Annotated in this window: 52 protein-coding genes and 1 riboswitch (2 of these 53 only partly in view); of the genes, 34 read left to right on the forward strand and 18 right to left on the reverse strand. The window is 43.2% G+C overall.

Going from position 1 to position 57,671, the window contains the following annotated elements; all coding sequences use genetic code 11:
- Positions 1-996, reverse strand: the 5' portion of a protein-coding gene (gene nadB / locus AC4EHK_RS04445) for an L-aspartate oxidase (protein ID WP_490977577.1). Its footprint begins 543 nt before the window's first position; the window shows 996 of its 1,539 coding nt (coding positions 1-996); the start codon lies at positions 994-996; its stop codon lies beyond the left edge, outside the window.
- Positions 997-1,095: 99 nt separating this feature from the next.
- On the opposite strand from nadB, the gene AC4EHK_RS04450 reads away from it, so the two are divergent.
- Together AC4EHK_RS04450 and AC4EHK_RS04455 are read left to right on the forward strand one after the other, a co-directional pair.
- Entirely contained in the window at positions 1,096-2,220 is a 1,125-nt protein-coding gene (locus AC4EHK_RS04450) for a cysteine desulfurase family protein (protein WP_490977578.1), read from the forward strand.
- A 119-nt stretch (positions 2,221-2,339) separates the two neighbouring features.
- A complete protein-coding gene (locus tag AC4EHK_RS04455; protein ID WP_490977579.1) occupies positions 2,340-2,732 on the forward strand; it encodes a hypothetical protein in 393 nt (130 codons plus the stop codon).
- A gap of 53 nt (positions 2,733-2,785) precedes the next feature.
- On the opposite strand, the gene AC4EHK_RS04460 is transcribed toward AC4EHK_RS04455, so the two are convergent.
- From AC4EHK_RS04460 to secA2, 3 genes are all read right to left on the reverse strand, one after another.
- A complete protein-coding gene (locus AC4EHK_RS04460) occupies positions 2,786-3,175 on the reverse strand; it encodes a DUF805 domain-containing protein (RefSeq protein WP_490977580.1) in 390 nt (129 codons plus the stop codon).
- Positions 3,176-3,252: 77 nt separating this feature from the next.
- Positions 3,253-4,149 (reverse strand): accessory Sec system S-layer assembly protein, encoded by an 897-nt coding sequence (locus AC4EHK_RS04465; RefSeq protein WP_490977581.1) that lies wholly within the window; start codon positions 4,147-4,149, stop codon positions 3,253-3,255.
- Positions 4,146-6,512, reverse strand: a complete 2,367-nt coding sequence (secA2, locus tag AC4EHK_RS04470) for an accessory Sec system translocase SecA2 (RefSeq protein WP_490977582.1) — start codon at positions 6,510-6,512, stop codon at positions 4,146-4,148. Before secA2 ends, AC4EHK_RS04465 begins: the two co-directional genes overlap by 4 nt.
- A 534-nt stretch (positions 6,513-7,046) precedes the next feature.
- Between secA2 and AC4EHK_RS04475 the strand changes: the two genes are divergently transcribed.
- Together AC4EHK_RS04475 and AC4EHK_RS04480 are read left to right on the forward strand one after the other, a co-directional pair.
- Complete coding sequence (locus AC4EHK_RS04475) at positions 7,047-8,498, forward strand: trypsin-like peptidase domain-containing protein (RefSeq protein ID WP_490977583.1); 1,452 nt, start codon at positions 7,047-7,049, stop codon at positions 8,496-8,498.
- Between the two features lie 267 nt (positions 8,499-8,765).
- Positions 8,766-9,332: a DUF4126 domain-containing protein gene (locus AC4EHK_RS04480; RefSeq protein WP_490977584.1), complete on the forward strand. Its 567-nt coding sequence runs from the start codon at positions 8,766-8,768 to the stop codon at positions 9,330-9,332.
- 51 nt (positions 9,333-9,383) lie between these two features.
- On the opposite strand, the gene AC4EHK_RS04485 is transcribed toward AC4EHK_RS04480, so the two are convergent.
- Entirely contained in the window at positions 9,384-10,400 is a 1,017-nt protein-coding gene (locus tag AC4EHK_RS04485; RefSeq protein ID WP_490977585.1) for a LysM peptidoglycan-binding domain-containing protein, read from the reverse strand.
- Between the two features lie 277 nt (positions 10,401-10,677).
- Here AC4EHK_RS04485 and AC4EHK_RS04490 point away from each other — a divergent pair, with 277 nt between their 5' ends.
- The gene (locus AC4EHK_RS04490; protein ID WP_490977586.1) at positions 10,678-11,553 is read left to right on the forward strand and encodes a DUF1028 domain-containing protein; all 876 of its coding nucleotides are present in this window, start codon (positions 10,678-10,680) and stop codon (positions 11,551-11,553) included.
- 195 nt (positions 11,554-11,748) lie between these two features.
- On the opposite strand, the gene AC4EHK_RS04495 is transcribed toward AC4EHK_RS04490, so the two are convergent.
- Positions 11,749-14,922 carry an efflux RND transporter permease subunit gene (locus AC4EHK_RS04495; RefSeq protein WP_490977587.1) on the reverse strand — a complete coding sequence of 1,058 codons (3,174 nt, stop codon included), beginning with the start codon at positions 14,920-14,922 and terminating at the stop codon, positions 11,749-11,751.
- An 18-nt stretch (positions 14,923-14,940) separates the two neighbouring features.
- Positions 14,941-15,759 (reverse strand): TetR/AcrR family transcriptional regulator, encoded by an 819-nt coding sequence (locus AC4EHK_RS04500; protein WP_490977588.1) that lies wholly within the window; start codon positions 15,757-15,759, stop codon positions 14,941-14,943.
- 269 nt (positions 15,760-16,028) lie between these two features.
- Between AC4EHK_RS04500 and AC4EHK_RS04505 the strand changes: the two genes are divergently transcribed.
- The 5 genes from AC4EHK_RS04505 to AC4EHK_RS04525 all read left to right on the forward strand — a co-directional run bounded on the left by AC4EHK_RS04505 (position 16,029) and on the right by AC4EHK_RS04525 (position 19,938).
- The gene (locus AC4EHK_RS04505; protein ID WP_490977589.1) at positions 16,029-16,550 is read left to right on the forward strand and encodes a GyrI-like domain-containing protein; all 522 of its coding nucleotides are present in this window, start codon (positions 16,029-16,031) and stop codon (positions 16,548-16,550) included.
- Between the two features lie 106 nt (positions 16,551-16,656).
- Entirely contained in the window at positions 16,657-17,679 is a 1,023-nt protein-coding gene (locus tag AC4EHK_RS04510) for a glycine-rich domain-containing protein (protein WP_490977590.1), read from the forward strand.
- 159 nt (positions 17,680-17,838) lie between these two features.
- Positions 17,839-17,976, forward strand: a complete 138-nt coding sequence (locus AC4EHK_RS04515; protein ID WP_490977591.1) for a hypothetical protein — start codon at positions 17,839-17,841, stop codon at positions 17,974-17,976.
- Positions 17,977-18,053: 77 nt separating this feature from the next.
- Complete coding sequence (locus AC4EHK_RS04520) at positions 18,054-18,533, forward strand: sigma-70 family RNA polymerase sigma factor (RefSeq protein ID WP_490977592.1); 480 nt, start codon at positions 18,054-18,056, stop codon at positions 18,531-18,533.
- Positions 18,534-18,645: 112 nt separating this feature from the next.
- Positions 18,646-19,938: an ATP-binding protein gene (locus tag AC4EHK_RS04525; protein ID WP_490977593.1), complete on the forward strand. Its 1,293-nt coding sequence runs from the start codon at positions 18,646-18,648 to the stop codon at positions 19,936-19,938.
- Positions 19,939-19,949: 11 nt separating this feature from the next.
- Here the strand turns inward: AC4EHK_RS04525 and uvsE are convergent, their stop codons facing one another.
- Entirely contained in the window at positions 19,950-20,822 is an 873-nt protein-coding gene (uvsE, locus tag AC4EHK_RS04530) for a UV DNA damage repair endonuclease UvsE (protein ID WP_490977594.1), read from the reverse strand.
- Between the two features lie 100 nt (positions 20,823-20,922).
- Between uvsE and AC4EHK_RS04535 the strand changes: the two genes are divergently transcribed.
- Positions 20,923-21,408 (forward strand): SRPBCC family protein, encoded by a 486-nt coding sequence (locus tag AC4EHK_RS04535; RefSeq protein ID WP_490977595.1) that lies wholly within the window; start codon positions 20,923-20,925, stop codon positions 21,406-21,408.
- Positions 21,409-21,606: 198 nt separating this feature from the next.
- On the forward strand, positions 21,607-22,470 hold the full coding sequence (locus tag AC4EHK_RS04540; protein WP_490977596.1) for an AraC family transcriptional regulator: 864 nt from the start codon (positions 21,607-21,609) through the stop codon (positions 22,468-22,470).
- Between the two features lie 120 nt (positions 22,471-22,590).
- Here the strand turns inward: AC4EHK_RS04540 and AC4EHK_RS04545 are convergent, their stop codons facing one another.
- Both AC4EHK_RS04545 and AC4EHK_RS04550 read right to left on the reverse strand, forming a co-directional pair.
- Positions 22,591-22,890, reverse strand: a complete 300-nt coding sequence (locus AC4EHK_RS04545) for a hypothetical protein (protein WP_490977597.1) — start codon at positions 22,888-22,890, stop codon at positions 22,591-22,593.
- A 91-nt stretch (positions 22,891-22,981) separates the two neighbouring features.
- On the reverse strand, positions 22,982-23,740 hold the full coding sequence (locus tag AC4EHK_RS04550) for an NRDE family protein (protein ID WP_490977598.1): 759 nt from the start codon (positions 23,738-23,740) through the stop codon (positions 22,982-22,984).
- 247 nt (positions 23,741-23,987) lie between these two features.
- On the opposite strand from AC4EHK_RS04550, the gene AC4EHK_RS04555 reads away from it, so the two are divergent.
- The 21 genes from AC4EHK_RS04555 (at position 23,988) to ystJ (ending at position 48,822) form a co-directional block, all read left to right on the forward strand.
- Entirely contained in the window at positions 23,988-25,661 is a 1,674-nt protein-coding gene (locus AC4EHK_RS04555) for a sensor domain-containing protein (RefSeq protein WP_490977599.1), read from the forward strand.
- 135 nt (positions 25,662-25,796) lie between these two features.
- Positions 25,797-27,488, forward strand: coding sequence for a sigma-54-dependent transcriptional regulator (locus AC4EHK_RS04560; protein WP_490977600.1), 1,692 nt, complete (start codon positions 25,797-25,799; stop codon positions 27,486-27,488).
- Between the two features lie 165 nt (positions 27,489-27,653).
- Entirely contained in the window at positions 27,654-28,655 is a 1,002-nt protein-coding gene (locus AC4EHK_RS04565) for a 2-keto-3-deoxygluconate permease (protein ID WP_490977601.1), read from the forward strand.
- Between the two features lie 6 nt (positions 28,656-28,661).
- Positions 28,662-29,930: a four-carbon acid sugar kinase family protein gene (locus tag AC4EHK_RS04570; RefSeq protein WP_490977602.1), complete on the forward strand. Its 1,269-nt coding sequence runs from the start codon at positions 28,662-28,664 to the stop codon at positions 29,928-29,930.
- 1 nt (position 29,931) lies between these two features.
- Entirely contained in the window at positions 29,932-30,930 is a 999-nt protein-coding gene (pdxA, locus tag AC4EHK_RS04575) for a 4-hydroxythreonine-4-phosphate dehydrogenase PdxA (RefSeq protein WP_490977603.1), read from the forward strand.
- 343 nt (positions 30,931-31,273) lie between these two features.
- Complete coding sequence (locus AC4EHK_RS04580) at positions 31,274-34,546, forward strand: ATP-binding protein (protein WP_490977604.1); 3,273 nt, start codon at positions 31,274-31,276, stop codon at positions 34,544-34,546.
- Between the two features lie 18 nt (positions 34,547-34,564).
- On the forward strand, positions 34,565-35,260 hold the full coding sequence (locus AC4EHK_RS04585) for a response regulator (protein ID WP_490977605.1): 696 nt from the start codon (positions 34,565-34,567) through the stop codon (positions 35,258-35,260).
- Positions 35,261-35,414: 154 nt separating this feature from the next.
- Positions 35,415-36,203 (forward strand): YveK family protein, encoded by a 789-nt coding sequence (locus AC4EHK_RS04590; protein WP_490977606.1) that lies wholly within the window; start codon positions 35,415-35,417, stop codon positions 36,201-36,203.
- Positions 36,145-36,840, forward strand: coding sequence for a CpsD/CapB family tyrosine-protein kinase (locus AC4EHK_RS04595; protein WP_490977607.1), 696 nt, complete (start codon positions 36,145-36,147; stop codon positions 36,838-36,840). Before AC4EHK_RS04590 ends, AC4EHK_RS04595 begins: the two co-directional genes overlap by 59 nt.
- 32 nt (positions 36,841-36,872) lie before the next feature.
- A complete protein-coding gene (locus tag AC4EHK_RS04600; protein ID WP_490977608.1) occupies positions 36,873-37,808 on the forward strand; it encodes a polysaccharide biosynthesis protein in 936 nt (311 codons plus the stop codon).
- Positions 37,809-37,830: 22 nt separating this feature from the next.
- A complete protein-coding gene (locus AC4EHK_RS04605) occupies positions 37,831-38,343 on the forward strand; it encodes a sugar-transfer associated ATP-grasp domain-containing protein (RefSeq protein ID WP_490977609.1) in 513 nt (170 codons plus the stop codon).
- A gap of 109 nt (positions 38,344-38,452) precedes the next feature.
- Positions 38,453-39,739 (forward strand): nucleotide sugar dehydrogenase, encoded by a 1,287-nt coding sequence (locus AC4EHK_RS04610; protein WP_490977610.1) that lies wholly within the window; start codon positions 38,453-38,455, stop codon positions 39,737-39,739.
- 239 nt (positions 39,740-39,978) lie between these two features.
- Positions 39,979-40,755, forward strand: coding sequence for a polyphosphate polymerase domain-containing protein (locus tag AC4EHK_RS04615; RefSeq protein ID WP_490977611.1), 777 nt, complete (start codon positions 39,979-39,981; stop codon positions 40,753-40,755).
- A complete protein-coding gene (locus AC4EHK_RS04620) occupies positions 40,742-41,428 on the forward strand; it encodes a DUF4956 domain-containing protein (protein ID WP_490977612.1) in 687 nt (228 codons plus the stop codon). Before AC4EHK_RS04615 ends, AC4EHK_RS04620 begins: the two co-directional genes overlap by 14 nt.
- Positions 41,429-41,518: 90 nt before the next feature.
- Positions 41,519-41,851, forward strand: coding sequence for a hypothetical protein (locus AC4EHK_RS04625; RefSeq protein WP_490977613.1), 333 nt, complete (start codon positions 41,519-41,521; stop codon positions 41,849-41,851).
- A gap of 123 nt (positions 41,852-41,974) precedes the next feature.
- Positions 41,975-42,961 carry a LacI family DNA-binding transcriptional regulator gene (locus AC4EHK_RS04630; protein ID WP_490977614.1) on the forward strand — a complete coding sequence of 329 codons (987 nt, stop codon included), beginning with the start codon at positions 41,975-41,977 and terminating at the stop codon, positions 42,959-42,961.
- A gap of 90 nt (positions 42,962-43,051) precedes the next feature.
- A complete protein-coding gene (hisD, locus tag AC4EHK_RS04635; protein WP_490977615.1) occupies positions 43,052-44,329 on the forward strand; it encodes a histidinol dehydrogenase in 1,278 nt (425 codons plus the stop codon).
- A gap of 30 nt (positions 44,330-44,359) precedes the next feature.
- Complete coding sequence (locus tag AC4EHK_RS04640; RefSeq protein ID WP_490977616.1) at positions 44,360-45,676, forward strand: GntP family permease; 1,317 nt, start codon at positions 44,360-44,362, stop codon at positions 45,674-45,676.
- A gap of 78 nt (positions 45,677-45,754) precedes the next feature.
- Positions 45,755-46,699 (forward strand): 3-hydroxyacyl-CoA dehydrogenase family protein, encoded by a 945-nt coding sequence (locus AC4EHK_RS04645; RefSeq protein ID WP_490977617.1) that lies wholly within the window; start codon positions 45,755-45,757, stop codon positions 46,697-46,699.
- On the forward strand, positions 46,696-47,460 hold the full coding sequence (locus AC4EHK_RS04650; RefSeq protein WP_490977618.1) for an SDR family NAD(P)-dependent oxidoreductase: 765 nt from the start codon (positions 46,696-46,698) through the stop codon (positions 47,458-47,460). Before AC4EHK_RS04645 ends, AC4EHK_RS04650 begins: the two co-directional genes overlap by 4 nt.
- 114 nt (positions 47,461-47,574) lie before the next feature.
- Positions 47,575-48,822, forward strand: a complete 1,248-nt coding sequence (gene ystJ, locus AC4EHK_RS04655; RefSeq protein WP_490977619.1) for an NADP-dependent malic enzyme — start codon at positions 47,575-47,577, stop codon at positions 48,820-48,822.
- A gap of 144 nt (positions 48,823-48,966) precedes the next feature.
- Here ystJ and AC4EHK_RS04660 read toward each other — a convergent pair whose 3' ends face one another.
- From AC4EHK_RS04660 to AC4EHK_RS04685, 6 genes are all read right to left on the reverse strand, one after another.
- Complete coding sequence (locus AC4EHK_RS04660; protein ID WP_490977620.1) at positions 48,967-49,710, reverse strand: ABC transporter ATP-binding protein; 744 nt, start codon at positions 49,708-49,710, stop codon at positions 48,967-48,969.
- A 1-nt stretch (position 49,711) separates the two neighbouring features.
- On the reverse strand, positions 49,712-51,343 hold the full coding sequence (locus AC4EHK_RS04665) for an ABC transporter permease (RefSeq protein ID WP_490977621.1): 1,632 nt from the start codon (positions 51,341-51,343) through the stop codon (positions 49,712-49,714).
- A gap of 69 nt (positions 51,344-51,412) precedes the next feature.
- A complete protein-coding gene (locus tag AC4EHK_RS04670; protein WP_490977622.1) occupies positions 51,413-52,480 on the reverse strand; it encodes a Fe(3+) ABC transporter substrate-binding protein in 1,068 nt (355 codons plus the stop codon).
- A gap of 351 nt (positions 52,481-52,831) precedes the next feature.
- The gene (gene metC, locus AC4EHK_RS04675) at positions 52,832-54,004 is read right to left on the reverse strand and encodes a cystathionine beta-lyase (protein ID WP_490977623.1); all 1,173 of its coding nucleotides are present in this window, start codon (positions 54,002-54,004) and stop codon (positions 52,832-52,834) included.
- On the reverse strand, positions 53,988-55,121 hold the full coding sequence (locus AC4EHK_RS04680) for a methionine biosynthesis PLP-dependent protein (protein WP_490977624.1): 1,134 nt from the start codon (positions 55,119-55,121) through the stop codon (positions 53,988-53,990). The genes metC and AC4EHK_RS04680 overlap by 17 nt, the downstream gene beginning before the upstream one ends.
- 73 nt (positions 55,122-55,194) lie before the next feature.
- Positions 55,195-55,299: riboswitch (SAM riboswitch) on the reverse strand.
- A 174-nt stretch (positions 55,300-55,473) separates the two neighbouring features.
- A complete protein-coding gene (locus AC4EHK_RS04685; protein WP_490977625.1) occupies positions 55,474-55,749 on the reverse strand; it encodes a hypothetical protein in 276 nt (91 codons plus the stop codon).
- 151 nt (positions 55,750-55,900) lie between these two features.
- Here AC4EHK_RS04685 and AC4EHK_RS04690 point away from each other — a divergent pair, with 151 nt between their 5' ends.
- Positions 55,901-56,908, forward strand: a complete 1,008-nt coding sequence (locus AC4EHK_RS04690; protein WP_490977626.1) for an LLM class flavin-dependent oxidoreductase — start codon at positions 55,901-55,903, stop codon at positions 56,906-56,908.
- Positions 56,909-56,990: 82 nt separating this feature from the next.
- Here the strand turns inward: AC4EHK_RS04690 and AC4EHK_RS04695 are convergent, their stop codons facing one another.
- Positions 56,991-57,161, reverse strand: a complete 171-nt coding sequence (locus tag AC4EHK_RS04695) for a hypothetical protein (RefSeq protein ID WP_490977627.1) — start codon at positions 57,159-57,161, stop codon at positions 56,991-56,993.
- A gap of 190 nt (positions 57,162-57,351) precedes the next feature.
- Positions 57,352-57,671 carry the end of a hypothetical protein gene (locus AC4EHK_RS04700; RefSeq protein ID WP_490977628.1) on the reverse strand. The gene runs 523 nt beyond the window's last position, so the window shows 320 of its 843 coding nt (coding positions 524-843); its start codon lies beyond the right edge, outside the window — the gene reads right to left on this strand; the stop codon is at positions 57,352-57,354.

The raw sequence follows: 57,671 nt of genomic DNA on the forward strand, positions 1-57,671 counted from the left end.
ACCGCCCATATGAAAATGAGCTCCGGGCCGAACCGGAAGAAGGTGTTCGTCTGGGTGCATGTGGTGATTTCGGCAATTTTCATCAATAGAGGGAAACTTGGCTTTAAAGGGTTGAATATGGCGCGCGTCAAGAAAAACAGGACCTTTTTGCTGCCAATGCCGTTCGATGGCACGGGCGACAATATCGCGTGGCGCCAGCTCCATGAACGGATGGACATCAGTCATGATGCGTTGCCCAAATCGATCAACGAGCCAAGCTCCTTCTCCGCGAACGGCTTCAGAGATCAAACCGCAAGACTTGCCGTTTAACGTAAAGACCGTAGGGTGAAACTGAACAAATTCTAAATCTTCCAATGCGGCTCCAGCGTGAAACGCCAAAGACAAACCATCTCCTGTTGCTGCCATTGAGTTTGAAGTTTGGTTATAGAGCTGTCCAATGCCGCCTGTTGCCAAAACCGTGTGCTGTGCCTGGATGACTGAGCGTTTGCCGAAGGCGTCTTCCACGTATACACCTGCGCATTGGCCGTCGTGCATGGCGAGTTCCAAAACAGTGGCATAGGAAAGGCGTTGAACCTGATTTTCCGTTTTGTCCAGCAAATACTGCAGCAGCAATTTGCCAGTTTGGTCGCCGCCTGCATGAATAATTCTTCGGGCACTATGTACGCCTTCTTGGCCCAACAAAGGCTGTCCTTCAGCATTGGCATCAAAAGGCAACCCTTGAGACAACAGTTTTTCGACGATGGCTTTGCCTTCACGGACTAATAGCTCAATGCGGTTGGGATCTGCATGATCAGCAGCAGCGGAACGTGTATCGGCTGCGTGTTTCAGAGGATGATCCCCTGGCCCGATGCTTGCGGCAATACCACCTTGCGCAAGGTTGGTATTGCCAGCGTGCAAATCTTCTTTTGTAAGAACTGTAACTGAAAGAGAAGAAGAGAGAGTGTGGGCTAGCATTAAACCCGCAGCACCTCCGCCAATAATACAAACATCAACCATAAGTTTACACCAACTTTACAAGTGTCTTGACACTATTAATGACATAAAGATAAAGTGATTACAAGACTAAGTCAAGTTTCGGAGGGAATTGATTGCAAAATGATGATTTATTTGGACCATGCAGCTACTACCCCAATGCGGCAATCAGCGATTGATGCTTATGCGGAAACTGCTAAACAGGTGATTGGCAATACCCAAAGCCTGCATGACGCAGGTTTCAGTGCGGCCAGTACGCTGGAGGCGTGCCGAAGAATGTGGGGAGGTTTTCTCAATGTTCGAAGTGAAGGGATTTTCTTTACAGGGAATGCGTCGGAAGGCAATCAATTGGCAATTCGTTCGCTGCTGCGTGGCAGAGGTGAAAATTACCGGGAAATTGTCACCACAAAACTCGAGCATGCATCTGTTCTGACGGCTCTGCATGAACTGGAAAAAGATGGCTACGAGATCCGATATGTACCGGTCGACAAAGAAGGAGTTCTTGATTTTCAACAGTATAAGAAACTGGTTACAAATCAAACAGCATTAATCGTTATCCAGCTTGTCAATTCAGAAATGGGTGCCATCCAGCCGGTTGCCAAATGCGCTGCCTATGCAAAAGAAAAAGCAGTTCCTTACCATTGTGATGTTGTCCAAGGGTTTGGAAAAATTCCGGTCGACCTGTCGCAACTAGGCGTCACTTCCGCAGTTTGTTCAGGACATAAAATTGGTGGTCCAAAGGGTGTTGGCATTGTTTGGATAGACCCAAGCGTCCACTGGGAATCGGTATACGAAGGAACTGCACATCAACAAGGATTCCGCGCTGGAACCGTGGATGTACCGGGAATTGTATCCGCAACAGTTGCTGCGAAAGAGGCGGTGGCCGAGCAGCACGATGTGGCAGTCCATGCTGAAAACCTGCAGCATTATTTATGGGAACAGCTGCCGGAAACTGTGCTCTTGACCGGAAATAGAGCAAGCAAATCCCCTTTTATTCAAGGTCTGCTGCTGCCCCATGTGGAAGGACAATGGATGATGCTTGAATGCAACCGCCATCAGCTTGCCATTTCTACAGGAGCTGCCTGCAAAATTGGTTCCGGGGAAGCAATGTCTGCTATGAGCGCCATGGGGATAGAACAAGACAGTGCACGGAAGTTTATCCGAATTTCATTTTCAAGGAGCACCACAACGCAAGATCTTACTGCCTTCTTGCAGGTGATTCGGACATCCATGGCTGCTCCACCTTAATAATCCTTTTGTAAACCGCAGATTAAGATATTCTAAAGACTCCTGATAAAGGATTGTGCTGCGCGGCAGATGGTATAAGCTGAGTGTAAAGCCCGATCATTTTAAAGGAGGAAGCTCATTTGAAGACTTCGCTTTTGAAAATGTCTGTTCCTGTTTTCGCCCTTGGATTTGTTTTGACGTCTCAAGTAGATACACAAGCCTATCCATCGTTGAAAGTCCCGGCATTCGAAGAACAGCAGCGAGCCTATAAGTGGGAAGCGAGCAGCTTAGAATCCCATGAGAAAAAGCTGGACGCACTCGAACAAGACCTGGAGTCTCTGATTGCAGAACTGGATGGTGAAGAAACCATTAGCTTTGAGCAGTACCAGAAATACCAGTCCACGTTGGACGGGTTGATACAAGAATTGAGTGCGGTGTCCAAGGAAATAGATTCCCAATCCCCGACGATCAACCAAAATTTTAAGGAATTGCTGGTCGCTCAGGAAAAAATGCATGGGATTGACGTGAAATAAAACAACCAAAAGAAACCGCACCTGTCGAGATGACAGATGCGGTTTCTTTTGGATTAGTTATTGGCAAAGATGGAATTATTTGAAGCTTGTTTTGGATTGGGTCCGTATTTGTTGCTGCCGGATTGGCTGTCCAGCAACGTGAAGATGAATAATGCAATCCATCCTAAAATGGGAATAAAACTTAGCAATAGCCACCATCCAGTTCGTCCGATATCATGGAGTCGGCGAACAGACACAGAAATACTGGGAATTAAAATAATGATTGAGAAGATGGTGGTTAACAACCCTCTGTCAGGCGCCAGCTCCAGGCTAGCCATTGTTTCAATTGCTGTTAAGATCACGGAGATAATTGTAATTCCCAGAACAAACATCCAATATTCTTTTCGTCTGGACCTACCGCTAAAAACGAAGGTTTTCCTAAACACGTTTAAAAAGTCTTGCACTGGTTAACCTCCTGAATTGTGATCATTTATTTCTACAAGAACAAATGCAGTCAATTTCATTACTTAAATTCTTCCTGTTATTTTGGAATTCGAGCAGTCCAACGTGATAAATCGGGAGAGCCTATCAGCAGAGTTTCTTTAGGGAAGATAAATGTCCATGGCTTGGTGGTATTAGCTTTAACTGCAAGTGGTGCCAGTTTAAACGAACCTTTTACTACTAATGCGCCGGTTGCATCCAATATTTCCAACGGCAGTTTTTCCAGCTCAATTTGTTTCGAATACCCGTTGCGGACAAAGACAGAAACTGCTAAATTGCCTTCATCAGAAAAGCTTGTTTGAAAGCCGGTAAGGTTCAATTCCTGAGGATTTAGTTTAGGCAGGTTTTTTACAAGTTTAGCTAAAGTCGATTTTTGCTCAGGTGTTAAAGCTTCATCCCAAGACTTATCTAAATCCAATGCGTGTGGTACTAAGGATTGGACATTAAAGGCGAGTGACCAATCTGAGACGGGCACTTCTGAAACTCGGATAGAATCTTTTTTGAACTTAAATACCCAAGGGCGGTTTGAAAGGGGGGGAATGGTCCCCAATTCCGAAAGATCAAATTCCTGCGATGCAATAATCTGCTTTTGAAAATCCTGTAATACCAATTCTGCTTTCTCCATCGTAATAGGACGTTCAAGAGAAGAGCGGAAGAATGCCTGGACACTCCATTCACCTGTATATGGATCGGCTTCAATATCAATAGCAGCCAATGACAACTGGTTTATCTGCAAAGGCGGCAAGTCATTTGATAAAAACTTTAATACGTATTCTTGTTCCTTGCTGATTTCCCAGTCTTGTGAAATTGATAAAACTGGAGTGACTTCAACCGCTTTCGAAGAAGTTTCGGTTGGCACTTTCCCCAACTCGGTAGAAGAGACGATTGAATCTTTCCCAGTTTTATTAGTTTTATTGAAAAAAGAAAAAATACTCAATTTTTCTGCCCCTTTTCACGACGACTTAAGTTTTGCAAGAATCCCAAAACCTCTGAAGCAATTGAGTAGCGCAGGTTTTGGAAATTGGTTGCAAATAGCTCAAGGCCTTCTCTTTGATAAATTCTCATTGGATCTTCCTGCTGGTAGGATCGAAGGCCAATCCCTTCTTTCAAGTGAGCCATTGTTTCTAAATGCTTCACCCACATCGCATCAACCTGTGTTTGCATTACAAGCCGAATGGTGTTGGCAGCTTTTTCATCTTCTTGTCCAGCAGCAATAAACTCTGTAACGCTTTTCAGATAAGGCTTTATTGCAGCGTCAATTTCTTTTCGTTTATCTATTTTTTCTGGAAGGGTAATGGACGTACCGAGCAGTTGCTGCAAGTCTTGTTTAATTGAAATAAGATGAATCGCTTGAATATCGCCATCTTCCGGAAGGATTTCAGAGATGACGTAATCTGCAGCATCCCGAACCATCTCTTGGACTATGTCAAAGTTCTCTTGGCCTGCCAACACACGGTTTCTCAAATCATAGACAATTTTCCGTTGTTCATTGATTACATCATCCAACTTGAGGTTGTATTCGCGCATAGAAAAGTGAGAGCCCTCTACTATTCTTTGTGTACGGTCCGTCAATTCATGGATGTCTTTGTTGGAAATCTCTCCAACTTTATTGGTTTTGATTTTTTTCTCATATTTTTCAACATCTTCTTTTGCGAAACGTTTAAACATATCGTCTTCGAGAGAGATGATAAACTGGGTGGATCCTGGATCACCTTGTCGACCGGAACGGCCACGCAATTGGTTATCAATTCTTCTGTTTTCATGTTTTTCAGTTCCCAAAACGTGCAATCCGCCAAGTTCTGCAACTCCATCACCTAGAACAATATCAGTTCCTCGGCCTGCCATGTTAGTGGCAACTGTAATTTGATTCATCTGGCCAGCTTGTGAAATCAGTTGAACTTCCTGTTCCATACTTTTCGCGTTCAACAGTTGGAAATTCAATTGTTGATCTTTCAAGTAGGCAGCGACAGCTTCAGATTGCAGTATGGATGTTGTGCCAACTAAAACAGGTTGGCCCGTTTGATGCCGTTTGGCGACTTCTTCAGCAACGGTTTTGTATTTATGGTCTATGGTTTGGAATACCCGATCAGGCAGGTCAACGCGGACTCTCGGATGATTTGTCGGCACTGGCACTACGTCCATTGCATAGACTTCACGAAACTCTTTATGCTGTGTTTTTGCGGTGCCGGTCATGCCTGACAGATGCGGATACATTCGAAAATAATTTTGTATGGTTATCTGTGCTTGCGCTTTATTTTCTTCGGTAATCTCCACTTTTTCTTTTGCTTCAATTGCCTGATGAAGTCCGTCAGAAAGAGTTCGGCCTTCTAAAGTACGTCCCGTAAACATATCGACTAACAGAATTTTATTGTCTTTCACGATATAGTCGACATCCCGTATAAACATCACGCGCGCACGAAGTGCCATGATGACATAATGATAGAGTGTCTGGTGTTCAAGTTCATATAGGTTGTCTACGCCAAATGCTTTCTCCACTTTTTCGATGCCTTTATCTGTTAACGAAGTTGCTTTTGTTTCATCATCGTATTCAAAATCCTCTTCTTTAATGAACCGAGTAGCTAGCAAAGAAGCGATTTGATGCAACTCTGCACTGACCTTCATTTTTCCAGCAACGATCAAAGGCGTCTTGGCTTCATCTATCAATATGCTGTCAACTTCATCAATGATGGCATAATGATAAGGTCGCTGCACTTTGTCTTGCAAAGTCGGAGCCATATTGTCGCGAAGATAATCAAAACCGAATTCTGTGCCGACACCATAAGTGATATCGGCTTGATAGGCTTCCTGCTTTTCATCGCTAAGCATTAAAGGAAGATTCAAGCCGACCGTTAGTCCAAGAAAGCGGTGGATCTGTCCGATTTGGTCAAAATCCCGTTTTGCCAAATAATCATTGACGGTAATTATGTGAACGCCTTTGCCTTCCAAAGCTCTTGTATACGCGGACAGCGATGATACCAGTGTTTTTCCCTCACCAGTCGGCATTTCGGCAATATTGCCTTCGGCCAAAACAAGTCCACCTATCAGCTGAACGTCAAAATGACGCATACTCAAAACGCGTTTAGAAGCTTCGCGTACTACGGCAAAAGCATCTGGAATGATTTTTTCTATTTTGGTTCCAGTTGTTAATCGTTCTTTAAAGATGGCTGTCATTTGCTGAAGTTCCTCATCGGACATTGCTTGGTATTTTGCTTCAAGTCCATTTATCACAGCAACAATCCGATTGTACTTTTTCAACTGTCTTGTGTTTGATTTAGTTGAGCGCTTAAACAACGTTACCATTTAGTATTATCTCCTTTTTTTGTTCCATTGATACTTGCTTATTTTATCAAACTTTCCCATTAAACTCCACATTACTTTGTACACACAATTCTTTGTAACCTCTAGGTGGAAAGAGAAATTCAACAGCATCAAAACTATACCGCATGAATTAATAAGTGCGGGCCAAATTGAACGAGAGGAGTAAGAGAAAATTATCTAGCCAGTTATTTTTCATTGGATGTAGGGCAGCTGTATGCTACCGAAAAATAGAAACGGTCAAACTTATGACCATGTCCTAGAATACAAAATTGAATGAGTTGATTTCATCAATATATTTTTGAGCGGAAGTTCTAACTTTTAAGGATTTTTGCATTTTTTTCGAATGTGTTAATGTAAATATGATATGTATGATAATATTGACTTCTAAATAAATATATTTATTACAAATGAGTAGACTTCGTTACAACTTGCAACCCTGAGTAGTTGTTTGACGTTATAAGGTTTATAATGGAAGAAATTAATGGTATTTATGCTAGTCCATCAGGAGGTACAAATATGATATGCAATAAATGTGGAAATGAAAATGTAGAAGGTACGAAGTTCTGCCAAAAATGTGGGCATTCACTTATTCAAACAAGAAGCAGGAAGAAGAAAAAGCGTAACTTTATTTATGCAACCGTATTAGCCCTGACCTTGCTTGGAGTTGGGATCGGTTCTGCACAATTTATGGACGAAGAAGAACTGCAAGCAGAGGCGCCAGAACAAAATCAACTGGCTGAGAAGAAAACAGAGCTGGCAGTAGTTGAGGAAGAAATACCGGAGGAACAAGAAGAACCTGTCACAGAACCCGGTATAGTAGAAAGAATTGAAGAGCCGGAAGAAACTGTTCCTGTAGAAGAGGAAACAACTGGAACGGTAACGAAAGTGGAGAATGTCGTACCACCTTCTGAGCAAGAAGAAAAAGTAGAACCAAAGAAAAAAGAGAAAACAGCCATTATTAAAGAGTCACAACAAAAAGTATATACTGTTTTAACTGAAGGCGGACAAGGATCAGGATTCTTGTTTTCCGATACAGGAATGGTCGTCACTAACGCTCATGCTGTTGCAGGTTTCACTGACGTAGTAGTACGCAATATAAACGGACAAGATCACCCAGGCACAGTCATCGGAATTTCTGATGAATCTGATATTGCCCTGATTCATGTTGAGGCCTTTGAAGGCATCACACCGCTTGAAGTTGAAATGGAAGCTACTGCTGTAGGTACAGAAGTTATTGCCTTGGGCAGTCCGGCTGGTATGGAAAATACAGCGTCATTGGGCTACCTCACAGGAATTGACCGTGACTTTTATCAAGAGTTTACCTATGAAGATATTTATCAAATCGACGCCAAAATTGCCCCAGGCAGCAGCGGAGGTCCCTTAGTGGACGCGACAACAGGTAAAGTCATCGGCATCAATTCATTGGTCATTGAAGAAGGCGATTCAATCGGCTTTTCAATCCCGATGTACTCGATGCATGCTCAGTTATCGCAATGGGTGACTGCTCCAATGTCGGTAGAAGAAGTCGCTGCTTTATTCCAAGTCTATGACGATTTTAGCGGCTATGAAGACGAAGATTATGAGTACGACGTCGATTTAGAAATGACATTTAACGAAACGAACTTAAGTGAATTTATTGGTGATTTCCGTTATTATTACGAAACGGCACTGGAAGAAGAGGACTTTTTCTATGTTCAAAATCTTCTTGTCTACCAAAGCGATATTTACAACAGCATTGCTGAGTATGTTGCAGATATCACGGGAAAAAACATGGAATACAATTTCACAAAGCTTGATATCATGGACATCGAAATCTATGAGGACTATGCTATTGTCCATACGGAAGAAGCCTTTGATATGATGAATGAAGCTGGAGAATGGTCTGTAGAAGAACGCAGCAAAATGTATACGATTGTAATGGATGAATATGGTTTTTATTACGTATCAGATATCATCAACAAAGAATAAGTTGTATTAAAAAAAGAAATTCCTTTTGGGGAATTTCTTTTTTAAATTGCTGGAAATTAGGTCAGCTATTAAAATGAAGCATTCAAGAGCAAGGCCTTTTTCAAGCTCATCTTCTTTTGTAGCATGAATGATTGTCAGGCTGGCATCAAGAGTTGGAACAATCAGCCCGCCCAGTCGCCGACTCCGGTTGTTTCCTAGTATTTCGCAGGTGGTGAATATCAGCCCTGCTTCTGCTCGTGTATACTGTAAATAACTAGTATGACGGAGGTGGGTATTTTGGAAACCATTTTGGCGATATGCATCGGACTGGCATTGAGTGCAACGGTCGGTTTTAGAATTTTTACGCCACTGCTGATCACGGGAATATTCGTCCATGTGGACTGGTTAACCCTTTCAGAAGGATTTAGCTGGATCGGCAGCACACCGGCGATTGTCGCGTTTGCTGCAGCCACGCTTTTCGAAATCGCGGTCAATTATATTCCGGCAGTAGGATCCTTCATGAAAATGATTGCGACGCCGATTGCGGCTCTGGCAGGAATCCTGCTGACTGCTTCTTTTATCGGGGATATGAATCCTTTCTTGGAATGGAGCATCGCCATTATTGGCGGAGGGGGAGTAGCGACAGTTTCTCATGCCACCATTACAGCGGTCAAAGGAGTGAGTGAGACGGCATTCATGAGTCCAGCTGTTTCTTTAGCGGAAGATGCTACGGCCACATTAACGCCAATCTTAATCTTACTGGCACCAATTCTGGCCATCTTCTTTTTGTTTGGCATGGCGTATATGATTTTTAAACTTTACCGCAGATTTTTGTACAAGCCAAAAAACATATAACAGGAGCAGGAATCTATAGATTCCTGCTCCTGTTATGGTGTTAACTTTAGACTATCTAGGAATTACCAATACTTGTCCGACACGAATGGAGTTAATATTGGTAATTTTATTAGCCGCTGCTATTTTCGCTACGGTCGTATTGTAAGCTCGTGCAATGCTGTAAAGTGTGTCCCCAGCCTTGACTGTATACGTGACAGAAGGTGCAGGAGCTTTGGTTGGAATTGTCAACACTTGACCTACACGTATTAAGTTATAATTGGTAATATTATTGGCTTTGGCCAATGCTGAAACGGTCACATTGTATTTTTTCGCAATGCTGTACAATGTATCTCCCGCTTTGACCGTATATTTGGTGCCGCTTACGGGTGAAACTGGCAATTTTAATAACTCGGACACTGTAACAAACTTGTATCCTTTCGCTTTCAATTTACTGATCATACCCGGCAACGCACCTGGAGTTCCGGAAGCGCCGGCACCGGTGTGCATCAAAACAATCGATCCTGGCACAATATTATTCACCACTTTGTTGGTAATCTCAGTAGCAGAAACGCCTTTCCAGTCAACCGTATCGATATTCCACTGAATCGTATGTGTGTAACCGGCATCACCAACTGCTTTTAGAACAGCAGCATTGGATGCCCCGAATGGAGCTCTGAAAATAGGCTTGGTCGATTTTCCGGTAATTCCTTTGATTGTGGATTCTGTTGTATCAAGCTCACTTTTCATTTTTGCGGCGGTCAGTTTTGTGAAATCTGGATGCGAATACGAGTGGTTGCCGAGCTGATGGCCCTTGGCTGAAATGTTCTTGATCCAGACAGGGTGGTTTTTAGCACCGGAACCTGTTAAAAAGAACGTGGCTTTTACATTGTTGGCAGACAGGATATCTAAGATTTTGTTGATATTCGTACCATCCGAACCGTCATCGAAGGTCAACGCCACCACTTTACTGGTCGTATTGCCTTTCGTAATATAAGTGGAACTTGCTGCATGAGACTGGCCAGAAAAAGACAGTACAGTGAAGAGGATTAGTAATAAAGCTGCTGAGACTTTAATCCATTTAGAAAGCACCTTTCTCACCCCTTTCATTGATGCGCTGAGCAAAAGTCAGCGTATGTATAGGGATGACCCGTTCTTAATTTGAAAAAATAAAGAATTGATATGTATTTTTTGTGATTCTATTATACCATTTATATGTACAAAAGTGTTGTTTTACTGATTAGTAAATAAGGTATTTGCATATTTTTATCTACTGAGTTTTAAAGAATAAGAAAACGTTCAAAATTCGCTTCCTTTAATTTAACATTCTGCAAATTATTGATTAAACTAGAGAAAAGGGGGCAATTGCATGAAGAATAAAATAGACAAACACAAGTTGGTCGCAACATTTTCCATTGTCGCTGCCAATCCGGAAACGGGAGAAGTGGGCGTGGCGGTGCAATCGAAATTTTTGGCAGTCGGTTCGGTCGTTCCATGGGCAAAGGCAGGCGTCGGGGCAGTGGCTACACAGTCCTGGGCCAATACCGCGTATGGACCAGAAGGACTTGAGTTATTGGAGAAGGGCTTGTCGCCTGAGGAAGTGATCGACAAGCTGATTGCTGACGATCCAGGCAGAAGTTTGCGCCAAGTGGCTGTCATCAACGCAGATGGTGAAGCGAGTGCTTTTACCGGGCATGAATGCTACGACTGGGCAGGACATAAAATAGGGAAGCATCATTCGTGCCAAGGCAACATCCTGGTCAGTGAAAAAACGGTCAGTGAAATGAGCAGAGCCTTCGAGGAATCAGAAGGTTCGCTTGCTGAACGGTTGCTGACAGCTATTTCAGCCGCTCAACATGCTGGGGGCGACAGCAGAGGCAAACAGTCGGCAGCAGTCTATGTATTGCAAGAAGGCGCAGGGTATGGCGGTTACAACGATGTGAAAGTGGATTTGCGTGTTGATGATCATCCAGAGCCGATTGAAGAATTGCAGCGATTGTATGAGCTGCACAAAATGTATGCTGCACCATCTGAGGAAAAGCTGGCTATCGAAGAAAATGTCTTAGAAACTGTTGTAGAGCATTTGGTGAAAGCTGATTTGCTGGAGTCGGTTGATCACAGCAGCTATGACGCAGAAGTGAAAGAAGCGTTGAAAACTTTTGTGCTGCGTGAGAACTTTGATGATCACTGGTCAGAAGAAGCACTGATTGATGAATCCGTACTGGAATATTTGAAAAAGCAATAATTTGGGAGCCTGTTCAGCTATGCTGAGCAGGCTTTTTTGTGCGAGGTGCGGTTATGAGGCATCGAGGTGCGGTCTGCAGCCTGCGAGGTGCGCTATTATCCATTTGAGGTGCGGTTATCATCAAACGAGGTGCGGTCAGTTAAAAATGCGCACAAAAAAGACAGCTCATGATGAGCTGCCTTTTCCACTTATTCTTTAGTTTGCTTCTTTTTTGCGGAATTTCGAGACCACTTCATAAACGATTGGCACAATAACCAATGTCAATAATGTAGAACTGATCAATCCGCCAATAACCGTGATGCCGAGGCCTTGCGAAATCAATCCGCCTCCGCCTTCAGCTCCAATGGCAAGCGGTATTAGCGCGCCGATTGTTGCTAGGGCTGTCATCAAGATAGGGCGCAGTCGTGTGACGCCGCCTTCAAGCAATGCTTCACGTGTAGTCAAACCGGCTTTTTCCATATGGATGACACGGTCAATCAAGACGATGGCATTGGTGACAACAATACCGATCAGCATCAATACACCAATCAATGCGTTAACGCTCAATGATTCTCCAGTAATCCATAAAGCGACCAATACACCGATAACGGTGAATGGCAATGAAAACAGGATGGAGAACGGAGCGAGTGCACCGCCGAATGTGACAACCAATACAAAGTACACAATGGCAATGGCTGCCAGCATCGCCAAGCCAAGCTGAGTGAACGATTCATTGATTTGTTCAGTCACACCGCCATGGTCAGTTGTGACACCAGCCGGCAAGTCGAGTTCTGCAATTTGCTCATCAATTTCAGTTGTGATTTCTGCAGCATTATTGCCTAGAACGTCTGCTGTTAGTGATGCGAACATTTGGCCATCTCTGCGGTTAATGGTATCAGGCGATTGGCCTTCTTCCACTTCCATGACTTCGCCAATTGTTACAGTTGTTCCAATGGCTGTTGGAATTTCAACATCTGTTACATCGTCAATGCCTGCATATTGAGTTTCTTCGGTTTCAATGTACACATCGATTTCTTCATCTTCATATGTGACGGTCGTTAATACGGGCGCTTCACCAACACTGCTCAAGGCCATGCCGATTTGTGCGGCAGTTAACCCATTTTCGCTTAAGCTTTGCTGATTAGCGACCAAAGTAAATTGATCGTAAGCTTCAGTCAAGCTGGATTCGGTGTTTTCCAAGCCATCATTGTTTTCCATCAGTGGCTGGATTTGATCGATAGCGCTTTGGATATCTTCGACGTTATCTCCGTAGACGAAGAGTTCCAGTCCACTGCCGCCAGTGGCTGTAAAGTCCATGCTTGCCCATTCTCCAGATTCAGTAGAGCTGTTCAAGTCTTCAATCAGGTTTGCACTTTCATCACTGAATGCCTCAAAGTCATCGTCGTACTCGACATAGAACAATGCGGAATTATCTCCGCCGCCGCCCATTGCCGACATCGGATTGCCTCCGCCAAGCGAGTACTGATAAGACGTTACGCCTTCTCTGCCTTCGATAGAGCCCTCTGCATCAAGTGCAATGGCTTCCACATCTTCGCGTGTTTGTCCGGGTTCCGGACTATAAGTTGCCATCACGGTTTTTTGTTCTTCTTCAGGAAGGAAGCTGACGCCGATAACCGGAATCAAGAACAAACTTGCAGCAAGAAGCAATGACGCTCCGCCGAACGTGATGATTTTGTGATTCAAGGTCCATTCCAAAATGCGTTTGTAGCTGTTTGCCATTTTGCCTGGCTTGTGTTCTTTTTGTTTGGATTGATTTGTATCCAGGTTTTGCAGTTGCTTGCGGTACATCAAATGCGCCATCATCGGAACGATGGTAACAGCAACTAGTAGAGATGCCGATAAAGCAAAGACAACTGCTAAAGCGAACGGCAGGAACAATTCGCCGATTTGTCCGCTGACAAGTGCAAGCGGCAGGAATACGGCGATGGTTACAATTGTTGATGAAAAAATGGGTACGAACATTTCACGTGTTGCTTCGCGAATGAGTTCTTTGCCACGCAATTTTTCGCCTGGCAAAGCCATGCGGCGATAAATATTTTCAATCACAACAATCGAGTCATCAATAACACGCCCGATTGCAACGGTTAATGCACCGAGTGTCATGATATTCAAGGTAATATCCATTTGGTTCAATAAGAAAATCGCCATTAATAACGATAATGGGATAGAGATGATCGAGATAATCGTTGTCTTAAAGCTACGAAGGAACAGCAAAATGATTGCGACAGCAAATAAAATACCGAATAAGGCTTTGCTGAGCATCGTTTCAACTGAAGTTTCGATCGGTTCACCTTGGTCAAATGTTGAAGCGACGTTCAAGCCGTATTCTTCTTCAACATCTGCCATGATATCTTTAACCCCATTGACCACTTCTACGGTATTGGCATCCGGCGATTTGACGATGGAAATGCCGATGGATTCTTCTCCGTTTGTACGGGAAATCGATTCTGCTTCGCTGACTACTTCAATCTCGGCCAGTTCGCTCAATGCGACTGTCGGAATCGCAGACGGTGCAGCTGCAGCTGGAGTTTCTGTTGCAGGCGCTTCAGTTGGTGGTGCTTCTGTTCCGGTCCCTTCAGACTCAGGAGCAGCCGGTGCTGCACTTGGAACATCAGTTGCTGCTGCAGGAATCGCTGGAATCTGCAGATTTCTCAAGTCATCAACAGAGGTAATGTCACCGTCGATCACCAAGTTTTTCAGTTCACCGTCAAAATCAGTTAATCCTAACGGGAATGTCAGATTGGATCCTTGGATCAATTGTTGAATCGTTTCTTCCGTCAACCCGTATTGGGCTAAAGCTTCTTGATCAAAGGACATCGTGACTTTTTGGACGCGTTGTCCAGAAACTTGCGCATCGGACAAGCCGGCTACGCCTTCAAGTGCTGGGAGCACATTTTCTTCAACGGTAGCTGTCAGTTCTTCCAATGAACGCTCAGGATCGCTGATGCTCAATGTCAGAACAGGGAAAGCATCCAAGCTGAGCCGTGAAACCTGAGGTTCATTGGCAGCTTCAGGAATCGAAATTTGCGACAACGCATCCTCCAATTCACGAGTTGCTTCGTCCATATCGACTTCAAAGTCATACTGGACTTGAATCGTCGAGGCATTGGCCATCGATGTAGATGTTGTCAATTCGACGCCATTCATATTTTGAATTCGCTGCTCCATTGGAATGGTGACTTCTTCCATAATTTCATCGGGCGCAGCGCCTGGATATGTAGTAACGACCGTCACCGCAGGGAGGGTGATGCTTGGTATAGATTCCTGCTTCATGGTCAAGCCTGCATACAGTCCAGCCACAACGATCATGATGGTCAAGATCCATATCGCAAACTTGTTGTTCAAGGAAAAATCGATAATTTTCTTCAAGTGATTGGCTCCTTTTTCTTAAATAAAATTTTCTAAGTAGATTACTTGGTTTTTAATGGAAGGGTACTGTTTTAAGTAAACCAACAAGGCTTCGATTAAAAATTCCTCTTGCTCTTGTTTGTTGACTTGCTCTTTTAATAAATCGAGTGAAGCCAGCAGCTTTTCTGGATGGGGTTCAGCAGCTTTAATTTTTTCAGCCAGGTGAAGAAAAATTTCTTCAGTCGTAGCTGGTGTGGAGCGGGCTTCAGTAAATACAGGTTCCATTGCCGCCAAGTTGTCAACAATTGCATCGATGGTGGCCGTCAAGAAATTGACCAACCGGGAAATGGGAACATTTTTTTGTTCAATGACCAGTGTGATGATGTATTGCTGCATTAACCCTTCAAGGACCATTACCAAATCATCTAAAAATGGTTCGATGGTGGTGCCGTAAGTATCCAGCAGAATGGTTTTGTGCAAGGTAATCGTCGACTGGCGCAGTTCCATGAACAATGACTTCAGCTTTTCACTGTCACTGAGCGGGAAATCTTTAAACACCATCATGAAAAAATCTTGATTGGAAAGTGTACGCTCAATTTCAATCGCCAATTTTTCCTTGAAGACATCCTTATAATCGGATCCGGGTGCATGCTGGGAGCTGGAGATGGCAGCATTAACTTCTTCATGGTAGTGTTTCAGGATTTCGATGAATAAGTTCTCCTTTGAATCGAAATGCTTGTAGAAAGCTCCTTTGGAAATGCCAGTTGCCTGTGCTATTTCTTGAACCGATGTTTGATGAAAGCCTTTCAAAGAAAACAAGTGCACAGCCTGCTTCATTAATTCGTTTCTTTTTTCCATTTGAGCCCTCCTAAACCAGGCGGTCACTTTTAATGACCACTTGGTCACTTGTTTAGATTATCGCTTAAGAAGTTCAAAGTCAATTTAGTGAGCTTGGAATATGTGACAATTTTCATGAGTGGCTTCAGGAAGTATTTTCCTTGCATAAAATTTAGAAAGCGGCTGCTGGAATTTCAAAACTTTCATTTATGATTTAAAGGACTATGTCTTCAGATGGAGAATATTAGTAATAAAATGGAATGATAGTTTCTACAAAAGAGGAGGAGTGGATGGTGCAGAAGCATATCAGCGAACCATTTGTCGAAGAACGGGCAGAACAGCCTTATGTGGCGATTCCGGTAACAGCAGGTTTAGCGGAATGGGATCGGGTCAATGGCATGGTGGGCGAACTTCTTGACTGGCTGAAGACCAAAGGAATTAAACCGGCAGGAATTCCATTTTTCCGATATTGGTGCATGGGAGATGCTGAAGGCAAATACAAGATGGAAGTAGGGATACCGGTTAAGCGAATGGTCAGCGGCGATGAACGGGTAATTGCAAGCTTTATACCGGGCGGCTCCTATTTATCGGCATTGCATAGAGGCCATCCCGATAATTTGGAGAAATCTCTTGCGGCACTTGAACGATGGGCCGTGCAAGAAGGATTGGACATTGATAAGCGCTGGGAAGGCGAAGATGAAATTTGGAATGGCCGTTTTGAGTTTTATGTCACCGATCCTGAAACAGAACCCGACTTGAACAAGTGGGCAATCAGAATCGCTTTTTTGCTGATGAGAGACGATGCGGCGTAAGAGTCTTGAATGTAGCAATAAATGAAGTGAGTTCAGCGCCGGCGCTAAAAGATGGAGTAGATTCAAAGCAAGTCAAAAGAAAATTACACAGTAAAGAGGCGATGGAATGATTGGTTATGTTGGGGCTGCTTTATTTGTTTTAGGATTGGTTGCGGCCGGATTGTATCAAGAGTATCAGCAAAAATCCAGGTCTGCAAAAGAAAATCGCGAGTTGCTTTTGCTGACGCCAGATGATTTTTTGAAAAAGCAAAAAGAGTTGGAACTGGATTTTGTAAAAGACACTGAGTCGGTTTTTCAAAACCGGGCACAAGAGCTGGAAGATGCCTATGCACTTGACTATCAATTGCACATCTACAATCGAATGGTCCGGGAAACAGCCTATAGCCAGAAAACCATTCTCGAATTGATGTTTGAACAAAAGCGTTTTTTGCTGATGGCCTCCATCCTGAAAGAAGTGCCTATGTTTTCAAAAGCAGTCGATGAAGTTTGGCACCAGCAATTAATGTTCACCCATGAGTATCGGGATTTTACAGAGAAGTTTGCCGGTCAATTTATTCATCACTCGCCAAATGTGGCCGAAACCGATGGGGTGGACGATAAGTTTTTATTCGATATGATGTACAAAAAGTTATTTGTTGAGAAACCCTTCTCAGCTAAATCTTGGGGCTCTGCGTTTTATGAAAGAGTGCCCAGTGACAGTTTTATAGAAGAATGGAGAGATTCAGAAACACCTTTGCTGCACAGCCAGTATTTTTTTGAACAGAGCGAGACCCATCGTGCCGTTCAAGTTTTGATTCGAGAGATCAAAAGTGACATTGAATCTGCGGGGAGTAAAGGAAAGTTCGGACGCTTTCTTGAAAAGCAATCACGCATTGTACAAGGCTCTTATCCCACGCCGGGAACATCCAATGAGTTAACACTTCCCTATGTCTTGTGGGCTGCTGGAAGCACCAATAAAACATATGCCGAATCACTGGGACTTGCCAAAACCCACAATAAGATCAAATCAAAATCCGATAGGGGAGATTCAGGTTTCTTCGGAAGCTTCTCAGATAACAATGAAAGTTCCAGCGACTCTGGAGACTCTGGCGGAGGTTCTTCCTGCGGCAGCAGCTGCGGCAGTAGCTAACACAAAAAAAATTATGGTGGATAACAAAGGATGGAATGAATCTTGCAAAAGAAAGCCACCTCGCTCTATATTGGCGAAACTGCCAATATAGAGCGAGGTGGCTTATTTAGTTTATAGTTTATTTTTTCGCAAAAAATTGGAATAGGAATAAATCATTTCATGCCTAAAAGTTTTGCGATCAATCAGTTTCCAGAAAATATTTTTCTGGAAATAATAATTTTTTCGCCAATTATTGGTGTTAACCCTCCTGTTCATCTTTTTGGAAAAGATTTTTTGCAGGGACAAATAGCACAATGATCAAGTGGTTTCTTATGATACCAAGGCTTATTCTGAATGCACCCGGGAATCACCGAACGTTCAGAAGGATAAAACCAATGAAGGATTTTGAAGAAGTGGCTGCACAATATGCTCCTATGGTATCTGCGACCATTCGTAAGCTGCACATTTATCGTGATTACGACACGTATCGCCAAGTTGGCAATATTGCCCTATGGCAGGCATGGCAGCGTTTCGATAACAGGAAAGGCGACTTTACTCCTTTTGCTTATCGCAGCATTCGAGGTGCAATGCTCGATGAATTAAAGCGCGAAACGAGAAGAAATGAGCAGGCAACGGAATTTGAGAGCATTCAAGAACAAGAGGAGCCAGTGGCAGAAGAAGGATTGCCCGAATGGATAGAAACGGATCAACTTACTAAACAGGAGAAATCACTTCTTGAAGACCTGTATGTAAAAGGCTACAAGTTGAGCGATTTGGCCGTCAGTGAAAATGTATCACTGGCAGGCATGAAAAAGAGGCGTGAGCGACTGTTGAAAAAGCTGAAGAAGACAACTTATCATCCGCTTAAAGGATAGAATGCTGAAGTTGGGCGGGGTAGACAGCTTGAGTAGTACAGAAAAAGGTGGTGGGGAACAAAATCGAATTGTATAATAAATGACGCGGCAGAAAGAAATGGGGATGACCTTTATGGAAGCAATGATGACGGGCATGATCAATAATATTTTCTTTATCATATTCCCGATCATCGTCTATCAGATGCTGGCGACAGCGGGCCAACGAAACTTTTTCGTCAGCCATCGCGTTACAATGACGATTCTTTTTTCAATATCCATCATACTGTGTATGCTGTTTCCCTATCAATTTTTAACAGACCAATATATTTTCGACCTCCGCCAAGTCCCGATGATTGTCGGTGCCTTGTACGGAGGGCCGATTGTTTCGGCCATGTTGTTTCTCGTATCTTCTGTTGGCCGAGTGGCTATCGGTGGAGATGGAATGTACATCGCGATCCTCAACCAATTTGTCATTGCGGCCGGCGTCCCTTTTCTGCGTCCTTTGTACATGCGGGTAAAAAGGCTGGGGAAAATCGTCTTGGTATTTTCAATCTCCATTGCTTCACTGCTATTTAATATGTTTGCAGGTGCTTACTTTTTCGGAGATCCACTCGACGATATCCTCGGCATTTGGGTAATGCTGATGGTCAACCAAGGAACCATCATCGTGTTGACGGCCTTGTTGATCGAGCATATGCAACGGCAGGAATATATGTACAATTCGCTATTAAAGCATGAAAAAATGGAAACCGTCAGCCATTTTGCTGCAGCGGTTTCGCATGAACTGCGCAATCCATTGCAAAGTATCAAAGGATTTATTCAGCTGATGAAAGAATATGAATACAGCCGTGAAAAACAAGTGGAATTTCACAGTATGATTTTGAAAGAAATCAATGCTGCCGAAGATTTGATTGATGACTACCTTATATATGCGAAGCCAACATATGGCCAACTGGAGGCCATGACGGTTTCGGCAGAAATAAACCACGTCATGAAAATTATGGCACCGTATGCCAATGTAAAAAATGTTGTCATGCATGTTAGCGAAATGGATGAACAAGCAGAAATCCTGATCGATCGCCAAAAATTCCATCAAGCACTGGTCAACATCATCCGAAATGGCATTGAAGCCATGCCTGATGGGGGACCTCTGACTGTCGCAGTGAAAACATCACCGGCCAAAGTATGGATTGAAGTGGCTGATGAGGGCGTCGGAATGACTAAAGAAGAAGTAAAGCGTTTAGGAGAGCCTTATTTTTCTAATAAAATCAAAGGAACCGGGCTTGGACTGATGGTCACCTACAGCATTGTCAGCCAAATGAACGGACAAATCATGGTGGATTCCGAAAAAGGGAAAGGCACCGAGTTTACATTAGAGTTTCCGAATCTTGCGGGATCTACTAAAAAAATAAACCATCAGCCATAGAGGCTGATGGTTTATTTATGTGTTAATTGGCGAATAAACGGCAAGACCGATTGTTCTTTTAGTTTGGCTTCGAACATAATATCGGCATCAATGCCGCCCAGTAGTTTCAACAATTCTTGGAAATCTGTTTCAGAAACCAAACCATGGTGGCGAAGGTCGGTGAATCCTTCTTTTCCTGTACTGATATGGATTTTAGGGGTTCCGTATCCTTCCCAGGTTTTAAGAATTTCAGCGTAATCGACCGGTTCGCCTTCATTGTTGCAGTTATGGTGATGAATATCAAAACATATCGGGACTTTGCACATGTAATGGACATCTAAAACGTCCCTGACGGTAAAAGTCTTATCGTCATTTTCTAGGCGCAGTCGCTGGCGAATGCTGGGAGACAATGCCAAATAGGCTTCTGCAAAGCGCTGTTTCGCTGCTTCTTTGTCTCCATACGCTCCACCGGTGTGGAGTATGATGTCCGAACCGCCAAGCAATTGAATCAGCTTGTCATGATACTCAAGATCTTCAATCGATTTTCGTACCACTTCGGGTTTTGGTGAATTGAGGACAGTGTATTGGCCGGGGTGTACAGAAACTCTCATTTGGTGCGTTTCGACAAGTGAGCGAATTTTATCTGTAATGGCAAGTACGTCCGGGTCTTCCCACCAAATCCAATCATTTATCGGGTGAGTCGAAAGCGGGACAATTGAGCTGGAAGCCCGGTAAAAATAAATATCATTTTCCACATTCCAATGAATGATTTCAAGAGTCGTCTCAAAATTTTTCATGGTTAATTCTTTTATTTTTCCTGTACCTTCTGCTTCGGCAGTTGCTAAACGCAAAGTTCTAAAGATTGTTTTCAATTCAGTGTTCATGCATGCATATCCTAGTCTCATGTTGTTTTCAGCTCCTCGGTCTTATTATACCCTTCTCGCACGATTGCATTCTCTTTGAAGGGGTATAATAAGAGAAAAAATCCATTGAGGAGGAATTGCAATGATTGCAGAAGTGACACAAACCGAAAAAGGATACGTGGCGACTTTCAATCGAAACTTGGCTCATGGACCAGAGTCCGTGTGGCAAATGCTGACGGACAATCAAAAAATTCATCGGTGGTTTTCAGGATTGCAACTTGAACAGCAAGGCGTGGACGGACATTTTTCGTTTGATATGGGTCACGGCAATTTTGAGAAAATGGCAATTACCGATTTTGAAGAGAAAAAACGATTGGGTTTTGAATGGGGCAAAGACCATGTGCTGTTTGAGTTAACTTCTGATGGAGATGGAACTCGGCTGCGGATGGTAGAAACCATCAGTTCACTGACAGACCACACGCCTAAAGACGTAGCCGGCTGGCATGTATGCCTGGATGTTCTGGAAGCGCTTCTTGACAAGAAAGGGATCGAACGAACATTGGAGTGGGAGCATTGGTACCCGGAATACAAACGGTTGTTTGAGAGCATGAGCGTTTCGTTTGAATAGGAGCTGCCGCATTTCCAACAAAATCGTGCCAATCCTATCATGTGGTCGGAAATGCATATAGAGGCTTAGGGCATTCGTAAAATGTTTAGAGGCATTTGCGAATGCCTTTTTGGTGTTGTGTGGACTGTCCACAGTGAGCATAAATAGACAGGAAGGACTATTTCGCACTTGGTAAAATGGATTAAAGGAGTGAAAGCAATGGGATGGGTGGAATCATTGCAGCGGGCCATTGATTATATGGAGGAACACATGGGAAAATCGGTTACGATTGAGCAGATTGCTAAGCAGGCAAACGCTTCTGTTTTTCATTTTCAGCGGACCTTTTCCCTGTTAACAGATTGTTCCGTGGCTGAATATTTGCGCAGAAGACGGCTGACATTGGCGGCGCAGGAGCTGTCAGCTACAGATGGAAAAATCATCGACATCGCTTATAAATATGGCTACGACACTCCCGAGGCTTTTGCAAAAGCATTCCGGCGGCAGCACGGCATTACACCGAGTGAAGCCCGAAAGAATTTGGGAAAGCTGCAAGCTTTTAACCGCCTGGTGATCCAGGTGAATTTGAAAGGAGCAGAACCGATGAAATATCGAATTGTGGAAAAACAAAGTTTTCAGGTTGTTGGTGTTAAACGGCAATTTTTGCTAAAGGCTGGAGAAAACCTGACAGGCATCCCACATATGTGGCAAGAACTGAATCAGTCTGGAACGAGCAGCATTATAGCCAGTTGGAACAACGGAGAAATCAAAGGTTTGCTGGGGATCTGCGCGGACTATCAAGAAGGTGCGACTATGGATTATTGGATTGCTGCTGCCAGTACAAACAATGCACCTGAAGGATTCTCTATGTTGGAAGTGCCTGCTTCAAAATGGGGAGTCTTCGAAGTGCATGGCGCGATGCCGGACGCGATGCCGAAAGTATGGAAGCAGATTTTCTCCGAATGGTTCCCATCCAATCAATTTGAGAATGCCGGAACCGCCGAACTGGAACTTTATCCGGAAGGAGATCCTTACAGCGAAGAGTATGTTTCTGAAATTTGGATTCCATTGAAAGCAAAGGAATGATGAAAGTAAAAGTAAAATCTGTTTTGCATTTGTATCATGAAAATAAAAGAACGTTCACAAAGCGGCTATGCACTTTTGTGAATGTTCTTTTTTGTGTTTCTGATTGGCTGGCTTGGTGAGTTATTGTTGTTCATTTTGGCTACGGTTCTCCAAAGCAGTGTTGATTTTTCGCATTACTTCAAGTTGGGTATCATTGGCGTTGACTTTGTGTTTCCAAAGGTAAGACCGGGCTTCCTTAGCAGGTGCGTGTTCAAGCAATAAAACCTCCCGGCAAAAATCGGGTGTGTCTTTACCAGAAATCAGCTTTATCGTGTACAAAGACGTTGTTTTGACAACTTTGTCTATTTGATAGGTCTGTTCAAAAATTTCTAAATCCGGAATGTAATCAAATTCATCTTCTGTTTCTTTTAGTTGAGCCAATAAAAACACTCCTTTAAACTGAATGATCCTATTTCAGATCATACACTAGCTGACTTTATTATGCATTGAATTTAAAATTTCCCATCATTTGTTATTCTATTTTAAATTCAAAGAAACTGTCTTCCTTAAACTGACCTTTTTCATAGTTTCTTTCGGCAAAGGTAAGGGTGCCGTCATGTGCAACAAGTACGACAGTTGCAGACCGTGTACCGTAATCGGGTGTTTTAATAAACATAGGAGAAAGCATTCGCTCAAGGTCCAGTCCGACACCCGTGTCTGGCAAGTGGGTATCCGGAGCATGCTCTCCGTCCATTAGCATCGCAAAAATTTCTTCCAGATCAGCTTCTTTGGTTTCACTCATATAGGCGGCAAGTTTTTCTTTGCCTTTGGTTACCTTAGGCCATGGGGTGTTCAGAAAGTGATTGCTGAGTCCATGTGTTCCGGGTGGAATTTCATAGAATTCTTCCTGGATGTTGTTGTAGTACACAAGCTGCTCCGCATCGCCGATAATCAGGTTGAATCCGGCATACTGTTTTGGATTTATTGTTTGCAAGTATTCTTTTGGAGAATTTGTGCCTGCCAAAAAGTTTTTGACCACTGCCCCTCTGGATAAAAAACCTGATTCTAAATTGGTCGGGTCTCGAAAATTTGTTAATGCAGCAACGCGTCCCTGCTTTGTGACACCCAACCAAGTACCCATTCCCGTCAAGTCTCGACCAGCTAAAATATGGGGTTCATCGTTCCAAAAATGAGCTGCTGTTGCAGGGCGTGCGTAAAACTCGTCTCGATTCGCTGCAATGATTAGTTTGTATGTGGGGTGTTTCCTGAATTGCAGATTGATGAGGCACATGGTATTTCCCCTTTTCGATTTATTATATACAACTAAGCGTCTGATTCACAGAAAGAACTTTTAGAGGAGAATGGATTTTTACTGGTAAAAAAGTTTGCTATGAATATGGTCTATTGATATAATATAAAAAATATTTTAGAAAATTTCGGATGATTGCTAGGCTAAAAGTCTTGATTTGGCGTTATTATCCATCATATTAAGACTGATTTAAAAGTGATTTTCTACAAAGTGATCAGGGGGAAAGGTCATGGTGAGCAAAGCAACTTCATTATCTTTTGCGCGTGTATTGATGGAAGGCATCGAAGAAATGGTATTTGTTGTGAAAGTTAATGAAGGTTGTTCTTTCACTTATGAGTTTTTAAACGGTGCGGTATTGGAAAAGACTTTGTTAAGTGATGCTTCGATTGGAAAAACCTTCGATGAAGTACATTCCAAATTTATGGCTAAATTTTTAACTGAAAAATATATGGAAGTGATCGAAACAAACAACAGCATGAGCTATAAAGACTCGTTTTATTCCATAACCAATAAACTCTTTTATTCGAAAACTCTTATGGTTCCTCTTTTTGATGAGTTGGGAAAATGCACTCATATTGTTAGTTCGGTAAAAGATATTACGGATGAAAAAATGGCCATGCTGGACAATGAAGCGATTCACGAACAGCTTGAAGAGAGCAGTGCACGATACCGGTCTTTGTTCGACAGCAACGCTGATGCCATTTTCACAGTGGATCTCAGTGGTCGGATTACAGGAGGCAATTCAGCGGGTTATAAGCTAAGCGGGTATTTTGTGGATGAATTGCTGGGGAAAAGTTTTATTGATTTCGTAGTTCCTGAAGACAAAGAACAGGCAAACGAACATTTTCATCTTTCGGTTTTGGGAGACGGTAAAGACTGCCGCCTTGATTTCATGAATAAATCCGGTGCATCAGCAGGCTGTCTCGTGAAGTTCGTTCCCATACATGTGAAAAACAACATCACTGGTTTTTATATGATTGCCAAAGACATGACGGAATTGGACAAAATCGCTGGCCTTTATAAAGCAAGAGAAGAGAGCTTCCAAATCATTGCTGAAAATGTCCACGATGTTATCCTATTGATGGATCATCATAAGCAGTATCTTTATGTGTCCCCATCGGCTGAAGAAATTTTTGGCTATAGAGCAGCTTATATTGTTGAACAGAAACCTTATTTTAATGTTCATCCAGAAGATATTCCAATAATCAGTGAAGCTTTTGAACAGTCGACCCAAAATGCTTCTCCTTACCTCGTGCAAGTTCGTTTCCAGCATCCAGTGAGAGGCTGGATTTGGTCAGAGGTCAATGGAACACCTGTCTATGGAGAAGATAGAAGCTTTAACCATATGGTAATGATCGCAAGGGATATTTCAATTCAAAAAGAGTACGAAAGCCAACTCAAGCATTTTGCTTATTTTGATTCGCTGACCGAGATGCCAAATCGCCGTTATTTTCAGGAATACGCCGCTGAAAAGTTTGAGCTGAATGAGAAGCATGAGAAGAGTTTAGCAGTGCTCATTCTCGATATCGATGATTTCAAAGAAATCAATGATCAATGGGGGCATGAAACAGGTGATGCGGTCATTCAAGAGTTCGGTTTCCGGCTGAACAGCTGTATCCATGGGGAGAATATGGCTGCCCGTTTAGGGGGAGATGAATTTGTCATCTTGTTGGCGGACACTGAAACGAAAGAACAAGTTGCAGAAATTGCTGATACGATTTACCAGGCCATGAAAGAACCGATTGAAGTAGATGGACTATCGCTGGAAATTTCGATTAGTATGGGGATCGCCTTAGCGCCTCCTGAGAAAGTTTCCATTTCTGTCATGATGAAACGTGCGGATATGGCGATGTACAAAGCAAAGCATCAGGAGAAAAATTCATTCCACGTAAGTCTGACATGAGCCAAAGAGGCTCATGTTTTTTATGTGCACAAACTGTTGCTTCATCGTCCATGGCGTATTTAGGAAAGGGAAATAGCCTACGCGGAATGTGGTTGCTATAATTGAGTAAAAGGTACATAAAGAGGGGCAATTTATATGCAAAAAATTAAAGTCGGTTTTATTTCCCCGTATGAAGCTATGGTTTCGATGATAGCAGAGTTAGCAGAGAAACAAGACGATTTACTGGTTGAGACAAAAGTTGGAAACTTAGAAGAAGGCGTAAAGTATGCTAAAGAAATGGAACGCTTAGGATATGATTTGATTGTTAGCCGCGGCGGGACAGCTGGAATGATTCGAAATGCAATTTCTCTTCCGGTTATTGATGTACACATGTCTGGCTATGATTTGTTAAGGACGATTATGTTGACAGAGGGGCATTCAAAGGAAAAAAAAGCCTTGGTTGGCTTTACAAATATTACGCTTGGAGCCGCCTCGATCATCAATTTGCTGGAAATTGATATGACGGTTATAACCATACAGGATGCAACCGAAGTGGATGCAGTTTTAAAGTCATTAAAAGACAACAAACACACGATAGTTTTAGGAGATGTGGTAACTGTTGCTGCTGCCCAAAGACTGGGAATGGGCGGTTTTTTGATTCAATCGGGCCGGGAATCCATTATGGAAGCATTTGAAGAGGCACGCAGGCAATACGTTTACCAACAAAAAAGCCAGCGTTTGGTGAATGTTATGCGACATTTTTTAGGAGCCAGAAAAATGGACATGTTAATTGCAACAGCGCAAGGAGACGTTATTTTTGAAAATTGGTCTAAATTTTCGGGATGTCCAATTTCTCATAATGAATGGGCTGAGCTTGTCGATCAAGCATTCCAAACCGGCAATTCTATTTTCCGCACTGTAGACAGTTTCCAAATTAGAGTTGATTTATTTCAAGAGCAGGAAGAAAAAGTAGCGATGATTCTTTTTGAAGACCTTTTGACTGCGTATCCGGATATCACAATCGAGCAAATCCATCAATTGCCTTATATCGTAACGGAAAGTACAGCCATGAAGCGGATTAAAAACTTGGTAGAAAAACCAGTGATGGCCAAAGAAAACATAATTTTGATTGGGAAAGCAGGTTCTGGCAAAAAAGAGCTGGCTCGCTATATTCATGCTGTTCATAAAAAAAATGGTTTTTTTGTTTCAGTGGATCTTGAAAAACTCGATCAAGTGGAAGAGAGCTTTTCGAATACGAAAATTGATACCGCATTTGTTCATCTCAACCAGGTTCCCAAAATAGAAAAAGTAACAGAACTTCAGCGGGTTTTAGCAATTGCTAAACAAAAAAATGTGCAAGTAATCTTCTCGCAACAGGAAGTTTTTGAGGAGCTGAAAAGTGATTTAGGAATGGATGAAGCGGTTAGCATACACTTGCCCACTCTTCAGGAGCGGGAAGAAGATATTGAAACATTGGTTCAGCAGTTTCTCATGGAATTTCATCAAGAATTGGGAACGCAGCCGATTAAAGTCAGAAAAAATGCGGTTGACTACTTGAAAAACATGCAGTGGCCAGGCAATACAAACGATTTAAAAGCTTATATAAAAAAACTGGCATTGGCCGAAAGTGGATATGTTATCGAGGAAAATTTGCTTCACGACTTGCCTTTTGTTTCTGAAGTGAAGCCTGAGCAAACTACGTTGACAGTAGAAAAAAATGAAACATTAAAAGAAATTGAACAAAAAATTATAGAGAAAGTTTTGATAGAAGAAAACTTTAACCAAACAAAAGCGGCTCAACGCTTAGGAATGAACCGTGCTACTTTATGGCGCAAACTCAAAAAATGAGTTTGCGTTTTTTTATAGTTTAAAAACGTTGCATTTTTAAACTACTTTACTGAAATTAAATATTTTACGATAAAAGGTGTTGCTTTATTATACTTAAATTTTTATAGTGTAAATGAAAGCGTTATCTTTAATTAGAAAAATAAAAAAACGGAATGAGGGAAAGAAATGAAAATTAAAGCAACCATGGAACGAATTCCAGGCGGAATGATGGTAGTCCCCCTATTGCTGGCAGCAACAATCAATACGATAGCCCCTGATTTACTGAGAATTGGCGGGTTTACGCAAGCTTTATTTGTAGATAGTGCAAACGCTTTAATTGCTTTGTTTCTGTTATGTACGGGTGCTCAGATCAATGTAAAAACGTTCGGGGTGTCATTAGCAAAAGGTGGCACACTGCTTGCAACTAAATGGATTGTCGGGGCATTGTTCGGACTTTTAGCTTATATGTTTGCTGGAGACAATGGCTTGTGGCTTGGTATTGCGCCAATTGCTGTTATTGCCGCAATGACAAACAGCAATGGCGGTTTGTTTGTTGCATTAGTGGGACAATATGGGAACAAGGAAGATCGGGCAGCATATTCCTTGCTGGCACTTAATGATGGTCCATTCTTGACCATGGTGGCATTGACGATTTTTGGAGCCATGGGATTTGTTGAAGGGCTGTTTTCACCAGTTTCCTTTATTGCTGTGCTCTTGCCTATTTTGATTGGTATGATTTTAGGTAACCTGGATGAAGATATGCGCACTTTCTTAGATAAAGGGAGTTCAATGCTGATTCCGTTCTTTGCCTTTGCTTTAGGGATGGGAATTGACTTTAATGCTATTATTACTGGTGGACTAGGAGGAATTGTGCTTGGTCTCATGACTGTATTCTTGACAGGTACAGCGGGTTACTTCGTCTTTAAAGCATTAAAGTGGAATCCGATTGTAGGAGCAGCGGAAGGTTCTACTGCCGGAAATGCAGTGGCTACACCTGCAGCAATAGCTGCGGCTAGTGCAGGCTTCTCTTCGGTAGTGGATATTGCGACAGTTCAAGTAGCAGCTTCGACTGTTACAACGGCGATACTGTTGCCAATCTATATTGCATTTTTAGTAAGACGCATTGAAAAGAAAGGCTTTGAATTTACTGATGGGGAAATAGTCAGAAAAGAAGCGTTGAAGGAGTGACAAGTAGTGGCGACTCAAATCGGCATCATTGCAGATGATTTTACAGGAGCCAACGACTCCGGTGTCCGACTGGCACAAAAAGGCTTAAAAGCTCGTGTAATACTGGCTGGTGAAGAAAATCAAAATGAAGATATAGATGTCTGGATTGTTGATACAGACAGTCGGGCTATGGAGCCAAAAGATGCTTATGAAATCGTCTCTTCAGAAATCGACCGGTTGAAAAAAAGAGGGGTAACTTCTTTTTATAAAAAAGTGGATTCAACACTTCGCGGCAGTGTAGCGGCAGAATTAAAAGCATTGCACGACCGGGCTGAGGCAGAAGTTATTTTTATCGCACCGGCTTTTCCAAGCCTAGGGCGCACAGTCAAAGAAGGCATCCTTTATGTAAATGAGATTCCAGTAGCTGAAACAGAATTTGGCCATGATCCTAAAACACCAGTGTTGCACAGTTATATCCCAGACTTATTGGCATCCGAAAATATTTCCACTGCAGTTTTAAATCAGGAAATCTTAACGGGGGAAAACCCGGAGCAGTGGGTGCAGCAGCAAATAGCTGAGGGGGTAAAATGGATTGTTTGCGATACGGTGGTGGAAGAAGACTTTGTGAAGCTTGCATCGCTGGAAGACAAACTGGATGTGGAAATAGGATGGGCAGGTTCAGCGGGACTGATCAATTATTTGTATTCAGTGGATGGGAAACCGCAAGACCTTAAACTGCCAGCCGGCAGTGACGGCAAGGTATTGGTGGTTTCCGGAAGCCTGTCAGGAAAGACAAAAGAACAATTGAATAATTTGGCACGACGGCCACAAACATTGATGATTGAAATAGACCCGGCAAAATTACTTGAAGATCCTGAAATAGAAGCCAACAAAATTAAAAACTTCCATCATTCTGGTGAGTGGGATAGTGCCGTCATATATGTAGATCCTTCTCAAAAAAATCGAGATAAAGTTAAGCAATGGGGGTTGCTTAAAGAGTGGACTCCTAATCAGACTGGCAAAGGAATCTCCCAAGGTCTAGGGAAACTCGTGGATGAAGCATTAAAAAAAGATGGATTTGGTGCTCTTATAATGACGGGCGGCGATACGGCCAAGGACATTTGCAAGGAAATCGGTGTTGCAGATATGGAACTTCGTTTTGAAATTGAAGCAGGGCTTCCGCTTGGAATGGTAAAATGGAACGGGAAAGATTTAATCGCAGTTACAAAAGCAGGAGGATTTGGAAATCCTGCATCGTTGGTCAATGCTGTTGAATTTTTGAAAGGAGCGGAATAACATGAACGCAAACAAACCGATTATTGGAATCACGATGGGGGACGCTGCAGGCGTTGGACCAGAAATTATTTTAAAAAGCTTTGAGCATGACATCGTTCATGACACAAGCCGTTCGTTTGTCATAGGAGATGCAGCAATATTAGAACGGGCAAAACAATTTACTGGCAGCACGAAAACCATTAATCACATAGGGCATCCGTCTGAAGCACTCTTTGATAAAGAAACAATTGACTGTCTGGATTTAAATCTATTGCCAGCTGACTTGCCGATTGGGGAAGTTTCAGCTGCTGCTGGCGACGCGGCATTTCAGTATTTGTCGAAAGCGATTTCTTTAGCGAACAATGGGGAAATTGACGCGATCTGTACAGCGCCCCTTAACAAAGAGGCATTGCAAAAAGGCGGACATATGTATCCGGGCCACACTGAAATATTAGCGGATTTGACTGGGACAAAAGATTACTCCATGATGCTTTCTGCGCCAAACTTAAAAGTGATCCATGTGACCACGCATGTAGGAATTATTGACGCTATCCGAATGATTAACCCTGAACGTGTTTTGCATGTTATTCAACTGGCCCACGACACCTTAACAAAAGCTGGAATACAAAACCCTAAAATAGCGGTTTGCGGCATTAATCCGCACGCTGGAGAAAATGGTTTATTTGGAAACGGCGAAGAAGAAGAAAAAATTATTCCGGCTGTCCAACAAGCGATTGCACAAGGCATAGATGTACAAGGGCCTTTGCCTGCGGACACGTTGTTTTTCCGGACAGTCCGCGGAGATTTTGATATTGTAGTTGCCATGTATCATGACCAAGGGCATGCACCAGTTAAAGTTCTGGGGTTGGAAGCAGGGGTCAACATTACCGTCGGTCTTCCAATCATCCGAACCAGCGTAGATCATGGAACGGCTTTTGACATCGCAGGCACGGGAATTGCTGATGAAAAAAGTTTAGTCGAAGCGCTGCGGCAAGCTGTAGAATTGGCTCCCAAAAAATAAAACACAATAAAAACCATCCGCATTGAAATTTCAATGCGGATGGTTTTTTCGATAATAAAGCGCAATGACTATCAATACTTTTTTGTGTGCAATTTGTAGGCATTAATCAGTAATTGAATTTTCAGAAATAAAAAAAGTTTTCTTTCGATAAGAAAAATGGTATGATTTTGTTAAATCATAAAACCTATTAAAAATACATAAAATGGTTATTATATTAATATAAATGCCTCGTTTGGGCTGTTTTTTTCAATTGCACGGTCTTTTGAAGCATTTTTTAATACAATTAGTTGCGCTTTGAATTATCTTAAAATTACTGATTATTTAAATAATTGAGGTGAGTAAGGTGAAAGAGTCCTATCGTGGAATTTCTGTAGTTATTGGAATACATTTTGCCTTATGGATTTCTTTCTTTTATCTTCCTGTTGTAGAAGCGGCCACGGCTGAAGCTAATCGATTCATTTTAAATGGCGACGTTGCAGAGCTACCTCTTACAACCCATCTGTATATGTTAAAGGATGAAAAAGGTGTACTGGAACTAAATGATTTGCTGCAGCCTCCGCATAACTGGAATTTCGTTTCTACTGAAAATGAAATCGCCAATGGCGGTTTGACTTCTGCTGTTTACTGGTTGCGTTTTACTGTTGAAGATCAGAGCAGCAATCAACAATGGCTCCTCGAACTGTCGAATCCCTCCATTGAGAAAGCGACTTTGTATTCACTGGAACCCTCGGGATCCATTTCCAGTACTTCCTTGGGAAATGCTGTTGCAGGCGCTAAACAAGCGAATCCCTATCAGTATCCAGTGTTTGAGCTGCTTCCGCTGGCGCAAGGTGAAACAACGTTTTTCTTGCGAGTTGAATCGCAGGGAGCGATGTATTTTCCTTTGACGATTTGGGAACATGAAGCATTTGCAGCACAGACGCGAAAGGCAAGTGCAACATTCGGGCTATTGGGCGGACTAAGCATATTGTTTTTGGCATACTGCATCAAATGGTTTTTCAACTATCGTCAAAAGAACTTCCTTTATCTCTTTTTGTTGGCATTGTCGACACTGGCTGTTTTTTCAATCGGTACCGGATTGAATTGGGCCATCATCTGGCCGGAACTCGGGTGGTGGAACAACCGAGTGATTGGAGTATTAGTTGGAATAGCCAGTATTTCAATTTTGCTTATTACAAAAAATCTTTTGGGAAGTGCTTGGTTATTAAAATGGCTGCCGGCAGTTAGTAAAATCATGACAACTTTCGTGTTGTTAGCTCTCCTAGTTTCTTATTTATCGGTTCAATTTTCAAGTTTGTTGCTAGGCTTTTTCTTGCTTTTATCCTTCGTTTTTTCTTTTTGTATTTCTTTGTATGCTAGCCAAACAGTCAATACGTATACTGCATCTTACGCATTAGGCTTATTGTTGGCTATAGCAGTCATCATGATTGCATTTCTTACTGCAGGCTCAGTACTGCCCTATGAAAAAAATATTTACTATGGCTTATATTTTGCCAGTGCGGTTAGTTTGTTGTTTACTGCGAAATCGTTGCTCGCAAAAGAGAAAACGGCGGTCAAACATGAAGAGCAATTGGAGCGCAATACGAAAAACCTTCATTTAATGGAAATTAGTGTACTGAAAAACGACAATAAAAGAAAAGATGAATTATTGGCATTTGCATCACATAGCTTAAAGGCACCGCTGGCAGGCATGATTCATATCGCGGAGTCATTCCAAGAATCTCAGTTGAAAAAAATGCCTCCTGCAATGGCACACCAATTAACAGAACTGTTAGCAAGCAGTAAAAATATGGAACATTTAGTCAACGAAATGCTCGACTTTTCAAAACGCAAACAGCCTCCTGCGGGGTCTCAAGATCAGTCAGTAGTGATGGATGACTTATGCAATCGTGTTTTAGCGATGTGCCGGCCGTTATTGCAGACAAAGGCTGTGAAGCTCTACCACACTGTTCCAGATTCACTGCCAAAAGTGGCTGCTGACCCGGAACGTGTAAAACAGATTCTGTATAACCTCATCGAAAATGCGATCCAGCATACCCACGAAGGAGAGATTTTTGTTTCAGCACACGTTCAAGGACATCAGCTGGAAGTCGTGGTTAGGGACACGCGAGTAGGTGTTCAGGCAGAACGGATTCCCTCACTTTTTGAATCGGATTTGCCATTGGACCACCATGGCATCGGATTGCGGATTACCAAAAGCTTAATTGAACTGCAAGGTGGTTCATTAACAGTCCAATCACAGGCCGGCGATGGTGCCGTTTTTAGCTTTAACTTGCCGATTCATATCGATGAGCAAACTACACAATCTTTGGATGATTTTGATTTGGAAATAGAGGAATTGACAGCATCTAAGCTGGCAGATTCGATCATAAAACAGCGCGCTACAAAAGAAGATTTGCACATTCTTGTAATTGAGTCTGAAGAAATTAATCGTATGGCCTTATTGGATCACTTGGCATCAGCAAGCTATCAGGTGTTTGGTGCAGCGGATGGAAAAGGAGCTTTAGAACTGCTAGTGCAAAAGCCAGTGGAATTAATTGTCATGGATAGTTATTTAACGGACATGTCAGGTGATGATCTATGCCGGCGTATTCGTTTAGACTTTACCCTCACAGAATTGCCGATTCTCATGTTATCAAATGTCGACAGCCTTCAGGAAAAAAAGGAGGCCTTTACAGCCGGTGCCAATGATGTCTTGTTAAAACCTTGCGATAAAGAAGAGTTTTTACTGCGAATCGAAACCTTAGCAAATATGCGCAGATTGACACAGGAAATCACGAACATGAATCATTTTCTTGAACGCAACGTCAAAGAACGGACCATGGCCCTCGAAATTACCAATATGAACCTGTTGACGGTAAACGATGAAATACAGGAAATCGAGAAATCCCGAAATGACATGCTGTCAGCAATTTCCCATGAACTGGGAACACCAATTACACTGATTCACAGTTATATTCAGGCGGTGAAAGAAAGTTTAATCGAGGAAAACAATCCAAAATACTTGGATATGATTCATAAAAAACTGTTGCTGTTGGAACGTCTTACCGAGGATCTTGTCGAATTGACCCGATACAAGGCGGGAAATATGACCTTGCGTTTTGAGGAAAAGGAAGTGCTCGACTGGTTGAAACGGCTTGTGGATTTGATGGCATCAGATGTTCAGCAGAGCGGCCGTTCTTTTGAATTTTTGGGTACAGAAAATCCAGATCGTATGCTAAGTCTGTTTCTCGCAGTTGATGTAGATCGTCTCGATCAGGTTGTCTCCAATATTCTGTGGAATGCCGTCAAACATACTTCTTCGGAAGATGGAAAGATTACCTTGTCTATGGAAATATTGGCTAATAATAACAAAGAGGCGGTGCTTGCCGAAGAAGCTGATGGAGAACTGGTGATCCGGGTTGCCGACAACGGCTGTGGCATCAGCAAGGAAGCTTTGCCTCATATTTTTGAACGCTTTTATAAAATTGACAGTTCAGCCGGATATAAAGGCAGTGGACTTGGCTTGGCAATTGCTAAAGAAATTATTTTGGCCCACAAAGGACAGATTTGGGCCGACAGCATAGAAGGACAGGGTAGCGTCTTTATTATTGTGTTGCCGCTGACTTTCCACTAAAGAGCAGGAGGAAGACAGATGAATGCTGCCACTGTACTAATCGTAGATGATGATGATGGAATTCGCGAGTTGATGCGGCTGTTTCTGCTGAAAAAAGGCTATAGCGTCCTTCAGGCTGCAGATGGTTTTAAAGCGCTGGAATTGCTTGAACAGACAAAGCCGGATCTGATTTTGCTGGATGTTGAAATGCCCGGAATGAATGGATTGGAAGTGTGCAAAAAAATTCGTTTGAAGACAACTTTGCCGATTTTATTCGTAAGCTATCGGAAAGAGCTGGCATATAAAATTCAAGGTCTTGAAGCAGGAGGCGATGACTACATCACCAAACCTTTCGATTTTAACGAACTGGAAGCGCGTATACGGGCTATTCTTCGCAGGAATGGCTGGAGAAGTGGTGAGGAAGACCCGTTGAGCATTTTAAAATACGAAGATCTTCATATTCATGTAGATGCTTGTGAGCTTTATATTGCTGGAACTCCGGTAAAACTTTACCACAAGGAATTCCAACTGTTGCTGTTGTTGGCACAGACGCCTAACCGCGTTTGGACAGCTGAACAGCTATATGATCAAGTGTGGGGTTATTATTCTGAAGGAGATATCGGAACCGTAAAAGTGCACATCAGCAATTTGCGGAGAAAAATTGAAAAAGATCCAGCCCATCCACGTTTTATTCAAACAGTACGTGGTTTTGGCTACAAATTTATCGTGGAGTAAAAAGCATTCGGCTGCTTAGAGCCAAATGCTTTTTTGTTTGGCAACAGTTTACAAGTTATTTTATTTTATTGAATTTTTAGATTATTTAACATTCTTTTAACCTTCTGCTTTTAAAATAGTGACTACAAAGGATAAACATTAGGAGGATCTAATTATGGAAAGTACATTCAATCTAAATAAATTCCTAAAAGCGATGCAAAAAAGAAAAGCATTAATCATTTTTGTTACATTGGCCTTTATTGTCTTTAGTGCAATTGCGAGCTATACCATCATGAAACCGGTTTACAAAGCCACCACACAAATTTTAATCAATCAAAACACGGTCAGCAGCCAGGATGTCGACAGCTTAGACATCAATACCAATCTGCAATTGATTGGGACCTATAACGTCATCATTAAAAGCCCGGCAATTTTGTCGAATGTGATTGAGGAATTGCAACTTGATGATACAGTTCAATCTTTGACAGAGCGGATTAGTGTCAACAATATCGAGAGTTCGCAAGTGGTCAGCTTATCGGTTGAAGGTTCTTCAATGGAAGAAGCCGTACTTATCGCCAATACGACTGCCAATGTTTTTCAGGAAGAAATCCAGCAAATGATGAACATCGACAATGTTAGTATCTTAGCTGCAGCTGTAGCCGCAGAGAACCCTGCACCGATTCGCCCGGATCCAGTTTTTAACATGGCGATTGGAGCGATTGTCGGGCTTGTTTTAGGAATCGGCGCTACCTTGATTCTGGAACAATTGAATACAACAGTCCGGTCAGAAGAAGATATTGAAGAGATGGTGGGTCTTCATGTTCTGGGTGTTGTCAGTCCAGTGGACAGCCAGTTGAAAATGGAAAAGCCATTAAATCTAACAAACAGATTGGAGAAGGATTTACATGCGGATAATGAAAAAGACAAAAAGGCTAATGCCGCGAAAATTGGTGGCTCGTACTAATCCACAATCAATTGCCGCAGAACAATACCGGACAATCCGGACCAATATCAATTTCTCCACTCCCGGTTTGGATTCGAAAGTCATCTTGTTTACATCTGCCTCTAAGGAGGAAGGAAAGTCTACAACCGCTGCAAATATGGCGATTGTTTTTGCCGAAACCGGTAAAAAAGTTTTGCTGATTGATGCAGATATGCGGCGTCCTACCTTGTACAGGACTTTCCAACTGGGCAATAATATTGGGTTATCCAACTTATTGCTAAGAAAAGGCAAGCTGAAACAATCGGTAAAAGCGAGCGGAATTCAACATTTGGATTTGCTGATGAGTGGACAAATCCCTCCGAACCCAGCGGAGTTGCTGGAGTCGGATGCATTGGATGAATTGCTGGTAGAAATGCGGGAAATGTATGATTATATCCTTATCGACTCCCCACCTATTTTATCTGTAACCGATTCAAAAATTCTTGCGAATAAATGCGATGGCACAGTATTGGTAGTCAATACCGGAAAATCGGAAAAGATCAGTGTTGAAAAAGCGCGTGATTCGTTGGCAACTGCGAAAGCATTTATTTTAGGCGTCGTTTTGAATAACTATCCAATGACGAAAGAAAACTACTATTACCATAATTACAATGAGTGATTAGCAGGATTCGGCAGGGAAGGGAGCAAAGCATGAAGGTGAATAAGCAGAAAGTACTCGAATTTCTTCATCATGCCCTTGTGCCTTTTCTTGTTGTCTTTCGTCATTTACGCACATTTGTATTGAATGGATTTGAAACTATCGAAGAAAAACTAGTGCATGCAACTTTGCCGACAGCGACTCATTTGACAGATAAAATCATTATGGTGACGGGTGCTGGAGGGTTGATTGGTTCAGAAATTTGCCAGCAGTTAGTCCAATTTCAACCGGCACAAATTTTACTGGTTGGAAATGGACCTAAATCACTGATTTTGATTGAGAGTCAGCTGAAAAAGAAGCTCGGAAGATATACGGAAATCATTCCTATCATCGTCAACATTCAAAATAAGAAACAGATTTTTGAAACTGTCGGTAGGCATATGCCTGAAATCATTTATCATACATCGGGCCATCAGCAACTGTTTGGTGCAGAGGAGATGCCAGATGCTGCTCTGTATGCCAATGTTTTTGGAACAAACAATGTTGCAGAAGCCGCCAATCGCCATCGTATCAGCTCATTTGTCATGATTTCTTCTGAACAGGCAGGAAAGCCCGGCAATCTGAAGGACGCAGCGAAAAGACTGGCAGAAATGACAGCAGAAAGTGTTGCAATGACCAGTTTTACCCGTTACACAATTGTTCGATTGCCTAAAAATCTCACTACAAAGGATTCTTCTGAGAGAGCTGATCGATTGATTGAGCACACAGAACCGATGATTCGTGCAGTGCTAAATGTTTTGCAAGCTGGAAGTGAAGACACCAAATTCAGCAGAGAGGGCATATTTGAACAAAGGGATGGAGTGCTGCGCAGAACAATTCCAAAGCAAACTGAAGTGAGCCAAATTGAGATGGCCCGGCTTTTAAAGAAGCTAAAAACTGCTACAGATGATGAAGCACGGAAACTGGTTGTTTCAATTATCAGGCAATAACGAATGAGAAGGGTGAGAGCGAATGGGAACAGAAAAATACATCAGTGATTCTCAATTTGAAGGTGAGCCAAATGAGTTTTGCAGAGACATACCATTTCAAAATGATGACATGATTATACAGCATCCTTTCTTGAACAAAATCTTTCCATATACCTTAAACACCATCCATCTAGTGACCTATTGCGAAAACAATACGGTTTCTTTGCTGTCTGGATGTTTGGAGATTGGGACTACAGAGAGCATCTCTAAACATCCAGATGAACTTGGAGGAATTTCATGTGGAATGGACCAAGAAGGCAATCTTAGTTCCTATGCCTACAATTTAAACACACTAGAAAAAATCAGCAAGCATCCCCAAACACGATTTGTTTTTGCGGGAAGCCAACTTCCATATTTTGACCATCTGAAGTCTTTTGCTATCAATTTGCACTTGAAGAATAAAACAGATGATGTGATTTCTTGGAAGTTGGCCTTAACCTCAACTGGTGAAGTTATGTTACTTAGTTCCCTTATGGAAAGAGAAAATCTACTTTAATTTGATTTTAAATCGAATGTATCCTAGTTATTATTTAAAATTCTTCAGGCAATCTTTAACTATCTGGAGAGTATGCTGAAAAGAACCAAAGAAGGGGGCACACGTCCGCATGTTGCAAAAACTGAAAATAGCAGTAGTTGGGCTGGGATATGTCGGATTGCCCATAGCAGTTGCTTTTAACCAAAAATATCCTGTGATCGCCTATGATATAGATAGAGAAAGAATTCAAGCCTTAACATTAGGACTCGATAAAACAAATGAAGTAAGCCGAGAAGAATTTGCAAAAACGACTATTTTTTTTACAGCTAATCCTGTGGACTTACTGGAAGCGGGATTCATTATTGTGACTGTGCCATCCGCGATTGATGAAAATAACGTGCCCGATTTATCAGCTTTGAACCAAGCCAGTAAATGTGTCGGCGAACATATGAAGAAAGGGACAGTAGTGGTTTATGAGTCCTTAGTGGCACCAGGAATGATCGAAGAAATCTGTATTCCGCTATTGGAAAAGTACTCAGGTTATGAAAGCGGCAAAGAATTTTTTGTCGGCTATTCTTCATCGAGAATTTTGGCTGGAGATAAAAAGAACAGATTTTTAAAAATGAAAAAAGTTGTTGCTGGCCAAAATGAAGAAGTGACAGAGTTTTTAGCTCTTGTATATGAAAGCATTGATGGGGCCGGAATACATAAAGCACCATCCATCCGTGTCGCAGAAACCGCCAATTTGATTGAACATATCCAGTGGGATGTCAATGTGGCGCTGATGAACGAGTTGGCATTGGTTTGTGAACGGTTAAAAATTGATACACAGCAAGTATTGGAAACTGCAGGTAGCAGGCGTGATTTTATAAAAGCCTCTCCTAATTTGGTGGGGGGACAAGGAATTGAACTCGCCTCTTTTTATTTGGCAAGCAAAGCGCAATCAGTCGGGCAGCGTGCTGATGTAATTTTGGCTGGCCGTGCTATTAACGAGGGCATGGGGCAATTTATTGCACAGTCGCTGATCGAAAAAATGTCGCAAAACAATATCACTCCGGCTGCTGGCCGTGTCATTATTTTAGGTCTGTCTTCCAAAGAGGAAGTGCCTGATTTGCGAAATTCAAAAGTGATTGATATTGTACTGGAACTGAAAAAACATGGACTGGATGTTCAAATTGCCGATCCATATGCCCCAAGGGAAGACGCTGAAAAACTTTACAAGTCGAAACTTCTGACTCTTCAAGAATTGGAACCGGCCCATGCCGTCATCTTGGCTGTTCCGCATAAACCGTATAAAGAAGCGGGATGGGAGCAGTTTGATGACTTATTGATTGAAAAACGTGGAATTGTTTTTGATATTAAATCTGTTTTGGATATAAAGAAAAAACCGGAAAAAGTCCAGCTGCTGCGTTTATAGGTTTCATGGGGAATTCCTGCTTTTCTGCTCAATTAAACAAATTCATCAAACCCGTCTGCTTTTGGCAGATGGGTTTTTACGTGTACGTTTTTTCAAAAAAAGTAGAGTTTATAAAGGACGAACCACTAAATTTTGCAGCAACTCAGCAAATTTTAATATGTATCTCACAGTGTTCACAGAAACGGAGATTACACTAACTTTATAAAGTTAATGCAAATAAAAAAAAGGGGGCGAAGATTTTGGCGATTGAAATATTTTGCAGGAAAGAACAAAAGTACTTGATCAGCAAAGAACAGTATGGGCAGTTAATTGAAGAGTTCGGCAATCGCATGCGAAGCGATAGAAATGGTGACAATGGAAAGTATACAGTCACCAGCCTGTATTTTGATAATGACGCAAAGCAAATTTATTTTGAAACAAAGAACAAATTGCAGTATCGGCAAAAGTTGCGGCTTCGTGTCTACGGGAATACCGACCTGGCTGGGTCTGCATTTTTTGAAGTAAAGCAAAAGCATAAAAACGTTGTTAACAAACGCCGTGCCGTAATTCCGCTTGCTGAAGCGTATCGGTATTTAGGAGAAGGATCCCGAGATGGTTTGGATCATTTTCAAGTGTCGAATCGGCAGGTATTAAAAGAAATTGACTATTTTATCACGTATTACGATCTCCGGCCTGAAATGATTGTCAGTTATGACCGTCATGCACTACATGGCCTAGACGATGAAGATCTTCGCATTACGTTTGATTTTAATTTGAGGTGCCGCAAGCAGGATTTGCAGTTGGAACACGGAGCTTATGGCGACTTCTTTATCGATCCGAATTTGGTTGTGTTAGAAGTGAAAGTAGACCACAGCGTACCTCTCTGGCTTGTTCGAATCCTGCAGAACCTCAATTGCGAGCAACGCAGCGCTTCGAAATTCTGTACCAGCACGGAATTGCTCGATGGCGAACTTTTTACGCTGGAAACAGAATTCGAAAACACCACAAGAGGAGGAAGCAGACATGACTTTTATTAATGAGTTATTTAATTACAACACGGAGACAGGCGAGTCCACGATTTGGATGAGCCTGGCTGCAATGGCCATGGCATTGGTTCTAAGCCTGATCATTACCACGGTTTATCAGTACACATTCAACGGAGAAAACTATTCGCAGGATTTTGTGCATACCATCATCATGATGAGTGTGGTCGTTTCGGTGGTTATGAATGTGGTTAGCGGGAATGCAGGCGTCGCTTTCGGATTGTTTGCTGTTTTTTCGTTGATTCGTTTCCGGAGTGCTGTTACGAACGCTAAGGACATCGCGTATATTTTCTTCGGTCTTTGTGTAGGGATGACGTGTGGCTTGTTTCAATTCCAGCTGGCGATCCTGTTGACCTTGTTCGCATGTGGGGTTTTCTATTTTCTCTTCAAAACAAATTATGCAGAAGGACGGGATACACAAATTTTGAAAGTAACGGTTCCAGAAAATTTAAATCATGAAAACTTGATTGACGATATTCTCAAAGACAAAACAGTGGACCATCAATTGCGGCAAGTCGAGACGACCAATTTGGGCACGATGATTTTGTATACGTTTTCGATTCGCTGCAAGCCCGATACAAAAGACAGAGAACTGCTCGATCAAATTCGGGAACGCAACGCCAATTTAAAAGTATCGTTGTCTTATTTGCCAAAAAAAGATTACTGATATTGATTCAGTCCGGGATATTTTTCCGGACTGTTTTTGGGGTGATGCGGAAGGGTATGGAACAGTATAGAACGGAAGGAGGGCGAAGTTATGGAAATTAGAGCAAAGAGAGATTTGCTGAAGGACCGTTACGGGAATTATTATATGGTGTCCTACGCTTCTAAAAAGTCATTGACGATTGTCAATGCCGCCATGTATCATGCGTTTAACCAAACTTTGAATGAAGAACTGGTAGCTAAAGTAAAAGCGAAATACCCAAAAGATGTTGCTTGTGGAAAGTACTTTGCTGATTTGGTTCATGAACAGGTAGAGCAAATGAGCAGTCCCGACCATCCTGGTGAAATTTACGATATTGAAGAAGTGAAAAAAGAATATGTTTTGCATATGAAGCCGCTTTACGATGATTCGTTTCATTTATCCTAAAGCGTAAGGTTTGTGAAAGCCTGCCATCTGTATGGCAGGCTTTTCACTGTGCATCAAATGGATGCGAAGACAATAAATATGGTGTAAGCTAGAGTTCGAGATTAGTGAAAAGGGTTGAATAAAATGAAATCTACGATCAATGCAAAAGACGTGGCAAAGCTCGCAGGCGTTTCACAGTCGTCTGTTTCCAGAGTCTATTTTGAAGGGGCAAAAGTGTCGGAGAGAACACGCCAAAAAGTATTGGCTGCCGCAGAAGAACTGGGCTATCGGCCAAATGAGTTTGCGAGGAGCCTAATTACCAACCGCACGAAAATCATCGGCCTGGTAATGAAAGGCGTGCAAAATCCTTTTTATCCGCAAGTGTTGACACAGTTCACGGCCTCATTTAAAAGGTACGGCTACAGCGTGCTGTTTGTACATACCAATAACGATGAAATCCAACCGGAAGACGTCGAAACTTTATTAAACTACAATGTTGCCGGAGTGATTATTACGGATGCGACCATGTCACTGAATGTGGCAGAAAGCTTTCGCGTAAATCATATTCCTCTGGTGTTTTTTAACCGAAAACTAAGCAGTTCAAATTTTTATTCGGTGTGCTGCAATAACTTAAATGCAGGACGGGCAATAGCCGAATATTTACTCAAACAAGGATCCACTGATTTGGCTTATATTTCAGGGAATGAAAATACATCAACCAGCCTGGAACGCGAAAAAGGATTCAGCGAAGTATTGGCAAAGCAAAATATGAGCTATAAAAAGCATACTTCGGATTATACTTACGAGGGCGGCTATGCCACGGCGCTAAACATTATCAAAACTGAAGAACTTCCTTCCGCTTTTTTTGTAGCAAATGACATTATGGCGCTTGGCGTTTTAGATGCGTTGCAAAAAAAGAGCATTGATGTCCCGGAACAAGTCAAAGTAGTTGGGTTTGATAACATTGAAATGGCTTCTTGGCCTGGTTACGAGCTTACCACTTGGGAACAGCCCATCGAGAAAATGGTGGAAAAGACAGTGAAATATTTATTTTCCGAAATTGCTGAATACACAGGAGCGGCGCAGTCTGTGGAAGTAGAAGGCGCATTTATTGAACGCAAAACGACATAATAGGTGTTGACATTCGTTGTGAATTCACCTATTCTCTAAATAGTTCTACTATTGCATACGTATTCAAAATAAAAAAATGGAGGAATTGATATGATGAAAGTGTTGAAAGCAGGAAAATCACCGGAAGAAGTAAGTGCTAATGATTCGAAAGTGTCGCAAATCGTTTCCGATGCTTTGAAAGCTGTTGAAGCAGATGGTGACAAAGCGGTTCGTGAGCTTTCCGAGAAATTTGACAAATGGGCACCAGAATCTTTCCGCTTAACTCAAGAGCAGATAAATGAAATCGTTTCCAATGTTCCAGACAGTGTGATTGACGACATTAAGTTTGCTCAAAAAAATATTCGTGAATTTGCAGAAGCTCAACTGGCTTCGATGAATGATGTTGAAGTTGAAAACATTCCGGGTGTCATTCTCGGCCATAAAAACATTCCAGTCAATAGTGTCGGATGCTACATTCCGGGTGGACGCTACCCAATGGTCGCTTCTGCACATATGAGTGTGTTGACGGCTAAAGTTGCTGGGGTCAAACGTGTAATCGCTTCCACGCCTCCGATTAATGGAGAAATTCCGAATGCGACAATTGCGGCGATGTCACTGGCAGGCGCTGATGAAATTTATCTGCTTGGTGGAATCCAGGCGATGGCAGCGATGGCGATTGGAACCGAAACCATCGAGTCAGTCGATATGATTGTTGGACCGGGTAATGCATTTGTAGCAGAAGCGAAGCGCCAATTGTACGGGCGCGTCGGAATTGATTTGTTTGCCGGACCGACTGAAACTTTGGTGGTTGCAGACCACACGGCGGATGCCGAAATGGTGGCAACCGATCTTTTAGGACAAGGAGAGCACGGACCCACTTCACCTGGTGCCTTGATAACTACTTCAGAAGAGTTGGCGAATGAAACCGTAAAAGAAATCGAACGCCAATTGGAAACATTGGCAACTGCAGATGTTGCACGTGTTTCATGGGAAGACTACGGACAGATTTTATTGGTCGATTCCATTGAAGAAGCACGCATTGAAGCCGATCGCTTGGCATTTGAGCACGTTGAAATTCTGACAGAAGATCCGGATTATTTCCTGGAACATATGACGAATTACGGCTGCCTGTTTCTTGGACCTGAAACAAACGTAGCTTATGGAGACAAAGTGATTGGGACCAACCACACGCTGCCTACAAAAGGTGCTGCTCGTTATACCGGAGGACTATGGGTTGGAAAGTTCATCAAAACCGTGACCTATCAGAAGGTAACGCCTGAAGCGAGCGCCTATATCGGCGAATACGCAGCACGCCTATGCCAGCTTGAAAACTTTGCAGGACACGCAGAACAAGCGCTCCTTAGAGTCAGAAGATACGGCAGTAAATAATTAAACTTAAGGGGTATGGGGGGATTTCACATGCTGGGCATGATTGGAATGTTTGGTGGCTTGTTGCTATTGATTTATTTGACGATGCGCGGCATGAACTTGCTTATTGCAGCACCGTTGACCGCTTTGTTTGTGGCATTGATGAATGGATTGCCTGTGTTTCCTCAGCTTGCTGAGGAAGGGGCAGCCAATTTCTTAACAAATTACATGACCGGCTTTACAGGATTTATCGCCTCTTGGTATTTGATGTTCCTGGCCGGCGCTATTTTCGGTAAAGTAATGGAAGACAGTGGCGCAGCCGACAGCGTATCGAAATGGATCGTTGGCAAAATTGGTATGAAGCGCGCTGCATTGGCCGTAGTTATGGCTTGTGCGGTCTTGACTTATGGTGGCGTCAGCCTGTTTGTTGTGGCTTTCTCGGTTTATCCGATGGCGCTAAGTTTGTTCAGACAAGCAGATTTGCCGCGCCGGTTTATACCGGCGGCACTTGCATTTGGCTCTACTACTTTCACAATGACTTCCGCTGGTTCTCCGGAAATCCAAAACTGGATTCCCATTGAGTTTTTGGGAACTACGCCATATGCAGGCTGGGAAGTCAGCATCCTTGTTGCATTGTTCATGATGGTCTTTGGCTACTGGTGGCTGAAGAAAATGATTTCTAAAGCTATGGCAAAAGGGGAGCGATTTACAGCTCGTAAAACCGATCCCTCTGCAGAAGAACGGCAAGAATTGCCGAATCCACTTCTTAGTATGATTCCTTTGGTTGTAGTGTTGGCCATTTCGTTTATTTTTCACGATTCGCTTGGAACTTCTGCATTGATTATTGCTTTAAGCGGCGGGATTCTCGCAACTTATGTGATCAATCGAAAGTATTTCCGCGACATCGGCAATGCTTTCAGTGAAGGTGCGCTAGGAGCAGTGATCGCCATTGCCAATACAGCCGCTGTGGTCGGGTTTGGTGGGGTTGTCCGAGTTACGCCTTCTTTTGAAGCGGCAGTTGATGTCATGACAGGAATTCCAGGCAGTCCGTTGATTGGCGGAGCTTTGGCCGTCGCAGTCATTGCTGGCTTGACGGGTTCTTCATCTGGAGGACAAGCCATCGCTTTGCCGTTGCTTGCACCGCATTATTTGGACATGGGTGTCGATCCCGAAGCCTTGCATAGGACGGTTGCCATTTCTTCCGGTTCGCTTGATTCATTGCCACAAGGTGGTTATGTGGTAACAACGATTCGGTCAATCGCTGGTGAAACGCACCGTGATGCTTATCCGGCCTTTGGTGCATTGACAGTTGTTGTCCCATTGCTCGGTGCCGTACTGGCAGTTATACTGTTCTCATTAGGACTATAAGATGCAAGTGCCCAACAAACCTGAACTTAGAGCGTTTGTTGGGCATTTTTCGTTATCTAATCGAAAGAGGTGCAAATGATGGAGAAAATTTCAATTCTTGGAGCAGGAACGATGGGCCATTCTATTGCCTTATCAGCGGCCTGGTCCCAACAACCGGTAACTGTCTACGGCATCAACGCGCAGGATCTTGAAAACGCGGACAGAGGTTTGAGCAACAAACTCAAAACAATGGCAGATAATGAGCTGTTTACTGCCGAACAAGCAAAAGAAATCAAAAAACGCATACGGTTGACGACTTCGCTGGAAGAAGCCGTTTTAGATTCAACTTTCATTATTGAAGTGGTCCCGGAAGTTCTGGAGCTGAAAAAGGATCTTTACAATAAATTAGAAAAACTGGTGAGTGCGGAAGTCGTAATTGCCAGCAATACTTCTGGATTTAAACCGAGTTTACTGGCAGCAGAGATGAAACTCCCCAACCGTTTTGTCGTCACGCATTTCTGGAATCCAGGGCATCTTATTCCGTTAGTGGAAGTGGTGAGAGGTGAACAGACAGATGACGAAACTGTCGAGCGGGCAATGGCCGTTTTGAAAGCCATGAACAAAAAGCCCATTTTGCTTCATAAAGAACTTCCGGGCTTTATCGGCAATCGTCTGCAATATGCTCTGTTCCGAGAAGCCCAAGCGCTGCTGGATGCTGGAGCCGCGTCTAAAGAAGATATTGATGCAGCAGTAACTTACAGCATCGGCAGAAGGCTGCCGGTGACAGGACCGCTGATGACGGCGGATATGGGTGGGCTCGATGTTTTTTCAGCCATCTCCAATTACTTATTTGAAGATTTGTCGACAGATCAGCGTTCAGGTGAAACCTTGTCGACACTTGCAGCAGAAAACAAGCTAGGGGACAAAACAGGACAAGGATTTTATTCGTGGGAGCCTGAAGTTTCGGCAAAGCTGAACGAAGAGCGGGAACAAACCTTAATCCATTTCCTAAAAAACGATTTAAAGGCGGGGGACAAGGAATGAGCGGATATTTTTCGGAACTGGAAAACAAAACTATTGTTGTTACGGGCGGCAGTAAAGGCATTGGCAAAGAGATTGCATTGACTTTTGCAAAACTGAACGCCAATGTAGTCATCTCAGGGAGAAATAAAACGGCTCTTGACGTTGCGCTTTTAGAGTTGCAAAGGCATAACCCGAAATGCATGGCGGTTTCAGGAGATTTAAGCGATATTGCAGAAGTCCGAAAGCTGATCGATGCAGCGGCTTCTGTGTTTGGCACCATTGATGTGCTGGTCAACAATGCTGGAGTCAATATCGCCAAACCTGCAATAGAAGTGACGGAAGAGGATTGGGACACGGTACTGGATCTGAATTTAAAAACGGCATTTTTTGCGAGCCAGGCAGCAGCCAAGTATATGCTCCAGCAAAACAGCGGCCGTATCATCAATATTGCTTCTCAAATGGCATTTGTTGGCTATGTCAAGCGCGCAGCATATTGCTCAAGCAAAGGCGGCCTTGTGCAGATGACCAAGGCATTGGCTGTAGAGTGGGCAAAGCAGGGAATACATGTCAATGCAGTAGCACCGACTTTTATTGAAACCGAGTTGACTGCCAGTATGTTCGAAGACAAGGAATTTAAACAGGATGTCGACAACCGGATCTTGCTGGATGGGTTGTCTCAGCCGGAAGATATTTCTGGAGCCGTACTGTACCTGGCATCCAATTTGGCAAATTTTGTGACCGGTGAAACCATCAAAGTTGATGGGGGTTGGACAGCAATCTGAAAATGCTGCTCTCTCCGTCTAAAGTCTGAATAATTCTTAAATTGACAGAAAAGTCTTTCAATTAAGCGAATACCCTTTATAATAAACCATTATGCATAAAGGGAGATGAGGCACATGTCTACGCTGAAAAACGATTCGTTGCAACTGCACAGGGCGCATCAAGGGAAACTGGAGATTCGGTCAAAAGTGACAGTAGAAAATGAAAGAGACTTGAGCCTCGCCTATTCTCCAGGAGTCGCTGAACCTTGCCGGGAAATTGCTGAAGATCCGGCAAAGGTCCATGACTATACGATGAAGAGCAATATGGTGGCAGTAATTACAGACGGCACTGCAGTCCTTGGACTTGGCAATATTGGTCCGCTTGCCGCATTGCCAGTGATGGAAGGAAAGGCTATTTTATTCAAAGAATTTGCAGGAGTGGATGCATTTCCAATCTGTTTGGACACGACAGATGCAGAAACGATTATCCAAACGGTGAAATTGCTGGAACCCGGCTTTGGCGGTGTCAATCTCGAAGATATTTCAGCCCCTACTTGTTTCGTAGTGGAAGAGCGTCTGAAGAAGGAAATGGGCATTCCCGTGTTTCACGATGATCAACATGGGACAGCCATTGTTACTCTTGCTGGTTTGATCAACGCCTTGAAGTTGGTCGGCAAAGATGTTCAAGAAACCAAAGTTGTGGTGAACGGTGCAGGCGCTGCAGGGATTGCCATCGTCAAACTGCTGAGCAAATTTGGCTTTGCCCATCTCGTCATGTGTGACACGAAAGGGGCCATCTATAAAGGGCGCGAAAAGGGCATGAATCCATTTAAAGAAGAAGTGGCTGAAATGAGCAATTACGAACGCAAGAGAGGATTATTGGCCGATGTCATCGCAGGGGCAGATGTCTTTATCGGGGTTTCGGCAGAAGGCGCATTGACCGAAGAAATGGTTCGCACCATGAACAGCGACGCCATCATCTTTGCCATGGCCAATCCCAATCCCGAAATTCTGCCGCATTTAGCAAAACAAGCAGGTGCGCGAGTAGTCGGTACGGGACGTTCTGATTTTCCGAACCAAGTCAATAATGTATTAGCTTTCCCAGGGCTCTTTAGAGGAGCATTGGATGTGTTGGCGACAGACATTAACGACGCCATGAAGATCGCAGCCGTTGAAGCGATTGCAGGCTTATTGGAAACGCATGAATTGCATGAAGAGTACGTCATACCTAAACCATTCGACGTACGCGTCGCATCAGCGGTTGCAGCCGCAGTTGCCAAAGCGGCGATTGAAACGGGTGTTGCCCGCAAAACAATCGAAAAGGACGATATTCTGCAAAAAACAGCGAGTTTATCAGCGGTCGGAGATAATCGCATATTATAATAGAAGAAATCCATCCGTTTTAATGACGGATGGGTTTTTTGCGTTTTCTCTGAACGACTGCAAATGCTCAATACTCAAATAAACCCTATAAGCAATAAAAAATAGCCAGCACATCGCTTGTTAAAAAGCGAGTGCTGGCTATTTTTACGTATAAATGAGTTCTTTTTCTTCTGAAACAGCCGGTAGATTATGCTGTTCCTGGCGATAAACATCAATCAGGTCACATGGGCGACCAATAAACTCAGTCTGTCCATTTTTAATTTTGACGATGCGGTCTGCCAGGATATGGGCATCTTTCTCATCATGGGTAACAAAAATGGATGTGATATTTGCTTTTTTCAAAATATCTCGTAATTCTTTGCGTATTTTTTCCTGCAGTTCGGCATCCAAATTACTAAACGGCTCGTCAAGCAGCAGGAGATGGGGATTTGGAGCGAGCGCTCTGGCAATTGCTACACGTTGCTGCTGGCCGCCGCTCAGTTGGTGAGGATAGCGTTTTTCATAGCCCTGCAACTCCACCAGCTCCAAAACTTCCTGAAGGCGGATTCGCTTGGCTGCCCGTTTCATTCGGAAGAGCCCGAACATGATATTATCGGCAACCGTCAGATGTGGAAATAATGCGTAGTCTTGAAAAACCATGCCGATTCCACGTTTTTCAGGCTGTACAAAAGTCCGGTCATCCACAAGCACTTCATCTTGGATAGAAACCTTGCCGACAGAAGGTTTTTCAAGTCCGGCCAATAGGCGCAAAACAGTGCTTTTGCCGCTGCCGCTCCGCCCTAGAATCGAAATGACCTCGCCTTTTTTAATCTGCAATGAAAAACTATTGAGTGCAGTTGCTTTTGTATTGGCATAAGAAAAACTAAGATTTTCGATTGATACAAACATGTCAGTCCATCTCCTTCTCGAGAAACTTATAAAAGATCACAATGGCCAGGGCACTGATACCTACTATCAATAAAGAAGCTTGGGAAGCTTCCATAATTTTTTCATCACTTGCGTATTGAAAAGCTTTTGTGGAAAGTGTATCAAAATTAAAAGGCCTCAAAATCAAAGTCAATGGAATTTCTTTCAGCACATCAATGAAAACAAGGATGAATCCACTAATGATGGCACCTTTCATCATGGGCATATCTACTTTGAAGAAAGTTCTTGTCAGCCCAGCTCCAAGGAGGCGGGAGGCATCCTGAAAATCAGTACCGATTTTGTCATAACCGGTCTCTATAGAACTGTAGCCAATGGCAAAAAAACGAATGATGTAAGCAGTGATGAGCAGGATGATGCTGACACTAAGAACCAGCGTCGTATTCATGCCAGCCATTCGGTAAAGCGGCGCGAGAAATTCATCCAATGCCACAAAGGCGGTTACGACTGCCACCGCTATAACGGCGCCAGGAATAGAGTAGCCGAGAACTGTCAGTTTTGGCAACAACTTAGCGAACCTTCCTTGGACCAGGCGTGCAAAGTTGCCAACAATTAATGCAAACACAATTATGGCTGTCGCACTTAAGCCTGCTACGACAATCGAATTTCTCATATAGGACATAAATTCATCTAATGGAATGGTTCCAAACGTTAAAATCGTCCACTCGATCAATTGAGCAATCGGTATGAAAAATCCTAATGCCAGTATGCTTAAACAATAACCAGCAGCAGCGACTGCCTTCCAACCCGTTAATTGAATCAAGGGCAGCGGACGAACCTTGGTGGAAGAATAGCTATATTGGCGCCTGCCTCGCAGCACTTTTTCAATCAGCAATATGACAATTACAAAGCCCATTAAAGAAGCTGCCAACTTAATGGAGGTTTCAATATCTCCAAGACCAAACCAAGTTTGAAAAATACCCGTTGTAAAGGTCTGGATGCCGTAGTATTTCACCACTCCGTAATCGTTCAACACTTCCAAAACGACTAAACTGGCGCCAGCAATGATGGATATACGGGATATCGGTACAACCACTTGGAAAAATGTGCGCCATGGGCCTTTTCCAAGAAGCCGTGTACTTTCTATCAAAGAAGCAGATTGCTGCGACAGGAAAACTTGTGTAATGGTATAGACATAAGGATAGAGAAAAACTGTGTAAATAAAAATGGCACCGGGCAAATTCATGATGTCAAAGTAAGCCGGATTTAGTTCCATGCCAAAACGATCACGAAGTGTGGTCTGTATCACACCCGTATAGTTGAAAATTCCGTGGTACGTATAGGCTCCAATAAAAGGTGGTATGGAAAGAGGGAGGATTAGTGCCCATTTGAAAAATCGCCGGAAAGGAAACTGGTACTGGGCAATCAGCCAAGCCAGGCTCAAGCCTATGAATATCGTTGCGCCGGCAGTAGCGACAACGAGAATCAATGAGTTTTTGATGAACGACCACAGAACGAACTCTTTCATATGCTCCCAGTTTTCATTAGAGGGAGTAAAAAGCCCCGTCACAATTGTGATGTTTGGCAAAAACAACGCAGTGATAATCGCCATGGCCGTGACCGTCCAAATATTTACGTTTGCCAATCTTCTTTGCATCGCTTTGTCCACCTTTCCAATAACAAGAAACCCCTTGCTGCAAAATGCAGCAAGGGTCGAGCCTATTGATTATTTCCAGCCGACTTCATTAAAAATCAAAATTGATTTGGCATTGTTTTCTCCAAGAGCCGATAACGAAATATCCTGCTCTTTGAACTCACCCCATGATTTTAACAGTTCAGATGGTTCTACTTCTTCATTTACTGGGTATTCATAATTCGCTTCTGCAAATGTTCCTTGTGCTTCAGGAGCAGATAGGAACTCCAACAATTTTATCGCATTTTCTTTATTTTGGGATGATTTGACAACACCGGCTCCACTAACGTTAACGTGAGTTCCGTCTGTTTCCTGATTCGGGAAGAACAGGCCAAGGCTTTCTGCCACTTCAACTTCTGCAGGATCTTCAGAGTTCAGCATTTGTCCGAAATAGTAACTATTCATAATCGCAACATCACCCACGCCTGCCGCAATAGCTTTAGCTTGATCGCGGTCTCCGCCTTCAGGGTCACGTGCAAAATTGTTTACCAATCCTGCGGCCCATTCTTTTGCCTCTTCTTCACCGTTTAACTCAATGAATGAAGCAAGCAACGACTGATTGTAGACATTTTCGGAACCACGAATTAATACGCGGCCATTCCATTCATCTTCTGTCAACGCTTCGTACGTTGATAATTCTTCAGGTGTTACCGTTTCTTTGTTGTAAACAAGGACGCGTGCACGTTTTGTTAAACCGTACCACATTTGGTCAGTGTCACGGAAATTTTCCGGGATTTGTTCGTTTAGCAGGTCACTTGATACTGCTTGCAGCAAGCCATCATCTTTTGCACGGAACAGGCGGCCAGCATCAGCAGTCAAGAACAAGTCTGCCTCGGTGCCATCGCCTTCGCGTTTGATGCGCTCGAGCAATTCATCTGCTTCCCCTTTGATGAGGTTTACTTTGATGCCGGTTTCCTCTTCAAATTTTTTGTATAATTCATCGTCTACATCATAATGTCTTGCGGTATATAAGTTAACCTCTGTGCTTTCCGCTGCTTCTTCAGAATTGCCATCTGCTGCAGGAGCGGATGTATCCGTGTTTCCACATGCTGTTAAAACAAGAAGTAAAAATGCCAAAACGACGTAAATCAGTTTGTTCATGAGTGTCTCTCCCTTAATTGTATAAGTTATATTTCAAATGAAAATCATTCTCATTTTCAATTATAAGGTGCTAACTGATAAAGTCAACCAGATTTTGAGGAAAACAATATTTTATCAATATATATGTCGAATATATAGCGGGAAGCAGCCTTGTTCATCTTACTCCTCATTTTTTAAGAAAGAAAATAAGGAGGAGATTCTGCGTCTTTCACAGGTTTGGAGCCGTATATTGAGTTATTTCCGCATTAGAAAAACGGGCTTGCGCAAAATATAAGAACCCTTTAGCTAACTAGCAAAAGGGTTCTAATTCGGCAATAATTTAGTATTTTATTGATACGGCAAGTTCTTGGTTTAATTAGCAATACTCAGCCCATTACGGCGGGCTACTTGGGCCAATGCCTGATTTAGGTCTTGGACCAGATCATCCGGATGTTCAAGGCCAACAGAGTAGCGCAGCAAGCCATCTGTGATTCCACGTTTTTCACGTTCTTCGACAGGCATTGAGCCGTGGGACATGGTTGCTGGGTAAGACAGGATCGATTCAACAGCACCCAGGCTGACAGCAAATACGGGAATTCTCAAATGATCCACAAAGACACGGGCTGATTTTTTATCAGCTAAGCGGAAGGAGAGAACGGCGCCTGCGCTTCTGGCCTGGCGTTCGTGAATCGGATTGCCAGGATGAAATGAAAATCCTGGGTAGTAAACTTCTTCGATCAATGGATGGTTATGCAGATATTCTGCGATTGTGCGTGCCGATTCGGACGACTGTCCCAACCGGGCACCCAATGTCTTGATGCCTTGAATCAGCAAGTAAGAATCTTGTGCGCCTAGAACCGAACCAAAAGTATTTTGAATAAAGCCCAGCCGGTTTCCAAGTTCTTCATCTTTAGTCACCGCAAGTCCTGCGATGACATCGCTGTGTCCTGACAGGAATTTCGTTGCGCTATGGAGAACGATATCTGCACCAAGCGCCAACGGATTCTGGTAAAGGGGCGTCATGAATGTGTTGTCGACGAATGTCAGGCAGCCATTGGCTTTCGCTAGTTTTGCAGCGATTTCGATATCTGTAATGTTCATGACCGGATTAGATGGAGTTTCCAAATAAACCACTTTCGTATTCGGCTGAATCGCGTTCGCCATTTCGTTCAAATCGGTCATATTGACGAATGTGTATTCGATATTAAATTTGTCCAAAACTTCGGTAATGAACCGGTAAGTTCCCCCGTAGACGTCCTCTGAGACGAGGACGTGATCACCTGAAGATAGGAGCATGAAAGCGGAAGAAATAGCGGCCATTCCTGATGAAAAGGCAAATCCACGTTTGCCGCCTTCTAGGTTAGCGATAGTTTCTTCCAATGCCAGACGAGTCGGATTTCCAGAGCGGCTATAATCAAAAGGCCCAAACGAATCAAGACTCTTCTGATGAAATGTGGAAGATAAGTAGATGGGTACGTTAACGGCCCCAGTTTGCGGGTCAACTCCGGTAGAGTGGATAAACTTGGTTTCAATACGATCCGTCATATTCAACAACCTCCTCTTTCAATTTCGAAAATGCCTGCGACAGGTCAGCAATTAAATCTTCAGCGAGTTCGACACCGACCGAGAAGCGCAAGAGCCGGTTGCAAACACCGCGTTTGGTGCGTTCTTCAAATGGAATGTCTGCATGGGTTTGGGTAGCGGGATACGTAATAAAGCTCTCAACGCCGCCTAAGCTCTCGGCAAAGGTAATTAACTTGATGTTTTCCAGGAAAGGCCCGACCCATTCTTCTTGCTGCAAGCGGAATGACAGCATGCCGCCTCTTCCGGGATACAGTACATCCGAAATCGCGGGCTGCTCGGCAAGAAAAGCGGCAATCGCTTTTGCATTGGCTTCATGTTGACGCATGCGCAGAGGCAAAGTCTTTAATCCACGGATTAGCAGCCAAGAATCAAAAGGCGACAGTACCGCGCCGACGGAGTTATGGAACATCGAGAGTTTTTGACAGATGCTTTCTCCTTTTGCAACAACTAGACCCGCGAGAACATCATTGTGTCCGCCAATGTATTTTGTGGCACTGTGGATGACGATATCTGCTCCCAATTCGATCGGCTGTTGGAAGAAAGGAGTAAGGAAAGTATTGTCGACAATCAAGAGCAGATTATGTTTTTTTGCCAATCCGGCATAAGCGGCAAGGTCGATTTCCTGCATCAGCGGATTGGTCGGTGTTTCAATAAAGAGTGCCCGGGTATTTATCGTAATTTTTTCTTCGGTGTCCTGTACATCTTCAAACGCTGCATATTTCGGGTGGATATTGTAAGCTGCTGCAAAATGGTCCAATAGGCGATAAGTTCCGCCATAAATATCTTCCGGCACTAATAGTTCATCGCCTGGACGAAAAAGAGACAAAACCAGTTGGATGGCTGCCATGCCGGAACTACAGGCAAATCCGGCATCAGCGCCCTCAAGTTCTGCAAATCCTTCTTCCAGAACAGAACGCGTTGGATTTTTTGTTCGTGTGTAGTCATAGCCAGTTGATTGCCCAAGCCCTTGGTGTTCATAGGCCGTCGATAAGTATATGGGCGGGTTGACCGCTCCCGTTGCCGCGTCGCTGCGATTGCCTAGTTGAACCAATAACGTTTCCAAGCTGTGTTTTGTCATTTCACTCATCCTTTCAACAATAAAACAGGGGCTGTTCTTCAAAAGAAGAAAGCCCCTGTCTGGAAATGCATTCTTCTCATCTGGTAGGCAGCGCCTATTGGAATTAGCACCGTAGTCTTCGTCAGACTGGTTGCTGAGACTTCACAGGGCCAAGTCCCTCCGTCTCTCTAGATAAGAAATATCTTATGAAGTTATAAGTCGTTCTGTTTCGATGTTTTTAATCTTAAATCATTTAGTAGAGGAAAGCAAGGATGAAAACCAAATAGTTGAAATAAAAAGAAAATTGAAAAGGGAAGATAGGGGGAATTATTGTATATGATTCTAGTACTTGCATCACGCAATTGCGCTTTTCTTATTGTTCAGCTCCTAGGACCATAAGCCACTCCAGCTGTACGGCTGAAGAAACGCCGTTTCGCCGGAGCGTCTTATGCCCATCGGACCTCCACGGGCGCTTGCGCTTTTCTTTGTCCAGCTCCAGCGCCCAGCTCTTCGGGTCATAAGCCAACCCGACTGTGCGGCAAAGAGCGCCGCTTTGCCGGTCTGGCTTATGCCCGTCAGAGCTACACGGGCGCTTGCGCTTTTCTTTGTTGTCCAGCTCCAGCAGCCAGATTCTAGGGTCATAAGCCACTCTGGCTGTGCGGCTAAAAAACGCCGCTTCGACAGCGTGTCTTATGCCCGTCGAATCTACATGGCTGCTTGCGCTTTTCTTGTTCTGAGCAGGAAAAAGGAAGTTTTTGTGAAATATCGCTACAATGGAAGGGAATAGGAGTGGAATAGATATGGAAATTAAGAAATTTGAAAATATACCATTGGGTGTGCTCGATTTGGCGCCGATCAATGAAGGTGCGGAAACGGCACAGACGTTTATAAATAGTGTGGAATTGGCACAGCATGTAGAGCGGTTAGGATTCCATCGTTATTGGTTGGCGGAACATCACAATATGCCCGGTATTGGGAGCTCAGCAACATCGGTCCTGATTGGCCATATTACAGGCGCGACAGAGTCTATTCGTGTAGGTTCAGGCGGAGTTATGCTGCCGAACCATGCGCCGCTTGTGATTGCCGAACAATTTGGCACATTGGAAACCATCTATCCGGGCCGCATTGATTTGGGCTTAGGCCGTGCACCTGGGAGTGATCAGGCAACTGCTTATGCATTGCGCCGGACATTGCAAAGCAGTGGAGATGATTTCCCTCAGCAGGTGGCAGAGCTGGAAAACTACTTTTCAGAAAATCCGGTGGGGCGTGTTCGTGCTTATCCCGGAACTAATTTGAAAATTCCGCTTTGGCTGCTTGGATCAAGCGGATTTAGTGCACAACTTGCCGCATTGAAAGGGTTGCCGTTTGCATTCGCCAGCCATTTTGCGCCAGATTATATGATGCAGGCGCTGCAGCTGTACCATCAGAACTTCAAGCCTTCTTCCGTTTTGGCATCACCATATGCCATGCTCGGGGTTAACATCATTGTGGCGGAAACTCAGGAACGTGCTGAATGGCTTGCGACTTCATCTCAGCAGCAGATGTTCTCGTTGATGAGAGGGGAGCCGACGACGTTCCAAGCGCCGATCGACAACTTAGAAGAGGTATGGACAGATCGAGAAATTGCGATTTTCCGTGACAAGCTGGATTCCGAATCGATGATTGTCGGAACACCAGACATCGTCAAACAAAAACTGAAGAACTTTATTCTTAAAACAAGAGCCAACGAAGTTATCGTCAACTCGCCGATTTTCCATCAGGAAGACCGCTTGCGTTCGTATGATTACGTGGCAGAAATGATGAGTTAAGCCAAAACCCCGTTCATTTTTTTGAACGGGGTTTTTTTGCATAAAAATGGCCTCTCTGTTGCAGAGAGGCCATGATTTGACATCAATGAAGATCTTTCACTTGTTCATCTTCCCGCTGCCGCCGTCTTGGAATCTCGTCTTCTTCATAAGCTGGATAGTCAGGTGCGCCTTCGCCAATCATGTTCAGAACCGCATTGAAATCGTCGTCTATACGAAGTTCAGCTTCACGGGGATCGAGTACTTTGCGTTCCATTATGATTAACCTCCTTGTATGATATTGTGCAGCTAGCTGGCAATGAACGCGGAGTCCTTATCTACTTCTATTATACAGGCTATTCTGATAATAAAAAAGCGGGGTTACTTGGAAATCTACAGTTCTATTTCTACTGGTTTTGTTAGCTAAAAAACCGCTGGAGCAATGGCACCAGCGGTTTTTAACGTATTTATTGCTGATTGATTTCTGCGTTCATAACCATCGATTCAAAGAACAAAGAAGGTGAGTCTTCATTCCACTCAAGAGAAGGGAGGTCTGCTGTTCGTTCATCTAGATCACCATAAGCAAGCTCTGTTCGTAGGTCATCGGTCAATTCGAGTTTGACGTATGGACCTTCCGGCGTCAGCCAGTTTAGCTGGGACAAGCGGTTTTCAAGTGAAAAAGTGATCCATTCATCTTCCGCTTCTTCCGTTTCAAATAACGGTTCTGGAGCAGCCATTAACCATGTCTGGCTCGAATGTTTAGGAGGCAGCCACAAGTTTTTCGACA

The organism is Planococcus sp. TJ-307, from assembly GCF_058268435.1.

Coding starts and splice junctions, on each gene's coding strand:
- AC4EHK_RS04450 (WP_490977578.1), top strand. CDS start 1,096: ATGATGATTTATTTGGACCATGCAGCTACTACCCCAATGCGGCAATCA.
- secA2 (WP_490977582.1), bottom strand. CDS start 6,512: ATGGTAACGTTGTTTAAGCGCTCAACTAAATCAAACACAAGACAGTTG.
- AC4EHK_RS04475 (WP_490977583.1), top strand. CDS start 7,047: ATGATATGCAATAAATGTGGAAATGAAAATGTAGAAGGTACGAAGTTC.
- AC4EHK_RS04490 (WP_490977586.1), top strand. CDS start 10,678: ATGAAGAATAAAATAGACAAACACAAGTTGGTCGCAACATTTTCCATT.
- AC4EHK_RS04500 (WP_490977588.1), bottom strand. CDS start 15,759: ATGGAAAAAAGAAACGAATTAATGAAGCAGGCTGTGCACTTGTTTTCT.
- AC4EHK_RS04505 (WP_490977589.1), top strand. CDS start 16,029: ATGGTGCAGAAGCATATCAGCGAACCATTTGTCGAAGAACGGGCAGAA.
- AC4EHK_RS04510 (WP_490977590.1), top strand. CDS start 16,657: ATGATTGGTTATGTTGGGGCTGCTTTATTTGTTTTAGGATTGGTTGCG.
- AC4EHK_RS04515 (WP_490977591.1), top strand. CDS start 17,839: ATGCCTAAAAGTTTTGCGATCAATCAGTTTCCAGAAAATATTTTTCTG.
- AC4EHK_RS04520 (WP_490977592.1), top strand. CDS start 18,054: ATGAAGGATTTTGAAGAAGTGGCTGCACAATATGCTCCTATGGTATCT.
- AC4EHK_RS04525 (WP_490977593.1), top strand. CDS start 18,646: ATGGAAGCAATGATGACGGGCATGATCAATAATATTTTCTTTATCATA.
- uvsE (WP_490977594.1), bottom strand. CDS start 20,822: ATGAGACTAGGATATGCATGCATGAACACTGAATTGAAAACAATCTTT.
- AC4EHK_RS04535 (WP_490977595.1), top strand. CDS start 20,923: ATGATTGCAGAAGTGACACAAACCGAAAAAGGATACGTGGCGACTTTC.
- AC4EHK_RS04540 (WP_490977596.1), top strand. CDS start 21,607: ATGGGATGGGTGGAATCATTGCAGCGGGCCATTGATTATATGGAGGAA.
- AC4EHK_RS04550 (WP_490977598.1), bottom strand. CDS start 23,740: ATGTGCCTCATCAATCTGCAATTCAGGAAACACCCCACATACAAACTA.
- AC4EHK_RS04555 (WP_490977599.1), top strand. CDS start 23,988: ATGGTGAGCAAAGCAACTTCATTATCTTTTGCGCGTGTATTGATGGAA.
- AC4EHK_RS04560 (WP_490977600.1), top strand. CDS start 25,797: ATGCAAAAAATTAAAGTCGGTTTTATTTCCCCGTATGAAGCTATGGTT.
- AC4EHK_RS04565 (WP_490977601.1), top strand. CDS start 27,654: ATGAAAATTAAAGCAACCATGGAACGAATTCCAGGCGGAATGATGGTA.
- pdxA (WP_490977603.1), top strand. CDS start 29,932: ATGAACGCAAACAAACCGATTATTGGAATCACGATGGGGGACGCTGCA.
- AC4EHK_RS04585 (WP_490977605.1), top strand. CDS start 34,565: ATGAATGCTGCCACTGTACTAATCGTAGATGATGATGATGGAATTCGC.
- AC4EHK_RS04590 (WP_490977606.1), top strand. CDS start 35,415: ATGGAAAGTACATTCAATCTAAATAAATTCCTAAAAGCGATGCAAAAA.
- AC4EHK_RS04595 (WP_490977607.1), top strand. CDS start 36,145: ATGCGGATAATGAAAAAGACAAAAAGGCTAATGCCGCGAAAATTGGTG.
- AC4EHK_RS04600 (WP_490977608.1), top strand. CDS start 36,873: ATGAAGGTGAATAAGCAGAAAGTACTCGAATTTCTTCATCATGCCCTT.
- AC4EHK_RS04605 (WP_490977609.1), top strand. CDS start 37,831: ATGGGAACAGAAAAATACATCAGTGATTCTCAATTTGAAGGTGAGCCA.
- AC4EHK_RS04610 (WP_490977610.1), top strand. CDS start 38,453: ATGTTGCAAAAACTGAAAATAGCAGTAGTTGGGCTGGGATATGTCGGA.
- AC4EHK_RS04620 (WP_490977612.1), top strand. CDS start 40,742: ATGACTTTTATTAATGAGTTATTTAATTACAACACGGAGACAGGCGAG.
- AC4EHK_RS04625 (WP_490977613.1), top strand. CDS start 41,519: ATGGAAATTAGAGCAAAGAGAGATTTGCTGAAGGACCGTTACGGGAAT.
- AC4EHK_RS04630 (WP_490977614.1), top strand. CDS start 41,975: ATGAAATCTACGATCAATGCAAAAGACGTGGCAAAGCTCGCAGGCGTT.
- hisD (WP_490977615.1), top strand. CDS start 43,052: ATGATGAAAGTGTTGAAAGCAGGAAAATCACCGGAAGAAGTAAGTGCT.
- AC4EHK_RS04640 (WP_490977616.1), top strand. CDS start 44,360: ATGCTGGGCATGATTGGAATGTTTGGTGGCTTGTTGCTATTGATTTAT.
- AC4EHK_RS04645 (WP_490977617.1), top strand. CDS start 45,755: ATGGAGAAAATTTCAATTCTTGGAGCAGGAACGATGGGCCATTCTATT.
- AC4EHK_RS04650 (WP_490977618.1), top strand. CDS start 46,696: ATGAGCGGATATTTTTCGGAACTGGAAAACAAAACTATTGTTGTTACG.
- ystJ (WP_490977619.1), top strand. CDS start 47,575: ATGTCTACGCTGAAAAACGATTCGTTGCAACTGCACAGGGCGCATCAA.
- AC4EHK_RS04660 (WP_490977620.1), bottom strand. CDS start 49,710: ATGTTTGTATCAATCGAAAATCTTAGTTTTTCTTATGCCAATACAAAA.
- AC4EHK_RS04665 (WP_490977621.1), bottom strand. CDS start 51,343: ATGCAAAGAAGATTGGCAAACGTAAATATTTGGACGGTCACGGCCATG.
- AC4EHK_RS04670 (WP_490977622.1), bottom strand. CDS start 52,480: ATGAACAAACTGATTTACGTCGTTTTGGCATTTTTACTTCTTGTTTTA.
- metC (WP_490977623.1), bottom strand. CDS start 54,004: ATGACGGATCGTATTGAAACCAAGTTTATCCACTCTACCGGAGTTGAC.
- AC4EHK_RS04680 (WP_490977624.1), bottom strand. CDS start 55,121: ATGACAAAACACAGCTTGGAAACGTTATTGGTTCAACTAGGCAATCGC.
- AC4EHK_RS04690 (WP_490977626.1), top strand. CDS start 55,901: ATGGAAATTAAGAAATTTGAAAATATACCATTGGGTGTGCTCGATTTG.
- AC4EHK_RS04695 (WP_490977627.1), bottom strand. CDS start 57,161: ATGGAACGCAAAGTACTCGATCCCCGTGAAGCTGAACTTCGTATAGAC.